Consider the following 43,929-nt stretch of genomic DNA (forward strand, 5'->3'; position numbering starts at 1 on the left):
TATCGCCAAGTCGAAACTCAACAATTAAATTTGGCGGAGAGATAGGGATTTGAACCCTAGATACGCTATAAACGTATGCTGGTTTTCAAGACCAGTGCTTTCAACCGCTCAGCCATCTCTCCATTGCGGTAAATAGTATAGTTCTCAGCGGCGGCTGTAAAGAAGAAAAACACAAAAAAGTTCTAACTAGCTATTTTTTAAACAAAACATTGCCAATTAAGACATTAATCATCCAGAATTAAATCATTGGCGACCATCAAAATTAAAACTCTGCCGTTTATCAAAAAATACACTTGTTTAAATACGCTTTGAACACTGGCCTCTGTTTACAATGACTAACAATTTACCGAAGACATCAGCCACAATATCAGTACAATTTAACCCTCGAAATTAACACCAAGGCTCTATTATGAAACTGCGCTTTATCGCTAGTACCCTGCTACTCTCTTTTAGTCAGTTAGCATCAGCACAAATTAGCCAAATTGAACCTGCGTTGACGAACATTGAGCAACAGCTTGGAGGCACAGTCGCTGTTGCGGTCTATAACGCCAATACCAATACAAGCTGGAGCTATCATGGTGAACAACGCGTTCCAATGATGAGTACCTTTAAGACGTTAGCTTGTGCAGATTTATTACATCAAGCAGATACTAAGCGTGTTGACTTAAACCAGCCTATTATGATCAAGCAAAGTGATATTTTAAGCTATGCGCCAGTAACAACTGATCGTGTCGGCACTAGCATGACATTGGCTCAGCTGTGTGATGCAACGATGCTAACCAGTGACAATACTGCGGCTAATCTGGTGCTTAATAATATTGGTGGGCCTAAAAGTGTAACCCAATTTATACGCACGTTAGATGATGATACAACCCGTCTTGATCGTATTGAACCGAATGTGAATAATGTTAGTGCGGCTGAACTGCGTGATACCACCACCCCTATTGCCATGAATTCTACTTTATATAGCTTACTCTATAGTCATGCGTTATCAGAAACAGCACGTACACAGCTAAAACAATGGATGATGGATAACAAAGTCTCTGATTCATTATTGCGCGCAGCTTTACCTGTAGGTTGGCATATTGCCGATCGTTCAGGTTATGACAGCACGTATGGTTCTCGTGGGATCACTGCGGCAGTGTGGCAACAAGGTAAGCAACCAATCATGATCAGTATTTATTTAGCGCAAACAGGAAAACCAATGGCTGATCTTAATGCAGCAATAGCAAAAATTGGGCAATTGATTTTTACGCATTTAAAATAAACGCATAAAATGATGATAAAGGGGATCTTTTAACATTCCCCTTTTGCTATTGTTTATCTTATTCTTCACAAATTAGATATCACGATGTATTTATCGATTACGGGACTAATGGATTTTTTAGGCATGCTATTAACCTTTATACATAACCTATTGAATTTATTTCGATAACCTATTTATCTCATTGATCTATATGATTATAAACGCTATAAGGATCATCACATGTTAAGTTGTCACCACCATGATTATATCGAAATAGCTTGTATGCATCATTTGAGCGTTGATCTAACACTGAATGACGGTAGCCATATTATCGGTATTGCACACGATACGTTTTATAATCAACATCGTGAAGAATGTATGATGTTACAGATTAAAGAACAACAGCAATCTGTCGTGCTTGATACACTATCATCCATAACCGCTATAACGAAAAACCCATATTTTAATACGATCAACTTTAAATAACAGCTTGATTAATAATAAATTTACATTGTAAATATTACCAGAAAATGCATATACCACTTAAAACAAAAATGGCGTTTCTATTTTAACCAATAGAAACGCCATTTCTAATATTTAATACCATTTAGGTAGTTATGCAAATTTCATTTCCCCATGATCATCAAGATAAAGCGCTGCTTTTGCCTGACCAATCAGTTGCGCTGCATAAGATGGTGTTACTGCACGCAACTCACCTTTAGTAGATAGGAATGTACCTTCCCATACTTGATCTTGGTATGTACCTGATTCTAAAATCTCAATAACAACTTTCATAGTTAACCTCAACGTCGAATAAATAATAAAATAATGACAAAACCCTAAGGTAACTCGTCTTCTTTTTAAATTTACCAGCATAAAATTAATTGTCATCCCATGTAAATTGCAACGTTAGATACACAAATAGAGTGAATTAAAAATCACTGTCATCAAAAGTGCTTATTACACTCTGCTTTTACATGACTTGAGGCTTTCACGGTGAGTGTTTCGCCATAAAAAAAATACTAATACACTGATTTAATATGCTTTTATATTTTAACTGTCACTTTATCGCAATCAAATGACGGGATTTTATTATTTTGTCTATATTTCGATAATTTTAAATTAATCAATTAAAAGAGACATTATATTGATCTCGAAAAGCAAGATCTCATTTTTGATCACTCTAAAGCATCAAATTAGATTATCAAGGATGATAAATGGTCATTATGGATAACAATTGATAGGCATGTGTCTTATATTGATCGTTGTAATTTGTCAGTAACCGCATCTAACCAACCCAAATAACACCATAAATAAAAACGAACCCACGGTTAGCTCGCGGGTTCGTTTTTATTTTAAGCAAAAGAACAGCACGGTAATCTTGACTTAAATAGCCCAGCCTCCGGCATAGAACACCACTAATGCTATTGCAATAATAACCGTACCAATATTAAGTCGTTTAAAATCACCTGATACCACACGGCCAATCACAAGGCTTACAAACCCCAGCATAATACCGGTGACAATATTACCTGTTAGCACGATGAAAACTGCACATAACAACCCTGATAATGCATCAACAGAATCGTCCATATCCAGCTTACTCACATTACTGAGCATTAATAATCCGACATACATTAATGCTGGTGCCGTTGCGTAAGAAGGTACTAAAGAACTGAGTGGCGCTAAAAACAGCATCATGACAAACAGCAGTCCCACGGTTGTTGCCGTCAAACCCGTTTTACCGCCAGCGGCTGTACCTGCCGCAGATTCAATATAAACCGCAGCGGGTGAGCCACCAACAAAACCTGCAAAAATACTACTGACAGAATCGGCCGTTAATGCTTTACCGCCACTGATAATATTACCGCGCTCTGTCAATAAATTAGCTTGGCCTGCAACAGCGCGAATTGTCCCTGTTGCATCAAAAATAGCCGTCATCACTAATGCTAATACCGTAGGTAAAATTACTGGATTTAGCGCGCCCATGATATCAAGAGAGCCTAATAATGAACCGTCACCACCAAATGTTGGTAAAGCAAATAAACCGTGATATTTCACATTTGGATCAAAAATCAATCCAAAGACGGAAATAGCAATAATCACCAATAAAATACCACCTGGCACTCGACGTTTTTCAAGTCCAATAATTGCGGCTAAACCCACTAACGACATAATAACGGGCAGTGACATAAAATCACCAAAAGCCACCGGTAAACCCGCTTGTGGATTTTTAATAACCAGACCAACACCGTTAGCGGCAATCAATAATAAAAACAACCCAATACCGATACCCGTACCATGTGCAATCCCTGTCGGCATATTTCTCATGATCCAACCACGAATACCGGTCACAGTAATAAAAGTAAACACGACTCCCATCAAAAATACTGCACCTAATGCAACTGGAATACAGACCCCTTGCCCAAGCACTAAGCTAAAGGCGGTAAAAGCTGTTAATGATATCGCACAGCCAATTGCCATTGGTAAACGTGCCCATAACCCCATTAACAATGAACCAAATGCTGCTACTAAACAGGTTGCGATAAAGACTGCACTTTGGTTAAACCCTGCAGCACCCAACATACTTGGTACCACAATCACGGAATAGACCATGGCTAAAAAGGTGGTTAACCCTGCGATAATTTCTTGTTTAACGCTACTACCGCGCTCAGTAATTTGAAAATAACGATCTAAACCACGAGTGGATTCATTAGGGGTGTTATGTGTACTGTCAACAGACATGATGGCTTCCTATAATTGTCTGGTTTAAATCCATTATTGTTGGCCGTTAATCCTCACCTTCCGCCAACGCAAACGTTTACTTTTTTAATAAATAAAAAAGGCTGAGTCTATTATTCTCAACCTTTAGGTGATCATTGAAGTGATAATGATACCGAAAAAATAACCATTCCCGCCACCATAAACTGATTTTTCGCCCGTACGACAATAATCTCTCATAACCACCATGAAAATACTTTATTGATGACATGAAAAATATTACCAACAAAAACGTGACACACACAACAAATATCCTGCAACAACAAACATAAGTAGAAAAATATTCTATTTAACCTTTCTATATATAAGGATTATACGATTTTTTTCTTTGTAACTAAATGTATACTCATTATCATTGACTAACATGTAACGTTAGCCATTTATTTACTTCGCAAATATTAATATTTGCTTTATCAGTAATTTTTGACTCTTCTCTATAGAGCGTTAGGTGATTGCAATGAAAAACACACTTTGGCCTGCATTTATTGATGTTGTAAAACGCGATGTTGTTCCTGCTCTAGGTTGTACGGAACCGGTATCAGTCGCATTAGCCACAGCAATTGCCGTCAATAAGCTCAAGATGAATTATCAAGACATTACTGCTATTAATGTCCTTGTTTCTGCTAATTTAATGAAAAATGGCATGGGTGTAACTGTTCCTGGAACGGGTATGGTCGGACTAGAGATAGCTGCTGCTGCTGGCGCTGTCGCTGGAGATAGCAACGCCCAATTAGAAGTCCTTAAAAATCTAACCGCTGACGATGTTGCTATAGCAAAAACAATGCTTGATAAAAAAATGGTGACCGTCAGTGTTGCTAATGTCAGCAATATTCTTTATTCCAAGGTCACTATCTTTAGTGAGCATCATTCTGCAAGTGTCACGATTGCAGATAGCCATACCCATGTATTAGCCATTGAAGAAGACGGAATCACGACCTATATCGCCGATCCACAAAATACCTCACAAGCAGCAAAAAAAACCATTAGCAATAACCCTTTTATTAATGCCTGTGCGCAAGATATTTTTGACTTTGCTACCCAAGCACCATTAGCCGATATTGCATTTATTAAGCAGGCTTACCAACTCAACAACGATCTTTCTATTGAAGGGTTACACGGTAATTATGGCCTTCAAGTGGGCGCAACGTTCCAGCGCAGTGTTGAACGTGGTTTACTTGCAGGGGGCTTATTAACTGACGTATTACTGCGTACTGCTGCCGCTTCCGATGCTCGCATGGGGGGAGCAATGAAACCTGCGATGAGTAATTCAGGCTCAGGTAACCAAGGTATCGCAGCAACGATGCCTGTTGTTGTAGTTGCCGAATTTATTAAAGCCGACGATGAACAACTTATTCGTGCATTAATGCTGTCACATCTGATGGCTATTTATATTAAAAGCTACCAAAATAAATTATCCGCATTATGTGGTGCAACCACGGCATCAATGGGTGCAGTAGCTGGCATGACATGGTTACTGGGTGGTGACATTAAACAAATCAGTGCAGCTATTAACAGCATGATTGGTGATATTGCTGGCATGATCTGTGATGGTGCAAAAACCAGTTGCGCGATGAAAGTCTCATCGTCAGCAGGCTCTGCAATAAAATCTGCATTAATGGCATTAGACGGTATTGGCGTAACAGGTAATGAAGGTATTGTGGCACACGATGTTGACAGTACTATTCGCAATCTATCCGCACTGGCTAATGGATCTATGACCCAAACTGATGTGCAGATCCTTGATATTATGATTAATAAATAACCATACCTTCACCAAGGTAATGGTTAACTCCTCTAGATATACATATAAAGCTAGGTAACTACGTTGCTTTTTTATGTTTATCTAGAGGATTATATTACCTAATTTGTAGCATTATCAGCAAAAAACAGTAAAAACTGCATTTCCCCCCTTGTTTATATTCCTTTTAGCTATATGTAATCACTTCTAGTTATTTAAAAAATACGTCATTAGCGCAATAATCCCGTCGTAAACAGCACAAACGCTATTAAAAAAACCACCCTCAAACTCAATAAAAAATCGCACTATTGTGCATTTTTCCATTACGATATTTTGTGCGTTTACGTATTAAAATCGTTTTTGATAAGTGGTTCTAAAATATTTAAATAACATCAACTTAAAGTACGTTTCATGAGCAACCACTACTCATTTTAGCTGCGCTTTCGTTATATTTATATTTCTAAAAAAACGTGAATAAGGTCGGCAGTAATGCCGTAAAAATAATAAACCAAACACAGTAATTTGGTTAACTATTCAAGGCTGAAATTAATATGAACCAAACAGTCAATATATCTCCAGCAACAACGAATACGCCATTGCATGTTCGAGCAAATATGACTAAAGAGCAGTGGCAACAAGCGATCAAATTTGACAATGTAGACATCGGTTGGATCGTAATGAGCATTGGTATGGCCGTTGGGGCAGGTATTGTGTTCTTACCTGTTCAAGTTGGCGTTATGGGGCTATGGGTCTTTTTGCTTTCTGCAGTGATTGGCTACCCAGCGATGTATTTATTCCAAAAATTATTTATTAATACCTTAGCAGAATCGAAAAAATGTACTGATTACCCAGGGGTTATTTCTGGCTATTTAGGTAAAAACTGGGGCATTACATTAGGGATCCTTTATTTCTTAATGTTAGTGATTTGGGTGTTGGTTTATTCATTAACAGTTACCAACGATAGCGCCTCTTATCTACACTCTTTTGGTGTAACCGAAACACCGCTAAACCATAATGCCTTTTATGGGTTAGCGTTAATTAGTTTATTGAGTTATATCGGCTCTAAAAGTGAAAAATTCTTATTTAAAATCTCAGGCTTTATGGCGGTTACCGTTCTGCTATTAGTCGCAGTAATGGGGGTATTATTAGTGCCTCAGTGGAGCCTTGCCAACCTCACACCGGTTGAAAACTGGGGTTTAATGCTTAAAAATGCCATTATTACGTTGCCATTTACCCTAACATCAATTCTGTTTATTCAATCATTGAGCCCGATGGTTATCTCTTACCGCTCACATGAAAAATCGATTGAAGTGGCGCGCTATAAAGCCACCCGCGCCATGAAAATTGCGTTTACTATTTTATTCGTTATCGTATTTTTCTTTGCCGTATCGTTTACGTTCGCGATTAGCCAAACAGAAGCAAAGCATGCGATGGAGTTGAATATTTCAGCCCTTGCAATGATTGCCCATTATTTCCCGGGCAGTTCAGCAACGATTGTCGGTATTGTGATCAATCTCTTTGCGGTAGTAACATCATTCTTTGGGGTTTTCCTTGCCTTTAAAGAAGCTTGTCGTGGTTTAGCGATGAACGTGTTAGAGCGTAAATTTAAAACCAATAACATCAACACTGCGTTGGTTGATAAATTTACCACAGTATTTATTGTGCTGATTGCATGGGGTGCGGTTACTTTAAACCTTCCAATTCTATCATTCACTTCAATCTGTTCACCGATATTTGGTATTGTTGGCTGTCTAATTCCAGCTTATTTAGTTTATCAAGTACCTGCTTTGCATAAATATAAAGGTACCGCTACCAACCTCATCATTGTCACTGGCGTGTTACTGTGTATTTCACCCTTACTGGCTTTTATTTAGAACATAGCGTGATTTGATAACAAAAAAAACGCCGCAGTCTTAATGACTGCGGCGTTTTTCTTTATATTACAACCACTCAAATTAGGCAGTAACAGCGTCAACTTGTTTCTTCGCTTTCGCGCGTTTCTGCGCCATTGCCACACCGGATAACACCATAATGCCACCGACATAATGGTAGGTATGTAACTGCTCACCTAACATTACACTGGCAATACCTGCCGCCATGATTGGCAATAAATTCATGAACATTGCTGTTCTGTCTGCACCCAAACGTTCAATACTTTGCATCCACAACCATGGTGCTAATACTGATGCTAATAATGCCGCATACATAATTAACGGTGCTGCAGCGGCGGTAATAGCCATACGATGGCTGGTTAGCAATAATGGCGTTAGCATTACTACCGCAAATAAGCATTGCACATACACCGAGTGCCAATTTGTGATCGGCATTTTCCAGCGTTTAAGCAACACACAATATAATGCGTACACCACGGCAGCGATAAGCATTAAGCCATCACCTTGTTTAATGCCCTGACTCACCAAATTACTGATATGGCCATGGCTTAGCATTAACACTAATCCACTTAATGATAAAACCGCCCCGACGAGTGCAAACGGTGATAATCGCTGGCCTAATAATGGCACACTTAAAAACATACTCACTAATGGCACTAATGAAATAATCAATGCGATATTGGTTGCGCTAGTCGTTGCAGCAGCAAAATAGCCTAATGATTGGTTAAGCACCATGCCCAGTAAGGCTAAAAAAGCCAACTTTGCTAAATACGGTTTGATAATTGCTCGTTCACGCCACACAGACTTAGCTAAAAAAGGGGTTAACGCGACTAAAGCAAAAAACCAACGATAAAACGAAATAGCACCGGGATCGATGACACTAAATGCCATCTTATTGACAATGGCATTCCCTGCCCAGATTGCAACAGTAAAAAAAGGTAATAAATAGAACATGGTCGGCCTTAGATAAAACAGTCATTTCAATAAAGGGCATTGAAATAGATAACAACGCTATTTTGTCATTTCCTATGAGAAATATATATTCGTAATCGGACATAGAAAATGCTTAGTCGGACATTTATGTATTTAAGCAACAAATATGGTTTTAAATGACAAAACCCTAAATTTCTTACCGCATGAGCCAGTATAAGAAATTTAGGGTTTAATATAAAAATAGATGAATTATGAACCAATCATTACTTATCGTTGATTAATTGTTCTTTTTCACAGAACATCGTTGCCGCTAATCGCGCAAGGTTATAAGCATCAACATAGCCTGAGTGCTGACGCCCTTCCCAACTTAGGCCAGCAATTTCCATTGCAGCACGTTGCCCTAAGCGCTTATTAGTGACGTGGCGTTGTAATTTAAATAACGTCGCTAAATTTAAATACTCACGAAATGGCGCTTTTAGCTCTTTAGCGACACACTCTTTCATTAAAATGCGATCATCATGACCCCAAGCGGCATAGATCTTATGGCGTCCACCAAACTTTTGTTCAATCGAACGTAAAATTGTAGCTAATGGTTTACCATTTTTCTCGATCAGATCGGGCTTAATACCTGTTAGTTCAGTACAGAACGGCGAAATTTCATCGTGTTCAGGTCGAACATAATGTTGAGCACGTCGTACAATACGCCCAGTATTTAAATCCAGTTCCGCCACTCCAATTTCGATGATCTCACCAGTTCGCGATGTACGGCCATCATTCCAGCAGCACATTTCGAGGTCAAAACAGACAATACGATCAAAATTCATTTAGTTATCCAAGAGTCACGGGGTAAAACGGGCGCAGATAATACCATTTTGTCACCATGGGTTCATCCTTCCACGGCAGATTATTATTTCAGGGTAAAATTATACCAATAAGATTAATTCGTTGGTTAGATTAAAAAATCATGACTGATATACTCATATATTATCAATATCATTTGGATCTAAGCATGACAACTATTTACAACCCTATTATTGATAATAACAATCCACCAGATGATATCTTTTTTGTCCATGAAGTGTTTGAACCCGATACCAGCACCTTAATCCATAGCCATTACTGGGGACAATTGCACCTTGTGAGTAATGGTATTATTGAACTCAGCACCCACAGTAAACGCTTTTTAGCACCACCTCGATATGCGTTGTGGATACCCGCAATGACCGAGCATAAAAGCTATATTAGACGCAGCCTTAATTACTGTTCAATGAATATTTGTCCACCACTGTCAAATCAGCTCCCTGCTTACCCGTGTTTATTAGAGGTCAGTGCGATCATGTCAGCCATCATTGAAGATCTCCGTCAACGTAACATTACGGTTGCCACCACCGAGCAAGATCAACGCTTAATTAAGGTATTGTTTGATCAAGTATTACTGTGTGAAGAACATGACCAATTTTTACCCACCAGCGAAGATAAACTATTACAGCCAATTTTGGTTGAATTAGAACATAACCCTATTAATAACCTATCATTAGCACAATGGGCACAACAGCTACATACCACCGAACGTACATTAGCGCGTCATTATAAAAATAAATTGGGGATCAGTTTTACTGAATGGCGACAGCGACGTAAATTTATCTATTCACTGCATCTACTGCGCCAAGGCATGTCAGTTAACGAAACCGCACTCACCTTGGGCTATCACCAAGCCTCACCGTTTATTACTTTATTTAAGAAATACGCAGGAGCAACACCGGATCAATATCGCTTACGGTTAGATTAATCCACCTATCCCTACCTATTAATGATAAAAATCACCATAAAACTGCGCTCATAAACTGCTTTTCTTATTGCTGCAATCAAAAATAAACACCATCAGCGTTTGTTCTGTGCGCTAGATCTCCTTATCCCTATAGTCAACCTGAGAGTTAAATCACAACTCATTTGGCTGGTTACAAATGTCCAGTAAATGCACCCTTTATCCCATACCGATAATTATTTTAGCCGCACATAATAGCTCCAACAAAACGGCTTACCGCCATCTTAAACCTGTTATGTTCTTGTCCTTATACGTGGTCAACATTGTCATAACGAAATGGAGTTATTCTTATGAAAAACCAATTGTCGCAATTAAAACGGCACCTATTAACGGGCACCAGTCACATGTTACCGTTCGTTGTTGCCGGTGGTGTATTACTTGCATTATCAGTAATGTTAGGTGGTAAAGGCGCTGTACCTCAAGGTGTTTTCCTTGAAGGCCTTTGGGACATGGGTATCGCAGGTTTCACATTATTCGTCCCAGTGCTAGGTGGTTACATTGCTTACTCTATCGCTGACCGTCCAGCACTAGCACCAGGCATGATTGGTGCTTACCTTGCTAACCAAGTTAACGCCGGTTTCATTGGCGCCATCATTGTCGGTTTCATTGCCGGTTACGTGGTTCTACAACTTAAACGTATTCCGCTATCAAACAAACTCAAAGCCATCTCAACCTATTTTATTCTTCCTATTGGTGGCACGTTCATTGTTTCAGGTCTTGTTATCTGGGTTATCGGTGCGCCGATTGCAATGGCAATGGAAGGCATGAACGCATGGCTTCAAGGCATGGCGGGTACATCTAAAGCATTCTTGGGTGTGATTCTTGGTGGTATGACTGCATTCGATATGGGCGGCCCTATCAACAAAGTAGCAACCCTGTTTGCTCAAACCCAAGTCGGTACTCAACCTTGGTTAATGGGTGGTGTAGGTGTTGCTATCTGTGTGCCACCACTAGGTATGTTCCTTGCAACTCTTTTATCTCCTAAGCGTTACTCTGATGAAGAGCGTGAAGCAGGTAAAGCCGCTGGCATCATGGGCTGTATCGGTATCACTGAAGGTGCAATCCCATTCGCAGCCTCTGATCCAGTACGTGTAATCCCGTCAATCGTTGTCGGTGGTATCGTTGGTAACGTCATCGCATTCTTATTCGGTGTCCTAAACCACGCACCTTGGGGCGGTCTGATTGTCCTACCTGTTGTTGATGGTCGTATCTTCTACGTCGTCGCCATTATTGCAGGCTCGGTAACAACAGCCTTAATGGTTAACTTCCTTAAGAAACCTATCGCAGACCGTCAAGAAGAAAAAGCGCCAACCGCAGCTTCTGATGACCTAGACCTAAGTTTTGATTAATAACATCGCATTCATTTATCAACGCGTTAAATGTACTAAATGTACTAAATGTACTAACCGCATTAAATAACAAATTTGGAGATTCACATGAAAGTATTAGCAATCACATCTTGCCCATCAGGCGTTGCACACACATACATGGCAGCAGAAGCGTTAGAAATCGCAGCGAAAGCAAAAGGCTGGGATGTTAAAGTTGAGACCCAAGGTTCTATCGGTATTGAAAACGAAATCACCATGAGTGACGTTGCTGACGCTGATATTATTATCCTAACCAAAGACATCGCAATTAAAAACGAAGAGCGTTTCGCAGGTAAGAAGATTGTACGTGTTGGTGTGGCAGATGCTGTTAAGAAAGCGCCACAAATCATGGATAAAATTGAAGCTCACCTAGCACAAGCTTAATCGTACTCAAAGACACTATTTTACAGCAGTGTCTTTTATTCCCCCTTTAGTAAAGCCATCTTAGATCACGTTATTTAAGGTGGCTTTTTCTATAATCGCTCAAAAACACGCATAACCCCCACGTTGACAAAATAAACTGGCATCAAGATAACAATTTCAAGAGCATTATATCGCTTACAATCACTGGCTCAATGATAATACGCACATTCACACATAAGGTACGTCAAATAGCCGCTATTGATTGGTTAGTCCACGTCCATGAAAAATAACAATAAGTAGACGCAAGACATGCATAATATTTTTATCGATTTACTTGATAGTGCCATTTCTGATTTTGAATCTCTAAACGATATCTGGTTTGCGGGGGATTCTTTACCACCACTTGAATCAAGCTATCAAGTTAACTTTCCTCGGTTAGAATTAGTCTTTAAAGGCCGTTATGCCAACACCTTTGATAATCAACAACCAGACGCTGCCAATGTCACCCTAGGTGTCGGTGAGGCATTATTTATTCCTGCCAATGCATGGAACAAACCCGATTGGCAACATGAATGCTCAGTGTTAAGTTTATTATTTGGTAAAAGTCAGCTTGGGTTTAGCTTGGTCAGTAAACGCGCCAATGAAGAGGGCTTTTATGATGTGCAAAAATACAGTGTTCCACAACGTAGCAGTCACGCTATTGATCATATTCTCAATGCATTATCGAGCTTAACCCATGAAAAGAAAAAACAACCCGCTGATAAATTTCTCTTAATCGCGTTGCTATGCTACTGCAAAGACATGCTTGAAATGCCGATGACAGATAACACCCGCCGTAGCCAAGATTTATTTAAAGGCATCTGTATTTACGTTCAAGAAAATTTCCATCGTAATATCAACCGTAATACTGTCGCTGAACGGTTTAATATTTCCCCGAATCATCTATCGCGTTTATTTCGTCAAGAAGGCCATATGCGGTTTGCCGATTATATTGCGTGGGTACGCTTAGAGCGGGCAAAGTTTATGTTAAAGCGCTACAACTTCCGTTTAGAAGAAGTCGCTAATCGGTGTGGTTACCATGATTCTAATTATTTTTGTCGCGTATTTAAACGCAAAACAGGTAAAACGCCCACCGAATACCGCGTCCACTAAGCCTGTAAAGCAGTAGTTTCGCTACTGCTTTTTTATTTGCGTCATCTCAATATTAAATCGTCATTAGTGTTAATTGTAACAATAGTAGCAGGCGACAAAAGTGATCAACGGCGGTCACAATTCATTCAAATTGATACAAAAGTCCAGTGATTGCATGCTTAATCCACTGCTAATTAGTCTTATATCGTAATAGACTTCTATTTCATTGTGTTTCGTCTCGTTTCATTTTCACACAATAATAAGGATTGTTACGTGTCTCATATTTCATTAGATGGTCAGTGGACGCTCACTTCACCACAGCATTCTCATATACATACTACGTGCACCTTACCCGGTGATGTTCACTCTGCCCTAATTGCCGCAGAATTATTGCCGCAACCTTACTATGGCAGTAATGAAACCTTGATTCAGTGGGTTGGCGAAAGTGAATGGTTACTCACACGAGAGTTCACTATCGAAGCCGATCAGCTTACTGCCACCGCGATTGATTTGAATTTATCGTTTGTTGACACAATGGCCGTGGTTTGCATTAACGGCACGCAAGTTTTGACATGCAGCAATATGTTTCGTCTCTATCAAGTCGATGTTCTGCCCTATCTACAATTAGGCACTAATCACATCAGCATTGCATTAGCGCGTAATGATATCGAAGCACAGCGACGTGCAGAACTATTACCGTTCCCTGTGCCATGGGCAGTGGGTAATAATCAAATTCCGCACATGAATACCCTTCGTAAAACCCAATGTCACGCGGGTTGGGATTGGGGACTTTGTTTATTATCAACAGGTGTATATCACTCACTAACCTTAACACCTGTTTATAGCACCCGCTTACACCATGTTCGTACCCAACAAACATGGTTACCGAATGGCAATTGTGAAGTTACATTGACGATTGATTGCGACATCTTAGTTGAACAAACCACACAAACAGTTGAAATTAACTTTGACGAGCAAGTACACACTATCGCCATTGATAATGTAAACAAAGGCATTCAAACCGTAACCACCACTATTATTGTGACTGATCCACAGCGATGGTGGCCAGCAGGCTATGGCGACCAGCCGTTATACCCATTAACTGTCACCCTTAATAACCAAACCATCACTAAAAAACTTGGTTTACGTCAATTAACCTTAGATACGCAAGTCGATACCATTGGCAGTGCGATGACATTTGTGGTTAATGGCAATGCAATTACCGCCAAAGGTGCCAATTGGATCCCACTCGATGCCCTGCCTAGCCGTCAAACGCCTGAGCGTTACCGTCAACTATTAGAAGATGCGGTAGCTGCTAACATGAATATGATCCGTGTTTGGGGCGGTGGCATGTATGAGCATGATATTTTTTATGAGTTGTGCGACGAACTCGGATTATTAGTATGGCAAGATCTGATGTTTGCTTGTGCGTTATACCCATCAACCCCAGAATTTCTAGCCGATGTTGAATTGGAAATTGTTGACCAAGTTAAACGCCTAGCCGATCACCCTTCTTTGGCATTATGGTGTGGTGATAACGAAGTTATTGGCGCGATTGGCTGGTATGACGAATCTAAACACAATCGTGAAAAATACGTAGTGAATTACGACCGTTTAAATCGCATGCTGCAACAAGTAGTTGAACAATACGATCCAAGCCGTCGTTTTTGGGCCAGTTCACCGTGTAATGGCGAACTCGACTTTGGTGATGCATGGCACGATGATAACCGTGGCGATATGCACTTTTGGGATGTGTGGCATTCTGGCAAATCATTTGATGCTTACCACAGTGTTAAACCGCGTTTTTGTTCTGAGTTTGGTTATCAATCGTGGCCTTCTCTACCAACAGTAAAAACGTTTGCTGACAGTGAAGATTGGAACGTTACCTCACCGACGTTTGAACAACATCAAAAGAATGGCCGCGGAAATAGCATTATCACTGAAATGTTTACGCGCTATTTCCGCTTCCCTATTGGTTTTGCCAACATGTTGTATTTGAGCCAAGTGCAACAAGCATTAGCGATTAAGACTGCCTCTGAATTTTGGCGAGCACATAAACAACATTGCCGCGGCATTCTCTACTGGCAACTTAATGATTGTTGGCCGGTGAGTTCATGGTCAAGTATTGAATACACTGGTCGCTGGAAACAACTGCATCACCATGCTAAGCGCTTCTTCGCCCCCGTAATGGCGACATTTATTCAGCAACCACAACAACCATTATGTTTACATGTGGTCAATGATCATCACCATACCATGCCGATTAGCGGAACGGTGATCAAGGTAGATTGGCAAGGTAATGTGCTTGAAACTTGGACGCTAGAAACTCAGTTAGCCCCTGATAGCAGTACCATTTTATGGCAATCAGATGAACAGTTAACAACCACAGAAACTAAACAAGTGTTTTATCATGTTCGCTTAATCTGCGCTGATAGTAGTGTGACTAAAAATGACCATTACCCATGTTTATTTAAACACGCACAATTGCAACAGCCTGCAATCACGATTGAATGGTACCAAGATAACGATACCATTTGGTTAGAGTTAGACTGTGACTATCCGGCATTATTTGTTGAACCCCAACTTGAATGCCAAGGCCGCTTTAGCGACAGCAGCTTTACTTTATTGCCAAGCGCTATTACGGGCACTAAACATCGCATTCAGTATATTGGTGACTGTGATTTTGAAACCATAAAACAGCAGTTAACCGTATATCACCTGCGAGGCACCTATTAATTTATAAAATAATTTAAGTCATATAACTAATAAGACAAATACGCATATTTTTATATGCGTATCTTATTACATCGCTTATTTATCTATTATTTATACCTATTTAACCTTTATCTTTAAAAATGACACTGATAACAAATCAAGAAATAAAATAACAATAAAAATAGCATTTGAGATGCTACTCAAAGTTATTTATTTAAAAACAAACAATAGTAATTGATATATTCACTCTGCTTTACATCATGCTTAATACGGAATTAATACCCTACATTTATAACAAGGAATATTCATGATCATAAATAAAGCGCATACGTTAACGGTAGCAATATTGGCGGCATTATGTGCCCCAACCACTTTTGCTGCAGAAAAAAACCAATTAACCATAGTGGCTGATTTTTATCCCACTATGATACGTAACTTTAACCCTTACCTTGCCACCAATTTACGTACCACGACCGACTTTATTTATGAGCCTTTAGTTGTTTTTAACCAAATGCACGGCAACAAACCGGTGATGCGATTAGCTAAAAACTACTATATGTCTGACGATCTCACTCAAGTAACCTTTGAAATTCGCGAAGGCGTTAAATGGTCAGATGGCACCCCGTTTACTGCTGATGATGTAGTGTATTCCTTCCAACTTATTCATGATAAACCCGAGCTTGATCCGAAAAGTATGGATCGCTGGATCAAAAGTGTTCGCCAACAAGACAACAAGGTTATTTTCGAATTAACTGAAGCGAATTCTAACTTACCGTTTGAAATCTCCACCATTCCGATTGTGCCTAAACACATTTGGAAAGATATTGAAAAACCTGAACTATTTACTAATGAAAACCCAGTAGGTTCAGGTCCATTTACCGAGATTGATACCTTTACTCCACAATTGTATGTCCAATGCCGTAACCCTAATTACTGGGATAACGACAACCTTGAAGTCGACTGTTTACGGGTACCACAAATTGCCAATAATGATCAGCTGTTAAATAAAATAATCAAATCAGAGCTTGATTGGACCAGTGCTTTTATTCCTGATGTTGATGCCCTATATTCAGCCCGTAATCCAAATCATAAATACTGGTATCCTGCGGCAAGTACTCAATCTTTTATGATGAATTTTAAAACACCGCATCCAGGTAATAACGAAGCGATTAATACCCTTGATTTCCGTCGCGCGTTATCAATGGCCATTGATCGCCAGAAAATCATTGATGTTGCCTTTTACGGCAACGGTATTGTTAATGATTACGCATCAGGCTTAGGCAAAGGGTTAGAGTTCTGGGCTAACCAAGATATTTATAATCAATACAAAGGTTTTAACACTTACAACATTGATAATGCCAAAGCGCTGTTAGCCAAAGCGGGCTTTAAAGACATTGATGGTGATGGTTATGTTGAAACGCCAACGGGTCAAAAAATAGAGATTGCGATTCAATCACCAACAGGCTGGACTGACTTTAATAATACAGTGCAGCTTGGGGTTGAGCAGCTACAAATGGCAGGTATTGATGTTAAAGCCAAAACCTCTGACTTTGCGGTATATAACCAAGCGATGACCAATGGTACTTATGATATGGCCTACACTAACTACTTTAACGGTGCTGACCCTTACCGTTACTGGAACAGTGCCTATCATTCACGTTATCAAGAAGGTGCGAGCATGCCTCGTTTTGCAATGCACTTCTTTAAAAATACCGATCTCGATCAATTACTGGATAACTTCTATAAAACAGCTAATCAAGACCAACAAAAAGTCATCGCGCATAAGATCCAAAAGATTATTGCCGAAAACCAAATCACTATTCCTGTGATGTCAGGCGTCGATGTCTACCAATTTAATGAAAGCCGTTATACCGGTTGGTGGAGTACTGACAATCCTAAAGGTCGTCCTTTAGCATGGGCTGGCGTCCCTGAGCGTTTATTACACGTATTAGATTTAAAACCAAAAGCATAATAACAAAAATACCGTCATCTAAACCGTGGCGGTATTTATTGTCATGCGGTTAATCTCTGATTTTTATTAACGGTGCTATTTAATGGCATCATTTTTAATTTCGGTGCTATTTAACGATCAATAAAAATCTTTAGTAGGAATAAATACGATGGGCTTTTTCTTTCGGCGATTATCTTTTTATTTTATCGCACTAATATTTGCAGCAACATTAAATTTTATATTACCTCGCGCCATGCCAGGTGATCCTGTGACAATGATGTTTGCTAATGCGACCTCCCATGTTAGCCCTGAACGTATTGAAGCAATGAAAAAACTGCTCGGTTTTGTGGATGGACCATTATATGAGCAATATTTTTCGTATCTTGCCAATATATTTACCGGCCACTGGGGAACATCAATAAAGTTTTATCCGTTATCGGTTAATGATTTGCTTGGCGGTGCCATTGGCTGGTCATTATTTCTCACGGGTACAGCGGTTATTTTATCGTTTTGTCTTGGTTCAGTTATGGGTATTTTTGCCGCTTGGCGTCGAGGCAGTTATTACGACACCTTTATCTCACCGAGTACGCTAGTAGTGCAATCTATCCCTTCCGTGGTTATTGCAATGCTCGTAATGTTTACCTTTGCCATTGGCTTAGAGTGGTTTCCTATTGGTAATGCGTACACCTCAGGCACCACGCCTGATTGGTCAAGTTGGGCATTTTATAAAGATGTCATGTATCACGCTGCCCTGCCGTTGTTATGTGCCACTGTCAGTCAAATTGGTGGCTTTCTAATTAGCATGCGTAACAACATGATCAACCTGCTTAACGAAGACTTTATCACCATGGCGAAAGCCAAAGGACTGAGTGAGCATCGAGTTATTTTTAACTATGCTGCCCGTAATGCGATGCTTCCAAGTGTCACTGCCCTATCCATGGCGCTCGGCACCGCCATCAGTGGTCAGTTAATTGTTGAAATGATCTTTAACTACCCCGGTCTTGGAACGGTGTTATTAAACGCGATTCACGCCCGTGATTATCAAGTATTACAAGGCCAATTATTACTGATGACCTTGTTTATGTTGTTCTTTAACTTTATGGCTGATCTGTTAATTGTGCTGTTAGACCCACGCCTGCGTACTGGAGATCGATAACATGAAAGGGATTATTCAATTATTAGTCCGTAACCCTAAATCGTTAACCGGATTATGTATTTTAGTAATGTTTGTGTTAGCGGCTATTTTTGCGCCATTGATCACCAATCATGCGCCTGATAGAGGCACTGGTAACCCTCACGAATACCCAGCTTTTGTAGTTAAAGCGGCACAGACTAACCCTGATGGTTGGATTGCGAAAAACTTAGCCACCAATAAACGTACCTTGTTAATGTCGAAAAAAGCCGATCATATTCTAGGCACTACCCGTATGGGACGTGATGTATGGTCACAATTAATTTACGGTGCTCGTACCTCCCTCGCTGTGGGTTTAGGCGCTGGTATTTTAGTGTGTTTTCTAGCGACCTTAATTGGGGTTTCTGCTGGCTATTTTGGTGGCAAGGTCGATGAAATACTCACCGCAGCCATGAATATCATGCTAGTGATCCCCCAATTACCACTGCTGTTTATTATTGCCGCATTTATTGGTCAGGCAGGGCCATTTACGATTGCGATAGTGATCGCCATTACTTCATGGGCATGGGGTGCGCGGGTGGTGCGATCTCAAACATTATCCTTACGCGAAAAAGAGTTTATTCGTGCCGCAGAAGTATTAGGTGAATCACCGTGGCGCATTATCGCCGTTGAAATTTTGCCGAACCTGATGTCAATTGTTGGCGCGAGTTTTATTGGTTGTGTGCTACTCGCGATCATGACCGAAGCCAGTTTATCGTTCCTTGGTCTTGGCGATCCTAATGCAATCAGCTGGGGGGTGATGTTATATAACGTTCAAACTTCTTCATCGATGCTGATTGGCGCATGGTGGGAAATTCTCGCACCTTGTATCGCGTTAATCTTTATCGCGATTGGTTTGTCGTTATTAAACTTCGCTGTCGATGAAATCGCTAACCCACAATTACGCTCTCACAAAGGCATGCGCCGCTGGCAACAACATAGCGATGCCAACCTTGTTCAAACTCAAACCGAAATGCCACACCCTATTACTGATGGCGGAACCAAATAATGACAACCTCTTTATTCACCATAACCTTAACCCGAGATCAGCAATCCGATCAATTCACTCGTCGTCTGCATCTCACCCTTGGCAGCAGCCATAAGTTAACCCTTAATCAAGATGTCTGTGATTACGATGCCGAGATCAGCAAGCAGGCGATTACGGTTGCCGACATCCAAGATATTGGCTATTTAATCGCGACCACATTTAGCAACGCTTCCACGCTCCAGTTATCCATTGATGACAACATTGCCGCTCAATATAGCCACCAGCATTGGTTCAAGTGGCTGTCTTTTGGGCTCGCGTTATCAAACTATAATTATCGCCACAGTGATAGTCCCTTGTTACAACCCATCGTGGCAAATTTTAGCTTATTAAATGCCACCGACGAGGATAACTGCGCCTTTGAAAACGGAAAAATACTCGCTTACAGTCAATTAATTTCCCGTGAGTTAATGAATAAACCGGGTAATGTTATTTATCCACAATCCTTTGTCGAGGCCGTTGAAGCATTAGCGATTAATAACATTGAATTATCGTACCTTGATGAGGCGATGATGCTTGAACAAGGCTTTGGCGGCTTAATGAGTATCGCCCAAGGCAGTGATCGTGAAGCGCGGTTATTGTGCCTCGATTATCATCCTCAACACCCTCAATTTACGGTGGCGTTAGTCGGTAAAGGGGTTACGTTTGATTCTGGCGGGATTAGCATTAAACAACCGCGTTATATGAGTACCATGAAAGTCGATATGGGTGGTGCTGCCGCCGTTGTTGGCGCACTCAATGCCATTGCGCAACTGCAATTACCCATTAGAGTGATTGGTTTGTGTGGCTTAGTTGAAAATATGCCGTCTGGTAAAGCCATTAAACCCGGTGATGTGGTGACTATGCTCAATAAAACCAGTGTCGAAATCATTAGCACAGATGCCGAAGGTCGAATGGTATTGGCTGACGTACTTCATTATGCCCAGCAGCACTATCAACCGGATTATTTAGTCGATATTGCGACCTTAACCGGAGGCACTGGGATTGCACTCGGCAAGGCTTATGCTTCATTAATGGGCAATAATGATAACCTGATTGCTGATGCTCAAATTGCAGGCCAAGCGTGTTCAGAACCGTTGTGGTCAATGCCAACAGGTGGCATGTTTACCACTGCACTTGAAAGTGATTTTGCCGATTTACGCCATGGTAGCGAAGAACCTGATGGCAGCCCATGTGTCGCTGCAACATTTTTATCGCACTTTATTCAACCGGATCAAAAGTGGATCCATATCGATTCAGCCGCCATGTCATTGGGTATGAATCATCGTAAAATTTACAGCAAAGCCACCACTGGCTACGGGACACTGTTATTAACTGAACTCTGCCAACAACTGATCTTGCAAGATCAGTTGCAGAACGAACAAGGAAGTCGATCATGATCTTATTAGCAAACTCAGAAGCCTATCCGGGGATTGAAGCCTCAGCTCGTCGCCTCCAAGCGGGAGAGGAAGGCTTACGCGCATTGGTTGAAGGCATTAAACTGGTTGAGTTAGATCCTCGCGTGCGCACCGTCGGTTATGGCGGTTGGCCGAACGTATTAGGTGAAATGGAATTAGATGCTTCAGTAATGGACGGTGATAGCTTACGCACAGGCGCAGTTGGAGCATTAAAAGGCTATATTCACCCGATTGAAGTCGCCTACAGCGTGATGACCGATCTTAACCATGAAATTTTAGTCGGTGAAGGCGCAGCTATTTTTGCCAATGAAATTAATGCGGTCGCTGGTAATAACCTCATCGAAGATTCAAAGCAAGTGTGGTGGGAAAAGTTAGAACAAGCGATGACCCCAGAGCAACAAGCTGCATTTCCTAACGTGCCGCTTGCGCCACTGTCTAACAATGCCACCGATCCGGAACGTGTACGAGATACAACGGTATTTCTGAGCAGTGATATTAATCATAAAATTACCGCAGCGACTTCAACATCAGGCTGGGCATGGAAATACCCCGGTCGTTTAGGCGATAGTCCTATTATTGGTGCTGGATCTTATGCTGATAGCCGTTATGGCGCGTGTGCTTGTACTCATACTGGTGAAATGAGCATCCGCTGCTCAACTGCACATGCTGTCGTGTTATATATGAAAATGGGCATGACACTTGATGAAGCGGTCTATGAAGCGATTCGAGATCTCGATTATCTCAAAGATGGTTACACTGAAGGCGTTACTATTCATGCGATTGATTGCCACGGTAATCATAAAGTGGTGAGTTTAAATTGTCCGGGCAATATCACTTATTGGCTGTGGCAAACGGGAATGGCTAAGCCTGAAGAACGTCAAGCTGAAGTGATCATGACCAAATAATATGACAACCAATACTCATCAACCAGAAAACTGATAATAATACCCAGAAAACACCCTTACACAGTGCCAACAACCAAGACGAACTGGCTCACAGGGTGTTTTCTCTATAACCCATTTTTTATTTCGCTTTATTCAGAAAAAATCCCCACAGCTTTTGCCATATAACATCGAGTTGATTATAAGGCACATAATCATCACGAAAGGCTTTGCTATCATCTTCTGCAATACTTTTTACGTACTGTTTATTATCCGTGCTGATAATTTTTGTAAAATCACACGTATACGGTGACACTTCACGCTCAAGAAAACGTAAAGCTTGGCGAGGATCTGAAGTTACTTTAACAATATCAGGATGATGAGATAAACCATGAGTGATCTTTAACTTAAACCTTGTCATTGTTGCTGTCCTTGAAACGATTGAGATGATCAACAACCGCGAAAATGGAAATAGAAAAAGGGTGTTGAAATAAAATATACTCGCTCTTGTTTCTTTTAAATATCAGCAATATGTTTCAATTTGTATAAAAGATCAGTAGTTGTAACAAAGACGACCATTAAATAATAATACACTGAGAATTCTTAACAATAAGCCATAGCTAACCCGCTAGATTAACTAAATTTTCATATATTGTTACCATAAAACGGCTCAAATTATGCCTATAACCCATTCTACAATGCCAATATTATTATGCTGTAGTATATTCGTCCTTAATGGTTGTAATGACGATAATACTAACAGTACCCCAATCCCTGAAGAATCAATTCAAGCAACTGAAGAACCAGCTCAAGCAACTGAAGAACCAACTCAAGCAACTGAAGAACCAGCTCAAGCAACTGAAGAATCCGATCCCAGTTTAGCTATCGAAGAAGATAACTGTGATGTCGATAATTTCCAATTACTTGATTTTACGCCGTGGCAACGAGAGAACGGCTATTGGGTCGGTGAATATACCTTACTTGGCGCAGACGGTACGCCACAGGTTTCTAGCCGCTGGCCTTACCGTTATGATAATTATAAAGGCTTTATTCATTTAGAAGTGATTGGAAACGCGATTAAACAACGAAATGTGTTTTTATATCCGCCCAAATTAGCAGAATTATGTGATGCAACCACCGAAGCACTCGGTAATGGTCAGTGTGGTATCAATGGCAATGAGAAAATATTCAGTGCCGATCAAAAAGCCACTGATTGCAGTGGTAACATTTCAGGTCCATTTGAATCATTTGGCATGACATTAGACACTAATACCACCTTGATTGGCGATGATACGGTACTTTACCAAGTAAGAATGCCTGATGGCAGTATCATGCAAAATCAACTCACCACTCTACCACCGAACGACAGCCGCGTTCGTACTGCTCAAGGCTTTTTCTCGGGGAGCTCCACCTACGCCAGTTATTACCGCGAGCATAAAGTCACTCAAGAAGAGTTTTTCCAATTACTCGCTGCTGCACGTGTTGAATACAACATTCTCGAAACCGATCACTGTGGTTACGATAATGCTAACCAGCCCAGTCAAACCACCTGTGATGAGCATTTTGAGTTAGATCTTTCAGCTGAGTAATAACAAAAAAGCGTGCGCTTAGATCACTAAGAGCACGCTTATTTGATAACTATTAATCTATTGGCTAATTAATTAAAATGTCGCCTGCAGCGCTTGTTTCTTATCACCTGTCATCACAAACCGTAATTCACCACCAGCTTTAATATCGCTGTGTTTAAAGGTTAAGTTAGCACCTAACTCTTGACCATTGATGGTGACTGACTGCACGTATTTATTCACTGGGCTATTATTATCAGCCACAATAGTAAATTCACCGCCTTTGACATCAATGGCGACTTTATCAAACAATGGACGTCCAATTGAATAAGTAGGATCGGCTGGCGTGACTTGATAAAAACCCAATGCACTCATGATGTACCATGCAGACATTTGACCGACATCTTCATTACCAATCAAACCTGTTGGCGCGGTGGTATAGAACTGGTTCATGATTTGATCTAAATATTCTTGTGCTTTCCATGGCTCATCGGTCAAATTGTACAAGTATGGAATATGGTGTGATGGCTCATTACCATGCATATATTGACCAATATAGCCGGTTAAATCAGGTAATTCCTCACCGGTATTTGAAGAGCGGGCGGTAAATAATTCATCTAAATCTTCACGGAATGATTTCTCTGGTGTCATATCCGGTTTATTTTGCGCAACATCAGCGGCATAAATTTCTTGTTTTAGACGCTCAAAATCGTGCATTGGTTGGAACTTCCACTGCCATGCATTGCCTTCAGTAAAGGCAAATTCATCCACAAAATACGGGTCAAATGGCAATAATGGGCATTGTTCCATCACTTTAATCTTGCCGTCCGTTTGTACCACTTCAACCATCGTACATTCATTTTGGCGCGACTCATCAATAGGCTGATTAAACTGTGATGCAGGTTTATTCGGACTAACACTTAATGGATGGTTTTTAGGGCGTAAAAATGCCGTTTCTTTATCCCAGTGATGCAACCAATTATCGGCACGTTTAATAAATTCATCTTGCAGTTGCACATCTCCAGCCATACGCGCAATTTCTGATACCGCCCAATCGCCATAAGCAAACTCTAAGGTATAAGAAGCTGAATTCCAGTAGCCATGATGAACATATTCATTTTGTTCATAAACCTTCACTTGCACCACGTTTGCGGCACCAATGTTTTGATCTTCGGTCCAATCAGGGAACTGACTTTTCTCTTGGTAACGCGCGGTAAATTCAGCCGCTTCTAACGCATCTTGAGCATCAACCTTTAAATCTTTTGCCATTGCATCAGCAATAATAGAAATGGCAGGGAAACCAATCATAGTACCCGTATAATGCCCTTGCAGTTCCCACTTAGGTAAAATACCACCATCTTTATATTTACGAATTAAATCATTGGCATATTCTGTTGCGCGTTGCGGATTAATAATGGTTTGGAGTGGATGGAAAGCGCGGAAAGTATCCCACATTGAATACACTGAATAGTTAGGTGTATCCCCCGCGTCTTTAATCTCTTGGGTGCGCATGGCGCGATATTTACCGTCAATATCTTGAAAAATCATTGGCGCGATTGAAGCATGGTACATCGCAGTATAGAAAATCTCCTTTTGATCTTCTGTGCCACCTTCAACCTCAACCTTGGCTAACTCGTTATGCCATGCTTGCTGAGATTGCGCTAACACACTATCAAAGCCCCATGCAGGTACTTCTGCATCAAGGTTTTTCTCTGCGCCTTCAACACCCGTTGGTGATAAACCGACTTTTAATTCTAATGGTTGATCTGTCGGTGCAAATTCTAAATAAGCGATAGTTTTAACTGCTTCAATATTATCATTGTTTAATGTAACGCCAGTTTCAACACCATCAATTAATGCGGTTGCTTTAACTATTGGTTGATTAAATTTAGCATAGAAATAAACATGCTGATTATTCGCCCAACCGTCTGAACTGCGTTGACCACGAATAGTATATTCATCAATAATCTCAATATTACCGACTGTGGTTCGATTACCCCAACTCTTATTTAACGTGTGATCTAAATCAAATTTAATAAACGGAGTGCTACCTTCTGCAAAGGTGTATTTATGATAGCCAACCCTTGCTGTGGTGGTTAATTCAGCTTTAATTTCACCACGATTTAATTCAACGGAATAATAACCCGCTGCTGCAGTTTCATTGGCTTTATCAAAGGTATTGTAAGTAGCATTGGATTTTTCAGTAAACGGTAAGACTAATATATCACCTAAATCAGTAATACCCGTACCACTTAAATGGGTATGAGAAAACCCATAAACAGGAATATCTTGTTGTTTTCCATGGTCAAAATAACCTGCTGCCGATCCCCAACCATCCATTTCAGTATCAGGGCTTAGCTGCACCATCCCCGATGGGAACACTGCCCCAGGAAAGGTATGACCATCAGCACCCGTACCAATAAAAGGGTTTACATATTGTAAATATACGTCTGAAACTGGATCAATATTATCTTTAGATACTGTAGTATCATCAGAATTACAGCCAACTAATCCCATTGCTAGTGCAATAGAAAGTGCTACTGGACTCAGTTTATTTCTCATTATCATCGACCTATATTAATTATTATTCGACAGCGAGTTATATAAAATCAACTCAATATATTATTGTTCGATAATAAAAATAAACACACAAACTAAGTAGTAGCAAAAAACAACATTTACTGGACTTTTATAACTGATTACTCTTTTAGTGACATTGCTTCAATCTCATTCTTATTATTTATCCATCCACTAAAAATAATCATGAATTAAATTTTTGCATACGACTAAAGCGTCTCTTGATTAAACGATGAATGGCTAAGTGGGCTCAAATTAATCTTATTTAATTCCTGTGAACATAACTGATAAAAAGCGTCTGCTTGAGGTGATACTTGTCTGTCTTTGAAGCGTAATATGCCAATTATTCGCTCAATATTTGGATCGTTTAACGGGATCCACGTCAGTTTCTGATGATTAAATGGAAATGCCAATTTAGGTAAAGTGGTAATACCGATCCCTAATTCTAAAATTGAAAATAGTGAGGTAATATTTTCAACAGAATACAGTGCATGATCAAATAACACTCGTGCTGGCGTATTCTCTAATAATTGGCATGTACCATTAATAATAAATGGAAAAGCGCGTAATTGCTGCCATGATAGCCCTTGTGAAAAACAGGCTAAAGGGTGATCGGCAAGACAAACCACCCCCAGTGGATCAGATAATAATGGCGTAAAATCAACAGTATTATCATTACGATGAAGACAATGACCCACAGCTAAATCTACCTCTCCCGCTAATAATCGTGCTTCAATGCCTATCGCATTATCATCAATTAAAGAGACTTCAACATTTGGATGACTTTCAGTAAAACTAGCCATAACCTGTGGAATTAATTTTGCGGCCACTGATGGCACACTTGCGATACGTATCTTCCCCCTCTGACCAATGGCTGTCGCCTGCAAATCACTTTCAAGATCTTGATACTGTTTCATAAAATGCTGAATTTTAGGTAAACATACTTCACCAAAAGGGGTTAATTTTACTTTATGACCCGCTTCAAACAACCGTTGACCCAGAATTTTATCCAGTTCTTTTACTGAGGTAGATAACGCTGCTTGTGAACGATTAGCATGCACTGATGCAGTTCGAAAACCGCCATGCTCAACCACCAGCAAAAAATACTTCAATTGCTGTAACTTTATATCCATAGCAACAATCACCCTGCCAATTTATCGGTAAGTAGCATCCTTTAATTCACGGCTGATAAAATAAACTTATCAAAAGTGAAAAATAAACCATTCGATTTATCATTAAATATTCAGCATAATTTAACCAAATAGAAACATTAATGTTACATAAAAAGGTGAATTATGTCTGATAGCTCCATCAAAAAGTCGATAAAGACTGACCTTTTTGCCTCTAAAGCACCACTTGAATGGGCTATTGTCAATAATGGAACCTTATACACAGCACAGATCCCTATCGATAGTAGTGGCACTGTCGTCAGCGGAGGGATTGAAGCTCAAACTCACCAAGTATTCACGAACTTAATCCATACTCTTGAATGTGCCAACGTAAATTCTGAAGCAGTACTGCAAGTCCTTATTTATGTCACAGATCGCCGTTATCTCACTGTCGTCAATGCTATTTATGCTGATTATTTTTCGGCACCTTATCCAAACCGTGCCGCTATCGTTGTCGCAGGTCTTGCTCGTGAAGAAATGCTAGTTGAATTTGTTGTTTATGCTGCGGTCAATTAGCGCGCCCTCTTTTGCATAATTCCCCCTTTACCAAACAAGGATAAGTCAATGTCATACTCTAAATATAATCTTCGTTCACAAGCTGAAAATGCGCTGTATATTGATGGCCAGTGGCACAGTGGTACCACAACAATCAATAACATTAATCCCTCTGATATTTCTGACAGTATTGGTCATTTTTCTCAAGCAAGCGCGCAACAACTGCAACAAGCCATTGATGCCGCCAAAACTGCTCAACCAACATGGGAAAAAACCCCGTTAGAACACAAACAACGCATACTACAAGCCATCGGTGATGAACTGATTGCACGTTGTGATGAATTAGGAACATTACTTTCGCGTGAGGAAGGAAAACCGTTTGCTGAAGGACGTGGTGAAATCTATCGCGCAGGGCAATTTTTTCAGTACTTTGCTGCCGAGGTACTACGTCAAATGGGCGATCTTGCCACTTCAACCCGTCCTGGTGTTTCTGTTGAAGTCAGTCGTGAAGCTGTCGGGGTTGTGGCCATTATCTCACCGTGGAATTTCCCGACAGCCACTGCCGCATGGAAAATCGCGCCAGCATTGGCATTTGGTAACAGTGTTATTTGGAAGCCTGCTAACCTCACCCCAGCCAGTGCGGTCGCCCTTACTGAAATTATTCACCGTCAAGGCCTACCACCCGGTACCTTTAACCTTATTTTAGGTAGCGGTAGTGATATTGGTGACGCTCTTATCCATTCGAATCAAATTAATGCGGTGAGTTTTACAGGCTCAGTCGATACCGGCCGTAAAGTCGCCACAGCAACCGCACCTAATTTTGTACGTTGCCAACTTGAGATGGGCAGCAAAAATGCGTTAGTGATCGCCAATGATGCTGACATTGATATCGCTGTCGAAGCCACCATTATGGGATCGTTTTCAGGCACAGGACAAAAGTGTACAGCCTCTTCACGTTTAGTGGTAATGGACAACATTCATGATGCTTATGTTGAAGCCCTGATCGACCGTATCCATACATTAAAAGTCGGCCATGCGCTTGAAGATGGTGTTTTTATGGGCCCGGTTGTTGATGGTAACCAATTAAAATCCAACATGGATTGGGTTGAAAAAGCCCAGCAACAAGGTGCTGAATTAGGTTGCGGTGGTGAACAACTAACCCTACCGCATGACGGTTTTTATATGGCACCAACACTGTTCTTAAATACCGATAACCATTGGAATGTTAATCAAGAAGAAGTCTTTGCGCCATTGGCCTGTGTAATTCGAGTCTCCAATATTGAGCACGCCATAGCCACCGTTAATGATACCCGTTTTGGCTTAACAGGCGGCATTGTTACTCAAAGTTTACGTACCAGCGCTTTATTTAAACAACAAGTACAAACGGGCTGTGTGATGGTTAACCTTCCCACTGCAGGCACTGATTATCATGTCCCTTTTGGCGGACGCAAGCAATCCAGTTTTGGTCCTCGCGAGCAAGGTCAATATGCGAAAGAGTTCTACACCATAGTTAAAACGGCTTATCAACGTCCATACTAAGGAATGCTTGTATGTATAACGATCATATTATTATTGATGGGTTGCAATATTGCCATTGGGATCGCCCCTATTTTAAGCGCTTACAAGCCAGTGGCATCACAGCGGTACACGCAACCATGGTTTATCACGAAGATGCACGGCAAACCCTGACCCGATTTGGTGAATGGAATCGATTATTTGAACAACACGCTGATCTCATTATGCCAGTGCGAAGCGTTGAAGATATTAAAATTGCCAAAGCAACGCATAAAGTGGGGATTTTTTTAGGGGCACAAAACTGTTCCCCGATTGATGATGAGATTGATTTAATTGCAGTCATGCGCCAACAAGGGCTGTTGATTATGCAGCTTACTTACAATAATCAAAGTTTGCTTGCGACCGGGTGCTATGAACAAGAAGATAATGGCGTCACTCGGTTTGGTAAACAAGCAATCGCAGAGATGAATCGCGTTGGCATGATCATCGACATGTCACACAGCGCAGAACGCTCAACCTTAGAAGCAATTGAGCTGTCATCACGACCGATTTGTATTAGTCATGCTAATCCCTCATTTGCTCATTCAGCTCGGCGCAACAAATCCAATCAAGTGATTCGCTCACTCGCTCAACGCGATGGCTTAATTGGCTTTAGTTTATACCCGTTTCATTTACCTAACGGTAGCCAATGTCGTCTTGATGATTTTTGTCGCATGGTCGCAACTACCGCAGAGCTGGTCGGGGTCAAACACCTTGGTATTGGCAGTGACTTATGCTTAAACCAACCGCAATCAGTCTTAGAATGGATGCGTAATGGGCGCTGGTCAAAAACCATGGATTATGGTGAAGGCTGTTCTAATAATGCCGGTTGGCCAGCCAATCTTCCTTGGTTCAATGACCAACATGGCATGGAAAACATTTATCAAGGGCTGCTCAAGCATGGATTCAATGATACCGAAACCGCACAAATTTTAGGGGGAAATTGGTTCAATTTCTTACAGCAAGGCTTAACTCCTACAACGTCTTAGCAAAGAAATCACACCATATATAACGCCGATCACACACAATACTATAACAATAAGCGATCCAATCTATCAGGCGTTTTTTCTGATTTAAGGAAAGAGCGATGGACGACTTTGGCAATACGGGAGATAGAGCATGTCAGAAAAAACAAATATGATAAAACCGGATCCAATACCACGAACAGCCATCGAAAAACTGGAATTATTAAACCCAGTAATGTGGTTTAGTGGTGGTTTTATCGCCCTTTTTATCATGACAGCACTCTATGATAAAGCATTACTGACAACCCTAGTTAATAGCGGCTTTGCTTGGGCAATTACATTCTTCGGCCCTTACTGGCAGATCTTACTGTTACTGACATTCTTAATTGGTATAGCCCTTGCCATCGGTAAAACAGGTGGTGTCGTATTGGGTAATCTGGCTCAACCTGAAATCGATAGCTTTCGCTGGGTCGCCATTTTGTTGTGTACTTTACTCGCTGGAGGTGGCGTATTTTGGGCAGCTGCAGAGCCGATTGCGCATTATATTACGGTTCCGCCCCTTTTCGGCGATCCTGATAACACATGGCAAAGAGCCGTTAATGCCCTTGCGCAATCATTTATGCATTGGGGATTTCTTGCTTGGGCGATAACAGGCAGTTTAACTTCCATCGTATTAATGCACCTTCACTACGATAAAGGGCTCCCCTTGCAGCCACGAACATTGCTCTACCCCTTACTGGGTAAGCGAGCACTCACTGGCATGACAGGAACCTTAATTGATGCTTGTTGTATTATCGCTGTTGCAGCCGGAACGATTGGTCCAATAGGCTTTTTAGGGTTACAAATAGGCTTTGCTTTACATAACTTATTTGATATTCCAAACGGCTTTACAACTCAGTTAATTATTGTGCTACTGGCTATCGTTATTTATACCATTTCAGCGTTAAGTGGTTTAAACCGTGGTATTCAACTATTAAGCCGCTGGAATGTAATCCTCGCCTTAGGGTTAATGACATATATATTAATTGTGGGGCCGACAGGATTCATTATTAATGGTTACCTGCAAGGTGTTGGCACCATGATCGATAAGTTTATCCCCATGGCAACTTATCGTGGTGATGAAACTTGGCTTAGTTCATGGACCATCTTTTTCTGGGGCTGGTTTCTTGGTTATGGTCCAATGATGGCGATTTTTATCTCTCGCGTCTCCCGTGGCAGAACCATACGTCAATTAATCTTGATGCTAAATATCTGCGCGCCACTGATCACCTGTTTTTGGTTCACTATCGTCGGGGGAACGGGTATTGCTTTTGAAATGACCGATCCTGGTTTAATTAGCAATGCGTTTGCAGGATTTAATTTACCAGGGGCACTACTGGCGATAACACAGCATCTGCCCTTTCCAACGCTTATTTCAATTCTATTTTTAATTCTAACCACCATCTTTATTGTAACAACTGGCGATTCCATGACTTATACCATCAGTGTTGTGATCAGTGGCGATACCGAGCCCAACGCGTTTATACGGACGTTTTGGGGAATAATGATGGGACTCACCGCAATCATTCTAATCTCTTTAGGCTCAGGAGGAATATCTGCTCTCCAGTCTTTTATCGTTATTACTGCGGTACCCGTTTCACTGATTTTACTGCCCTCACTGTGGGATGCTCCTCGTCTTGCGGCACAAATGGCAAAACAACAAGGGCTCTAACCTTCAATCGTTCATAACATAACAGGTCATCAAGCCTAAATAACAATAAGCCTAAATAACAATAAAAGGGTGAACAACATGAAAACACACAGTTGCAACGCAACCAACATGTCCCTACGCAACCCTGCTGTTGTCATGCAACCTCAAAAGCTCGGTGCAATGCATCAAAACCGCCTTAGCTTTGTGCGGATCCTTATTCGCCGTATGGCCAATCAGCAATGGAAAATCACGCCAACAGTGTGGAATATTTCTTCGCAAGGGTATGGCATCGCCCAATATCGCTTAGATACCCCCAATCAGCATTATCATTTAGTGGTATTTTCTAATGCTATTAATGATGAAGATCGCAATGATCGGGTTATCGCTGAAAAATGGGATGTGACATTTGCCTTGGTTGTCGGTGATGTCGATGATGTGTTATTTGATCAGCTCCATAACAATGTTCCCCTTCAAGAAGCTGGACGTTTATCTAGTCAGGTATTGGTGCTTGCACGCGCAAATAAAAGCGTCAGAATCTTCAATCACATCATAGAAAAATTAGCACAAGGACAACAGCCAGAAACTCAATTACTCGCGGATGTGGGCTATATTCTACGTACCACCGCCGTTTATGGTAATGGTAAGTTTGGCATTGCTGATTTTGAACTTTTGGAAGATAACCCTGATTTAAGTCTCTCTTTTAGTGCTCAGATGTGCGCGGTGTATATTCTGCGCCAATTTAGCCTCGACTGGGTCCACTTTCTCGCCCAGCAACAAGCAAATGGCAACGCAGCGACTTTAGCACGTCCATTACAACGTTATATTGGTATCGGGAACGCCACAGGACTAGGTATGGCACCTTATTTAATTCGTCACCCGCGGATCATTGATCAATGGATGACCACCCGTGAAACCGCGATTGCGATGGCGATGGCAAACCCCATAACATCGGCTAGCCGCTTACAATTAGTACCATTACTGCAACGTGCCATTGATCATCTCCAACAAACAACAACCATTGATGTTGATCAACGTCAGCTAAATGTTGCCGCAACCATAGAGCTTCAAGTTATTATTGAGCAGCTAACATTCACCGCTGTTGATAATAACAATTGGCAAGACTTGTTAGCTCAATACCACACCATCAGCCAAGAAACACAAGAGATTTTAACCTCATGCATCCTTGAACTGTACCCCGAACAAATAGACATGCTTGAGAATAATTTCAATGCCGATGAAACCTTATCGTTAAGCACTGGCATCTGCGTTAGCGATCTCATATCACTATTACAACAACGCTATCAATGGGCATTAGATATTGATTTCTACCAACCACTTAATAATTACTGGTTTTGGTATCGCTCAAAAGATAAAGAAGAACCGCGTATAGGCATTCGCGGCCAAGAAGCCGGAGAAGAAAAAGAATTAGCACTTGATATTGCACGACAAGTTTTCTTTTTATACCAAGAATTACAACGCTCATCACCACAAGAAACCCTCGCGACTTTTTTATTAAAGCAGCCACAATATCGCGCGATTGCACGCCGAACATGGACGCTTGGGCAATGTGCTATGGGGGATATTCAAATCAATATTCTTGATCAGTCCACACAACCAATACATTTACTTCGGTGTAAATTAGCCATGTTTGGAGCCACGAAATTTGATCCTCGCTCTGACCGTTGGTTACGTGTGACCTTTTTTCAAGGCGCTCCACTTTCTGATGAGTTACACCCTGATGAATGGTTATTTCCACTCTTGCCAACCACCACTAAAGATATCAAGGAGTTGCCATGATTAACGTTTCTCATAATGAATTAATCACCCAATGCACCAAAGCTTTTGAAGGGTTACAGCGTCAATGTGGTGAAGCTGATATGATCGCGAATATGGTGGTTGATTTAGAGATGGTGGGATTAAACGGTGTCTCTCATTTTGTTAATGCACTGCATTTTTTAGCCCTTGAACAAGATGAAGCGGTCTATGTCGAACCTGTTATCAACCAACAACTCACCGCAAACTTATTAGGCTGTAGTATATTATGTCACTTACCTAATCTGCTTGATTTCACTATAGATAATTTAGCAAACCGCTCGTCAATCGTGCTCAATATCACCCAATGTCATCATCGTTGGCTCGCCTTTAGTGAATTGATTAAACTCGCGGGTAAAGGGCTTTCCGTTAAAGCGCAGTGGCTTAATAGCAGTGATTATAAACAAGTCGTCTATATATTAAATGCGGGACAATTATTACCTGAACTCTATATTGCTAATCATAAGGTCACGGCTAATGAGTTATCTTTAATAATGGATTTACAGTCATTATCGATAGAGATCAGTAAAAAAACATTAACGTTTCCTTTTATAAAAGAAGATTACCAACATCTTTCATCCTTCGATTTACAAGCGGCAAAACAACATGCTTGGAAACATGGTATTTCAATCGCCGTTGAACACTGGCAAATCATTAAACATGCGGCGAGTGCACTATTAGTGGAATCAAATGAAATCTCACCACTAAGTGAAAACGAATAAACGTTGACTGCAAAAAAGCCGTTATACACTTTCAACTACAAAGAGCTAACAGTATAACGGCTTAACTAACGCAACAATCAACCTTATTGATATAAATACTATTTATTCAATGATTGGTAATGTCATTGCTTGTGATTTGTCACCCGTCATCACAAATTTAAGTTCGCCACCGGCTTTAAATTCAGCGTGATTAAAGAACAGACCGTTATCTAATGGCTTACCATTAATGGAGACTGATTTTATGTACATATTATCATCAGCATTATTAAGCGCTTTAACGGTAAAGAAACCGTCTTTTACGGGTAAACGTACTTCATCAAATAATGGACGCCCAACGGTATATACCGGCTCTGCAGCATTAACTTGATAAAAGCCCATCGCCGACATTACATACCATGCTGACATTGAACCCACATCTTCATTACCAATGATGCCAGCAGGTTCTGCAAAATACATTTCATCTAAAATATAATCGACCACTTCTTGGGTTTTCCAAGGCTCCGCGGTCCAGTTATAAAGGTATGGAATATGATGCGAAGGCTCATTACCAAAGGCGACCTGACCAATCATGCCTGACATATCAGCGGTTTCTGTGCCTTCACTACCCGCAGTAAAGGTCGCATCTAAATTTTTCGCAAACGCAGCCTGCCCGCCCATTTCCTGTTGCAGACCTTTAATATCGTGCGGCACAAACCATGTCCATTGCCATGCGTTACCTTCCGCATAAGGACCTGATTCATGGGCGGTATTATAAGGGTCAAATGGCGAAATAAACTCTTTATCAATGGTTAATGGACGCATAAACCCAGTAACACCATGCTTGGCATACTCGGTTGGATTGTTATCAAAATAATACTTAAATGCTTGTGAGCGTTCTAAATATTGTTTTTCAAGCTCTGTATTAGCTGCCGCTTTAGCAATTTGTGCAATCGCCCAATCATAAAACGCATTCTCTAAGCCGTAAGAAACGGACTCTTTAATATTTTCAGCATTTTCATTAGTAACAGGCACAAAGCCTTGTTGTTGAGAAAACTTAATCGCATCGGGTAACACACGTTTTAAAACATCGAGATCCCACTCTTGAGCTAATGTGGTATGGTTATCATAAGTAGATGATTCAACTGCTGCTTGCAGTGCTTGTTGTTTTTCTTGTAATGTAAATTCATTGGGGAATTTGGTGATCGCATCAGCAATCACTGCAACAGACGGATAGCCAATCATAGTGCCAGTCTCATCACCTAAATGTTCCCACTTGGGTAATAAGCCGCTTTCCTGCCATTTTTGAACCATATTCTTAGCATACTGTACTGCACGCTCTGGCTCGGTAATGGTTTTTAATGGGTGTAAGGCGCGGAAAGTATCCCATAATGAATACACCGAAAAGTTCGGTTGCTCTGCTGTTGCTTGACCATAGGCAATCGAGTAATTCCCTTCACCATTACGAAGAGAGCCTTTCCCCATCCCTCTAAATTCACCGTTTACATCTTGATGTACTTGAGGAGCTATTTTTGTATGGTATAGCGCGGTATAGAAAATTTGTTTTTGATCAGCAGTGCCACCTTTAACATCAAAATTTAAGGCGCGTTGCCACTTCTTCACCGCAGCAGTTCTAGCTTGATCAAATGATTGATTCGCTTCAGCATCGTAGTTTGCTTTCGCACCATCAGCACTAACAGCAGAAATCGCTACTGCCGCATTCACGATTTGACTATCACCTGTTTCAAATTCAACATACGCGGTAACGTCAGCTTTAGTGCGCTTAGGTTTACCATCATTATCAGTGATCAATGCCGAAACATGCTCTGCTGTTAAGCCCTCAACCGGTTTACCGTTGGCAAGAATAACCACATTTTTGATTTTTTTATCAAAGGTCGCATGGAAGAAAATTTTCTGATTTTTCGCCCAACCAGAGAAATGTGCCGCATCCCTTTCACCGGTGATCGTATAACCATCCTCACTAACGGTTAATTGATTACGTAATGAGGTAGATCCCCAGTCACTGTTTAAAATAGAGTTTAAATCTATTTTTAACTTTTGATCAGCCCCTTGAGGATAAGTATAACGGTGAAAACCGACCCGCTCAGAGGCGGTTAATTCTGCTTTAATATTATTATCGGCAATTTCTACGCTGTAATAACCAACTTCAGCATGTTCTGAGGTTTTATCCATTTTAACAGCAATGGCTTTACGATAATCATCATTATCTTCAATGTACTTTTGATTCTCTTCAGTAAACGGCAAAAATAGAATATCCCCTAATCCCCCCATACCCGTACCACTTAAATGAGTATGAGAGAAACCAAATAAGGTGTCTTTATCGTAATGATAACCCGATGAAGAATGCCATCCCATTAACTCGGTATCAGGTGATAATTGAATCATGCCTTCAGGTACGACTGCCCCTGGGAATGTGTGACCATTAAAGCCAGTGCCAATAAATGGGTCGACAAATTTAGTATTGCCCGTTAACTCAATCGCTGGTCGATCTTTATCTGGCACAATAGTGGTATTATTATTTATAGTTTCATTATTACAGCCAGCTAATACCGCTGCGACCATCAGTGCCAAAGGCATTATTTTCATTGTCGACATATCCATTCCCTAGCTTATCTCGTGGCTGTAGATTGTTATATCTACCGCTACAGTTGAAAAATTCTGACGGGATTATCAATAAACTTAGCGGTGGGATATATAGGATTAATTACGCATTCGCAGGCTTTTTGTAACAGCAATTATACGTTGTGATATACCGCATATTCTCTAAACCGTTATTCTGGACTCAATATCACAGTTTTTATTATACTAACCATAAAAAAAGCCGCTACATGCGTAAACATATAGCGGCACTATCAATAAAATTGATAATCAACAGATAGAATTAGGATTTTAAATAACAGCCTTACCTTGTACCCATACTTTAACCACATTTTCTGGTTGAGCTAACGTAATAATTTTCTCTAGAATATCTTTCGCGCTATCAAATTCAGGCCAAATACGTAAGTTACCAATAGTCGGATTTGCTTTAATCACAATCGCATCAAAATGATAACCTTGATTGAATAACCCCACTTTGGCATCAAGCACTTGCCCGCCACCGACTGTTGCCATCCAAAATGCTTCCACAAAACTAATCCTCACATTGGCAGTGCCACGCTCAGCTGCAGGTAAGTAAATATTCACTCCTTCTTCACGTACACGCGAGTGGCTCACCGCATCAAAACTAGCACGGAAAATAGATGGCGATGGTGCACCTGCGATATCACTGCCTAAGCCAATTTGTACGCCGTGATCTAGTAATTCACGCGCAGGCATCGCTGCGTTGGCAAAATACATATTCGATAATGGACAATGACCAATCCCCGCATTAAATTGCTTAATTTTTTCAATATCGGCATCATTTAAGAAAATAGAGTGGGCGAGAATCGATTTGTTATTAAGTAACCCCATATCAGCGTAAATAGTCACATCACTGACACCGTAATGTTGGATGCTATAGTCACGCGCCCAATCACTTTCAGAACAATGGGTTTGCATGTGGAGATCATAACACTGCACTAAGCCGCCTAATTGCTGCAATAACTCACTGGTGCAACTAGGCACAAAACGCGGCGTGATCACGGGTTTTACTAATCGCGACTGATTACCCGCAAGCTCAAACACGTTATTAACAAACAATTCGGTATCATCAATCGCCTCTGTAACACTCGACTCACAATAATATGCAGGACATTGCTGACTATTGTCCATGTTCACTTTACCGACATAAGCACGTTGACCTACATTCAAACACGTTTGCGCGAGTAACTCCGTCGATTGACGGTGAATAGAGGCGAAATACACTGCGCTGGTCGTGCCATTAGCTAGTAATGTTTTAGTCACATCTTGGTAAACCATCGCTGAAAAATCATTATCTGCATAACGGTTCTCAAGTGGAAAGGTATAATTTTGGAGCCAATCATACAGTGGTAAATCAAGCCCTTTACCTGCCTGCGGCCATTGTGGTGCATGGCAATGTAAATCCACTAATCCTGGCAGTAAATACTCACCTTTAGGAATCACTTGTAAACAGTTATTACGCTTAAAGCTGGCTAATAAGTCTGCATATTCAGAATGCTGTGGTTGATAAGTTGCAGCAATATCCCCTTGATGATCAATTAATAATAGCCAATCAACATTGAACTCAAACTCACCTTTAACTGGACAGTGAAAGCAATCGGCAAGGACCGCAAACTTAATCATCGCTATATCAATCATGCGTTATTCTCAGTTGTTGTTTGAGTAACCGTTTGAGTTACTGTTTCAGAAGATATTATTTGAGGTTCGTTTGGTAAAATAAAATTCAAGATCACCGCGGCTAATGCGCCAATCGCAATCCCAGAATTCACTAAATACCCGACTAATTCAGGCAAGGCGTAAACTAATTCACGCGGCATTAATACTGCGCCAAGTGACAACATAATAGGTAAACCAACCACTAACATATTGCGTTCGTTAAGGTTGATGTGTTGAATAACGCGAAAGCCATTCATTGCAATAACCACACAAATTACAGTGAAAATCCCTGAAATTACGGCATGTGGGATCGAGGCAATAATACTGGTCAACTTTGGCATTAATCCCAGTAATAATAAAATAAAGCCACCTGCGATAATCGCACGACGCGAGGCAACACCTGTTACCGCGATAATACCTGCATTAGTGGAATAACCCGTAACAGGGCTGCCACCTAAAGCTGCACAAAAAAAGTGACCAACCGCTTCACCTGTTGCACCACGGTTTAAGCGTTCATCTTTTAGCTCAACCCCTGTCACCGCGCTAACTGCACACCATGTACCAGTGGTTTCCACTAACACAATCATTGAAATAAACAACATCGTCAAAATAGCAATCGGATCGAACGTTAATGCTCCAAACGGTAATAATGTTGGTAATTTAAACCATGCCGCATTAGTCACAGATGAAAAGTCAGTCATACCATAAAAAGCAGCAGTTAACGTCCCCAACACAATCGCACTTAACACTGAGGTTAATCGCAACCAGTGTAGTGATTTAAACAAACAACCTAATAAAATAAAGCTCGACAGTGACACCATACTCACTAGCGCAATCACAATGTTTTCCGTTGGTCGTTCACCACTGTAAATACCATTAAACGCGATAGGTAATAATGATATACCTACCACAATGATCACCGTTCCACCCACAATCGGTGGCACTAATTTTCGAACCGCTTTACTGAATAGGTTTAATGGCTTACCTAACAACGCCACTAATAATGCGACGGGAATTAATGCTCCATAAACCGCTCCCATTCCCATGGTTTGACCAATTGCCGCAATGGCACCAATCGGAATATAAGACGGCCCTTGCATCACAGGTAATTTTAATAAACACCGCGATTGAATAATGGTCGCTAGTCCTGCGACGACAAATGTCATTTGAATAAGCGCTGATGTATCAGCCACTGTGAGTGATAATAAACCGGCTAAAATAATTGGAACAATATATAAATCCATCGCTAAAACATGTTGCGCACCTAAAGAAAGCGAGCGAGGAAGTGATATTTTTTCATCAATATTAATCATGTTTTTTATATACCAATTAATAAACTATCAAAGGCGGCTATAGTGTAAAAACCGCCATTATTTTCAATTGAGATTGAATAAATATCATTCATATCAATAGATGAAAAATTAAATCAACAAACACTTAAAACTCAACGTATTGCATAACATCTGGATATTATTTTGAATCAGAATTATTTTAATATGGCGGGATTTTACCTAAAAAAAAACCAAAGGCAAACGTTTGCTTTGTGATTTTAATCAATATAATAAACAGGGATAATAATTACTTTTTAGGAATAAAAAACACTCAAAATAGTGATACTAGATCACCCGAGAGCAAGGCTTATTTGAACAAGCAAATAAAGAAAAGGGTTGAATACAGCAGAATACAATAGAGAATCGCCCCTCTAACTTTAGGCTATTTCTAGTTAAAGCTAGAGGGGTTTGAAACATTAACGTAGCGCAATCATTGCCGCTTCATAGTTTGGTTCATCTTTAATTTCAGCCACAAGCTCGCTATAAGTCACTTGCCCTGTTTCATCAATAATAATCACCGCACGGGCTGCTAAGCCTTTTAAAGGGCCGGCGTTGATATTTACACCGTAGTCTTGAGTAAACTCAGGCGCGCGGAAAAATGATGCCATCTTCACATTTTCAATCCCTTCAGCAGCGCAGAAACGGCTTGCTGCAAACGGCAGATCTGCTGAAATACACACGACAACAGTATTCTCAATGTCAGCTGCCGCTTTATTAAACGCACGCACACTCATCGCACAAGTTGGTGTATCAACACTTGGAAAAATATTTAACACCACTTTTTTTCCTGTAAGCGAACTTAGTGTTAAATCACTTAGATCAACGCCACAAAGTGTAAATGCAGGCGCTTGTTGTCCTGATTGTGGAAACACACCAGAAATAGAGACTTTTTTTCCTTCAGCAGTTACTGACATAACATTCACCTTTTTTATTATTTTAAAATTAATTATCCATAAAAGAGCTTAAATATACTGGTCTACTTTTATATAGATAACAATACTCAAAAATTAAATACATACGCTAAAGGGATGTTTATAATGATGTAGAAACAATAAACCATAGATAAAAAGTGGAATTAAAGTCAACTTTAAAAAATATAACCAATTGAAAAAAATGCATTTATTCAAGAGCCGTTAAGACTTAGTTTAATCTCACGATCAAATAAAAGAGAATGATAACTATTATTAAAAACAGAGATATTATATTTAATGAAAATCAGCGATAACACCAAAAAAAATGCAATATGGCTGGTATCTAGCCTTATCTTAATCAATATAGCCGTGTGGGTTATTGCGGTCATTGCCTTTCATCATCATCCAGAAATGCTGGGTATGTCCCTCTTGGCCTGGTCACTTGGTTTGCGCCATGCTGTCGATGCCGATCATATTGCTGCCATTGATACCACTACCCGTAAAATGATGGAACAAGGTAAAAAACCGATCACCATCGGTACTTTTTTCTCATTAGGTCATTCAACTATTGTGATGTTAGCTGCGGCAGCGATTGCGCTAACGGTAGGGACATTTAAATCCAAAATTCCGTTTATTAGTGATATTGGCGGCATTATAGGCACCAGCGTTTCTATTCTATTTTTATTAATTATGGCCTATATCAACCTTCGAATTTTCCTCTCTGTTTATAAAAAATTCAATGCCTATAAACAAGGTGTTCGTCCAACAGATGCGGATATAAATATTCAATTAAGTGGTCCATTAAATAAGCTATTCCATTTTTCATTTAAATTTATCAATAAAAGCTGGCACATGTATTTTATTGGTTTCCTATTTGGATTGGGTTTTGATACCGCCAGCGAAATTACCTTATTAGCACTATCAGCAACCAATGCCTCTCAAGGAATGAATATTTGGTTGATCATGATCTTCCCTGTCTTATTTACCGTAGGCATGTCGTTGATTGATACTCTTGATAACCTGGTTATGATCGGTGCTTATGGGTGGGCATTCTCAAAACCATCACGTAAGCTTTATTATAATATGACCATTACAGGCATTTCAGTGATTGTAGCGTTGATCATTGGGGGCTTAGAGGCACTGAGTGCTATTGCGTCAAGTTTGAAATTAAGCGGTTGGTTTTGGGATGGTATTAATACCATGACCGATCACTTTGGGATGGTTGGTATCGGTGTTATCGCGATATTTATTGGTTGCTGGGTACTATCGATCCTCAATTATAAGCTGCGTCGTTACGATAAGTTGGATCAACCGATTTAGTTGTTAATCCACTCTAATAGCCCCTATCCTCAGTCTATAATCTATAACGGTCGCATAAATTGCGACCGTTGCATTATCTAACTGCATGTATTATATGAATAATAATTGTTTCTATGACTATTTTTATTAACTACTTAAAATTCCTGGTAATTTATTTACGTGCAATCACAACAGGTGCTTCTCTCTTCCTACCCCTTAAAAACCTTACACCTTACCCCTTACACCTTGCGCCTAAGACCTCGCCCCAATTGTTCCCCATGAGTAATAATGTTTTGCCATTTACGGTAATTGTTTTGTTTTTGGTAATTGTTAATATAACCCCATCGAAACGCAGACAGCGTTCAGCAATAACAATAAACAAAAGGTTTACCGACTCATGAAAACAGTTATTAAAGCAATTATCGCGACCGCTATTATCGCTACTTCTTACACTGCTTCTGCACGTGATGGCGCTTTCACAGGTAACGTTAACCTCAACAATCAAGCGAATAATAGTGTGGTTGCAAGTCACTATGCAGTAAACGGTACTGCTGATAAATCACATTCAGGTATTGTAGTGATGAACAAAAACAGCCACATGAGCTTTAATGAAAAACTATTATCAGCCGCTGATAAGTAATATTTTGGCAGTAGAACCGTCCACACTTTACGTACAATTTAATTATTACCTATAAGTAAAAGTGTTTTAGTTTTATCTCTATTGTTACCAAAATAACAAGGTGTAGAATGACTGCATCGACACAAATAATAACCACTAAGTTCGATATAGCACATTACATCACCACCTATTGATAACGCGACATTAAATAAATTCAGACTTATGGCTAACGCGGTAAGTCGCTATAAATTCATAAATAATTATCGGAGTTTTACTATGAGCAATGTATTTTACATGCCACCTGTAACCTTAATGGGTCCTAATGCAATTCAATCTCTAGGTGCTGAACTGGCATCAAAAGAATTGAAAAAAGCACTTATCGTCACAGACGGTGTATTGGTTGAAGTGGGTCTGGTTAGTAAGCTAACTGACGAGCTAACTGCACATAACCTTGATTACGTTATCTATGATGGTGTGCAACCTAACCCAACTGAGAAAAACATCGAAGATGG

General features: G+C 40.5%; 35 protein-coding genes and 1 tRNA gene. 24 read left to right on the top strand and 12 right to left on the bottom strand.

Annotated elements, in window-relative coordinates; translation table 11 throughout:
- Positions 1-31: 31 nt before the first annotated feature.
- Positions 32-122 (bottom strand) — tRNA-Ser (locus BTO21_RS16310).
- Between the two features lie 287 nt (positions 123-409).
- Between BTO21_RS16310 and bla the strand changes: the two genes are divergently transcribed.
- Both bla and BTO21_RS16320 read left to right on the top strand, forming a co-directional pair.
- Positions 410-1,267 carry a class A beta-lactamase gene (bla, locus tag BTO21_RS16315; protein ID WP_045031507.1) on the top strand — a complete coding sequence of 286 codons (858 nt, stop codon included), beginning with the start codon at positions 410-412 and terminating at the stop codon, positions 1,265-1,267.
- A 219-nt stretch (positions 1,268-1,486) separates the two neighbouring features.
- Positions 1,487-1,732, top strand: a complete 246-nt coding sequence (locus BTO21_RS16320; RefSeq protein ID WP_045031503.1) for a Rho-binding antiterminator — start codon at positions 1,487-1,489, stop codon at positions 1,730-1,732.
- Between the two features lie 129 nt (positions 1,733-1,861).
- On the opposite strand, the gene BTO21_RS16325 is transcribed toward BTO21_RS16320, so the two are convergent.
- Positions 1,862-2,041 carry a hypothetical protein gene (locus BTO21_RS16325; protein ID WP_045031501.1) on the bottom strand — a complete coding sequence of 60 codons (180 nt, stop codon included), beginning with the start codon at positions 2,039-2,041 and terminating at the stop codon, positions 1,862-1,864.
- Positions 2,042-2,632: 591 nt separating this feature from the next.
- Complete coding sequence (locus tag BTO21_RS16330) at positions 2,633-3,991, bottom strand: NCS2 family permease (protein ID WP_105026915.1); 1,359 nt, start codon at positions 3,989-3,991, stop codon at positions 2,633-2,635.
- A gap of 493 nt (positions 3,992-4,484) precedes the next feature.
- Between BTO21_RS16330 and BTO21_RS16335 the strand changes: the two genes are divergently transcribed.
- Positions 4,485-5,789 (top strand): L-cysteine desulfidase family protein, encoded by a 1,305-nt coding sequence (locus BTO21_RS16335; RefSeq protein WP_045031498.1) that lies wholly within the window; start codon positions 4,485-4,487, stop codon positions 5,787-5,789.
- A 590-nt stretch (positions 5,790-6,379) separates the two neighbouring features.
- Complete coding sequence (locus BTO21_RS16340; protein WP_105026963.1) at positions 6,380-7,639, top strand: SLC5/6 family protein; 1,260 nt, start codon at positions 6,380-6,382, stop codon at positions 7,637-7,639.
- Between the two features lie 81 nt (positions 7,640-7,720).
- Here BTO21_RS16340 and BTO21_RS16345 read toward each other — a convergent pair whose 3' ends face one another.
- Together BTO21_RS16345 and BTO21_RS16350 are read right to left on the bottom strand one after the other, a co-directional pair.
- Positions 7,721-8,611: a DMT family transporter gene (locus tag BTO21_RS16345; RefSeq protein ID WP_045031494.1), complete on the bottom strand. Its 891-nt coding sequence runs from the start codon at positions 8,609-8,611 to the stop codon at positions 7,721-7,723.
- 242 nt (positions 8,612-8,853) lie between these two features.
- Complete coding sequence (locus BTO21_RS16350) at positions 8,854-9,414, bottom strand: 3'-5' exonuclease (protein ID WP_045031492.1); 561 nt, start codon at positions 9,412-9,414, stop codon at positions 8,854-8,856.
- A 185-nt stretch (positions 9,415-9,599) separates the two neighbouring features.
- Between BTO21_RS16350 and BTO21_RS16355 the strand changes: the two genes are divergently transcribed.
- The 10 genes from BTO21_RS16355 (at position 9,600) to BTO21_RS16400 (ending at position 22,460) form a co-directional block, all read left to right on the top strand.
- Complete coding sequence (locus tag BTO21_RS16355) at positions 9,600-10,379, top strand: AraC family transcriptional regulator (protein WP_045031489.1); 780 nt, start codon at positions 9,600-9,602, stop codon at positions 10,377-10,379.
- 326 nt (positions 10,380-10,705) lie between these two features.
- Positions 10,706-11,764 (top strand): PTS fructose transporter subunit EIIC, encoded by a 1,059-nt coding sequence (locus BTO21_RS16360; RefSeq protein WP_045031487.1) that lies wholly within the window; start codon positions 10,706-10,708, stop codon positions 11,762-11,764.
- Positions 11,765-11,851: 87 nt separating this feature from the next.
- Complete coding sequence (locus tag BTO21_RS16365) at positions 11,852-12,166, top strand: PTS fructose-like transporter subunit IIB (RefSeq protein WP_045031485.1); 315 nt, start codon at positions 11,852-11,854, stop codon at positions 12,164-12,166.
- A gap of 288 nt (positions 12,167-12,454) precedes the next feature.
- A complete protein-coding gene (locus BTO21_RS16370; protein ID WP_045031483.1) occupies positions 12,455-13,297 on the top strand; it encodes a helix-turn-helix transcriptional regulator in 843 nt (280 codons plus the stop codon).
- 252 nt (positions 13,298-13,549) lie between these two features.
- Complete coding sequence (locus BTO21_RS16375; RefSeq protein ID WP_045031481.1) at positions 13,550-16,012, top strand: beta-mannosidase; 2,463 nt, start codon at positions 13,550-13,552, stop codon at positions 16,010-16,012.
- A 286-nt stretch (positions 16,013-16,298) separates the two neighbouring features.
- Positions 16,299-17,963 carry an ABC transporter substrate-binding protein gene (locus BTO21_RS16380; protein WP_045031479.1) on the top strand — a complete coding sequence of 555 codons (1,665 nt, stop codon included), beginning with the start codon at positions 16,299-16,301 and terminating at the stop codon, positions 17,961-17,963.
- A gap of 148 nt (positions 17,964-18,111) precedes the next feature.
- Positions 18,112-19,098, top strand: a complete 987-nt coding sequence (locus tag BTO21_RS16385) for an ABC transporter permease (protein ID WP_045031477.1) — start codon at positions 18,112-18,114, stop codon at positions 19,096-19,098.
- A gap of 1 nt (position 19,099) precedes the next feature.
- Positions 19,100-20,122: an ABC transporter permease gene (locus BTO21_RS16390; protein ID WP_045031476.1), complete on the top strand. Its 1,023-nt coding sequence runs from the start codon at positions 19,100-19,102 to the stop codon at positions 20,120-20,122.
- Positions 20,122-21,537: a M17 family metallopeptidase gene (locus BTO21_RS16395; protein WP_045031474.1), complete on the top strand. Its 1,416-nt coding sequence runs from the start codon at positions 20,122-20,124 to the stop codon at positions 21,535-21,537. Before BTO21_RS16390 ends, BTO21_RS16395 begins: the two co-directional genes overlap by 1 nt.
- On the top strand, positions 21,534-22,460 hold the full coding sequence (locus BTO21_RS16400; protein WP_045031473.1) for a glycosylasparaginase: 927 nt from the start codon (positions 21,534-21,536) through the stop codon (positions 22,458-22,460). The genes BTO21_RS16395 and BTO21_RS16400 overlap by 4 nt, the downstream gene beginning before the upstream one ends.
- A 118-nt stretch (positions 22,461-22,578) precedes the next feature.
- Here the strand turns inward: BTO21_RS16400 and BTO21_RS16405 are convergent, their stop codons facing one another.
- Complete coding sequence (locus BTO21_RS16405) at positions 22,579-22,857, bottom strand: hypothetical protein (protein ID WP_045031471.1); 279 nt, start codon at positions 22,855-22,857, stop codon at positions 22,579-22,581.
- 256 nt (positions 22,858-23,113) lie between these two features.
- On the opposite strand from BTO21_RS16405, the gene BTO21_RS16410 reads away from it, so the two are divergent.
- Positions 23,114-24,025, top strand: a complete 912-nt coding sequence (locus BTO21_RS16410) for a hypothetical protein (RefSeq protein ID WP_239997946.1) — start codon at positions 23,114-23,116, stop codon at positions 24,023-24,025.
- Between the two features lie 72 nt (positions 24,026-24,097).
- Here the strand turns inward: BTO21_RS16410 and BTO21_RS16415 are convergent, their stop codons facing one another.
- Together BTO21_RS16415 and BTO21_RS16420 are read right to left on the bottom strand one after the other, a co-directional pair.
- Entirely contained in the window at positions 24,098-26,569 is a 2,472-nt protein-coding gene (locus BTO21_RS16415) for a GH92 family glycosyl hydrolase (RefSeq protein WP_045031469.1), read from the bottom strand.
- Positions 26,570-26,787: 218 nt separating this feature from the next.
- Positions 26,788-27,711, bottom strand: a complete 924-nt coding sequence (locus BTO21_RS16420) for a LysR family transcriptional regulator (RefSeq protein WP_045031511.1) — start codon at positions 27,709-27,711, stop codon at positions 26,788-26,790.
- Between the two features lie 162 nt (positions 27,712-27,873).
- Here BTO21_RS16420 and BTO21_RS16425 point away from each other — a divergent pair, with 162 nt between their 5' ends.
- The 6 genes from BTO21_RS16425 (at position 27,874) to BTO21_RS16450 (ending at position 34,985) form a co-directional block, all read left to right on the top strand.
- Complete coding sequence (locus BTO21_RS16425) at positions 27,874-28,263, top strand: RidA family protein (protein WP_045031468.1); 390 nt, start codon at positions 27,874-27,876, stop codon at positions 28,261-28,263.
- A gap of 48 nt (positions 28,264-28,311) precedes the next feature.
- Complete coding sequence (locus tag BTO21_RS16430) at positions 28,312-29,781, top strand: aldehyde dehydrogenase family protein (RefSeq protein WP_045031466.1); 1,470 nt, start codon at positions 28,312-28,314, stop codon at positions 29,779-29,781.
- 11 nt (positions 29,782-29,792) lie between these two features.
- Positions 29,793-30,785 (top strand): membrane dipeptidase, encoded by a 993-nt coding sequence (locus BTO21_RS16435; protein WP_045031464.1) that lies wholly within the window; start codon positions 29,793-29,795, stop codon positions 30,783-30,785.
- A 130-nt stretch (positions 30,786-30,915) separates the two neighbouring features.
- Positions 30,916-32,472 (top strand): BCCT family transporter, encoded by a 1,557-nt coding sequence (locus BTO21_RS16440; protein ID WP_045031462.1) that lies wholly within the window; start codon positions 30,916-30,918, stop codon positions 32,470-32,472.
- Positions 32,473-32,550: 78 nt separating this feature from the next.
- A complete protein-coding gene (locus BTO21_RS16445; protein WP_045031460.1) occupies positions 32,551-34,248 on the top strand; it encodes a hypothetical protein in 1,698 nt (565 codons plus the stop codon).
- On the top strand, positions 34,245-34,985 hold the full coding sequence (locus tag BTO21_RS16450; RefSeq protein WP_052672703.1) for a DUF3726 domain-containing protein: 741 nt from the start codon (positions 34,245-34,247) through the stop codon (positions 34,983-34,985). The genes BTO21_RS16445 and BTO21_RS16450 overlap by 4 nt, the downstream gene beginning before the upstream one ends.
- A gap of 102 nt (positions 34,986-35,087) precedes the next feature.
- Here the strand turns inward: BTO21_RS16450 and BTO21_RS16455 are convergent, their stop codons facing one another.
- The 4 genes from BTO21_RS16455 to tpx all read right to left on the bottom strand — a co-directional run bounded on the left by BTO21_RS16455 (position 35,088) and on the right by tpx (position 41,502).
- The gene (locus tag BTO21_RS16455) at positions 35,088-37,577 is read right to left on the bottom strand and encodes a GH92 family glycosyl hydrolase (RefSeq protein WP_045031458.1); all 2,490 of its coding nucleotides are present in this window, start codon (positions 37,575-37,577) and stop codon (positions 35,088-35,090) included.
- Positions 37,578-37,871: 294 nt separating this feature from the next.
- Positions 37,872-39,239: an amidohydrolase family protein gene (locus tag BTO21_RS16460; protein WP_045031456.1), complete on the bottom strand. Its 1,368-nt coding sequence runs from the start codon at positions 39,237-39,239 to the stop codon at positions 37,872-37,874.
- Positions 39,236-40,570 carry a solute carrier family 23 protein gene (locus BTO21_RS16465; RefSeq protein WP_045031454.1) on the bottom strand — a complete coding sequence of 445 codons (1,335 nt, stop codon included), beginning with the start codon at positions 40,568-40,570 and terminating at the stop codon, positions 39,236-39,238. Before BTO21_RS16465 ends, BTO21_RS16460 begins: the two co-directional genes overlap by 4 nt.
- A gap of 434 nt (positions 40,571-41,004) precedes the next feature.
- Positions 41,005-41,502 carry a thiol peroxidase gene (gene tpx, locus BTO21_RS16470; protein ID WP_045031450.1) on the bottom strand — a complete coding sequence of 166 codons (498 nt, stop codon included), beginning with the start codon at positions 41,500-41,502 and terminating at the stop codon, positions 41,005-41,007.
- A 294-nt stretch (positions 41,503-41,796) separates the two neighbouring features.
- On the opposite strand from tpx, the gene BTO21_RS16475 reads away from it, so the two are divergent.
- The 3 genes from BTO21_RS16475 to BTO21_RS16485 form a co-directional block, all read left to right on the top strand.
- The gene (locus BTO21_RS16475) at positions 41,797-42,819 is read left to right on the top strand and encodes a HoxN/HupN/NixA family nickel/cobalt transporter (RefSeq protein WP_045031448.1); all 1,023 of its coding nucleotides are present in this window, start codon (positions 41,797-41,799) and stop codon (positions 42,817-42,819) included.
- Positions 42,820-43,195: 376 nt separating this feature from the next.
- Positions 43,196-43,438: a hypothetical protein gene (locus BTO21_RS16480; protein ID WP_065193538.1), complete on the top strand. Its 243-nt coding sequence runs from the start codon at positions 43,196-43,198 to the stop codon at positions 43,436-43,438.
- A gap of 255 nt (positions 43,439-43,693) precedes the next feature.
- Positions 43,694-43,929, top strand: a 236-nt coding sequence (locus BTO21_RS16485) for an iron-containing alcohol dehydrogenase (RefSeq protein ID WP_146107838.1), incomplete at its 3' end; no start/stop codon positions are given.

It is taken from the genome of Photobacterium phosphoreum (assembly GCF_002954725.1).
Lineage (GTDB): Bacteria > Pseudomonadota > Gammaproteobacteria > Enterobacterales > Vibrionaceae > Photobacterium > Photobacterium phosphoreum.

Coding starts and splice junctions, on each gene's coding strand:
- BTO21_RS16330 (WP_105026915.1), bottom strand. CDS start 3,991: ATGTCTGTTGACAGTACACATAACACCCCTAATGAATCCACTCGTGGT.
- BTO21_RS16365 (WP_045031485.1), top strand. CDS start 11,852: ATGAAAGTATTAGCAATCACATCTTGCCCATCAGGCGTTGCACACACA.
- bla (WP_045031507.1), top strand. CDS start 410: ATGAAACTGCGCTTTATCGCTAGTACCCTGCTACTCTCTTTTAGTCAG.
- BTO21_RS16385 (WP_045031477.1), top strand. CDS start 18,112: ATGGGCTTTTTCTTTCGGCGATTATCTTTTTATTTTATCGCACTAATA.
- BTO21_RS16355 (WP_045031489.1), top strand. CDS start 9,600: ATGACAACTATTTACAACCCTATTATTGATAATAACAATCCACCAGAT.
- BTO21_RS16450 (WP_052672703.1), top strand. CDS start 34,245: ATGATTAACGTTTCTCATAATGAATTAATCACCCAATGCACCAAAGCT.
- BTO21_RS16405 (WP_045031471.1), bottom strand. CDS start 22,857: ATGACAAGGTTTAAGTTAAAGATCACTCATGGTTTATCTCATCATCCT.
- BTO21_RS16420 (WP_045031511.1), bottom strand. CDS start 27,711: ATGGATATAAAGTTACAGCAATTGAAGTATTTTTTGCTGGTGGTTGAG.
- BTO21_RS16350 (WP_045031492.1), bottom strand. CDS start 9,414: ATGAATTTTGATCGTATTGTCTGTTTTGACCTCGAAATGTGCTGCTGG.
- BTO21_RS16390 (WP_045031476.1), top strand. CDS start 19,100: ATGAAAGGGATTATTCAATTATTAGTCCGTAACCCTAAATCGTTAACC.
- BTO21_RS16425 (WP_045031468.1), top strand. CDS start 27,874: ATGTCTGATAGCTCCATCAAAAAGTCGATAAAGACTGACCTTTTTGCC.
- BTO21_RS16410 (WP_239997946.1), top strand. CDS start 23,114: ATGCCTATAACCCATTCTACAATGCCAATATTATTATGCTGTAGTATA.
- BTO21_RS16440 (WP_045031462.1), top strand. CDS start 30,916: ATGTCAGAAAAAACAAATATGATAAAACCGGATCCAATACCACGAACA.
- BTO21_RS16480 (WP_065193538.1), top strand. CDS start 43,196: ATGAAAACAGTTATTAAAGCAATTATCGCGACCGCTATTATCGCTACT.
- BTO21_RS16340 (WP_105026963.1), top strand. CDS start 6,380: ATGACTAAAGAGCAGTGGCAACAAGCGATCAAATTTGACAATGTAGAC.
- BTO21_RS16435 (WP_045031464.1), top strand. CDS start 29,793: ATGTATAACGATCATATTATTATTGATGGGTTGCAATATTGCCATTGG.
- BTO21_RS16475 (WP_045031448.1), top strand. CDS start 41,797: ATGAAAATCAGCGATAACACCAAAAAAAATGCAATATGGCTGGTATCT.
- BTO21_RS16360 (WP_045031487.1), top strand. CDS start 10,706: ATGAAAAACCAATTGTCGCAATTAAAACGGCACCTATTAACGGGCACC.
- BTO21_RS16465 (WP_045031454.1), bottom strand. CDS start 40,570: ATGATTAATATTGATGAAAAAATATCACTTCCTCGCTCGCTTTCTTTA.
- BTO21_RS16395 (WP_045031474.1), top strand. CDS start 20,122: ATGACAACCTCTTTATTCACCATAACCTTAACCCGAGATCAGCAATCC.
- BTO21_RS16445 (WP_045031460.1), top strand. CDS start 32,551: ATGAAAACACACAGTTGCAACGCAACCAACATGTCCCTACGCAACCCT.
- BTO21_RS16370 (WP_045031483.1), top strand. CDS start 12,455: ATGCATAATATTTTTATCGATTTACTTGATAGTGCCATTTCTGATTTT.
- BTO21_RS16325 (WP_045031501.1), bottom strand. CDS start 2,041: ATGAAAGTTGTTATTGAGATTTTAGAATCAGGTACATACCAAGATCAA.
- BTO21_RS16430 (WP_045031466.1), top strand. CDS start 28,312: ATGTCATACTCTAAATATAATCTTCGTTCACAAGCTGAAAATGCGCTG.
- BTO21_RS16415 (WP_045031469.1), bottom strand. CDS start 26,569: ATGATAATGAGAAATAAACTGAGTCCAGTAGCACTTTCTATTGCACTA.
- BTO21_RS16455 (WP_045031458.1), bottom strand. CDS start 37,577: ATGTCGACAATGAAAATAATGCCTTTGGCACTGATGGTCGCAGCGGTA.
- BTO21_RS16380 (WP_045031479.1), top strand. CDS start 16,299: ATGATCATAAATAAAGCGCATACGTTAACGGTAGCAATATTGGCGGCA.
- BTO21_RS16320 (WP_045031503.1), top strand. CDS start 1,487: ATGTTAAGTTGTCACCACCATGATTATATCGAAATAGCTTGTATGCAT.
- BTO21_RS16345 (WP_045031494.1), bottom strand. CDS start 8,611: ATGTTCTATTTATTACCTTTTTTTACTGTTGCAATCTGGGCAGGGAAT.
- BTO21_RS16460 (WP_045031456.1), bottom strand. CDS start 39,239: ATGATTGATATAGCGATGATTAAGTTTGCGGTCCTTGCCGATTGCTTT.
- tpx (WP_045031450.1), bottom strand. CDS start 41,502: ATGTCAGTAACTGCTGAAGGAAAAAAAGTCTCTATTTCTGGTGTGTTT.
- BTO21_RS16335 (WP_045031498.1), top strand. CDS start 4,485: ATGAAAAACACACTTTGGCCTGCATTTATTGATGTTGTAAAACGCGAT.
- BTO21_RS16400 (WP_045031473.1), top strand. CDS start 21,534: ATGATCTTATTAGCAAACTCAGAAGCCTATCCGGGGATTGAAGCCTCA.